We start from the raw sequence: 57,671 nt of genomic DNA, 5'->3' as shown, positions 1-57,671 counted from the left end.
TTAACTTAAAGCCGTTTGGGTTGCATTAAAATTTTTTAAGATAAATCAATCAGTTATAAAAAAATTGTTTTTATTTTTAGTTGGAACGGAAATTGCTGAACTAAAGTTACTGAAATGCTGGATCCCCGCCTTCGCGGGGATGACAGCCTATTTAAAAGTTGACCCACTATATTAAACCTGGGGGGCGACCATGGGTAGGAAATTTTCGGTTATAGTTTTGATTCTTTTGTCATGTAGTTTGTTGAGTTGTAAAGGTTCAGACGGGACAAGCGGTGGTCCAAAAGATCCGCCGCAGCCAGACCCGTTGGTTCAAGAAGACAAAGAAAAATTAACTAAAAACCCTGACCCTGAAAATTTACTTCCTCCAACGGGTAGCCCAGTGTCCACGGCGGTGCCCTCCTTATCTCCGGTTCCTTCAGTTTCGCCGGTATCATCACCAGCCTTGCCTGGAGGAGTCCCACCGCCTGCATCTTCACCGTCTCCTCAATCACCGCCTGCAGTTCAGCCGTTTTCTATTCTGAATTCCAAAATTGCTGGAGGGTCAGACCATACTTGTATGGTAGGTCAAGAAGGTCAGATAAAATGTTGGGGGAATAATTACTATGGGCAATTAGGGCTTGGGCAAACAGGGGGAGATAGCAGTCAAAATAAGCCGTATGCTGCAACTATTCCTGATTTGGAAAAAGTCTCCAAAGTTGTCGCAGGTGGCGATTATACCTGTGCATTACTATCCGATACTAAAGTGAAATGTTGGGGATATAATAGATGGGGCCAACTAGGGAATGGGCAGGCAGGTTTGGGAACCACGTCGCCAAAGCCCGTTGCAGTCAAAGATTTTGTTGATGCTCAAGGGAACGCGGTTACGAAAGATAATGGGTGGTTGGCTATTGATCTAAGGGGAGTTGTGGATATTGCGGCGAGTTTTGAACATACTTGTGCATTGATGGACAATAAGCAAGTTCGGTGTTGGGGGAGAAATGTGGTCGGCCAATTGGGGAATGGCAAAATTGATAGCAGTGATACGGGCGGTAATACGGTGCCTGGTATTGGTGAATATGTGAAGGATCTTTCCAATGCAGAAGCTATTGCTGTCGGCAAATATCATAGTTGTGCGATTATCTCAAATCCCAATGATCAAAAAAGAAAAGTGAAATGTTGGGGCTATAATAATGTTGGGCAATTAGGGAATGGCAAAATTGATCCCAATGTTTCTGCTTCTTCACTGGTAGACGTCATGAATATCGATAATGCGGTGGCCATTGCCGCAGGTGAACTACATGCTTGTGCGCTTTTGTCAGATAAGAAAATAAAGTGTTGGGGCTATAATAATGTTGGGCAGTTAGGGAATAGCAAAATTGATCCCAATGTTCCTGCTTCTTCACTGGTAGACGTTATGAATATCGACAATGCCGTGGCGATTGCGGCAGGTGCTCAGTATACCTGTGCTGTTTTAGAGAACCAAAAGATGAAGTGCTGGGGAGATGGGTCTAGTGGTCAGCTGGGTAATGGGAATTACAATAAACAAGGGGTTTATATTCCCGATTATGTTAAGGCTAACAAAAATGAATTGTTTGGAAATGTGCATGGGATTGATTTGGGTTGGTACCATAGTTGCGCTTGGACTGTGCAAGAAGTGAGTATTAACGAGGGTGGTAGTAAAAGCACCTACAAACCTTGGTGTTGGGGTTACAATGCTAATAAACAACTAGGCCTTTTTGACGATCAAGCGGTGCCTCATTATTATCCGAATGAGGTGTTTTGGGCTGCAGATGAGTGATCTATTTTATATACCGATAAACGGTGCCGGGGTTGAGGCCTAGCTTTTGGGCGGTTTTGTAGGGTTTGTGGCCGGTGGTTTCGTAGGCTTTCTTGAGTAACCAAGTTTTAAAGTTTTCGAGCGGCAGGTCGCTTGGGTAATGGGTCATCGCTTCGATGGGCTCACCTTTTTTTAAACGGTATTTTTTAATCTTTAAATAAACTGTGGCAACCCCCACGTTCAATAAAGATGCGACTTTGGGGATGTCGTAGTTGTGGCGTTCTAACATTTGGGCGTAAATGGCGCGTTCGTATTCGTTCCATTTCCAATGTTCGATCCATGGCAACTCGGTTGGTGTTTGGGGAGAGGTTTCAGCTTTAGGTTGTTCCGATGGAATTGCAATGTCTTTTACCTTTTGTCGTAGAAAGGGCGGTAGGGTTCCCATGTGAATCACGCCACGTTCTTCGAAAGAAATAGCGGTGCGAATAAAATTTTCTAATTCGCGAATATTGCCTGGCCAATCATAGCTTAACAAGGCGGCTAGTAGATCCTTGCCCATTTTGATCGGCTTCGGTTTTTTTTGTTCGTTGCTTGCTTTTTGCAAGAAATGATCAACCAACAAGGCTAAGTCTTCTTTGCGTTCTCGCAAGGGTGGCATTTCTAAAACAATCCCCGATAAGCGATAATATAAATCTTCGCGGAATTTTTTTTCTTTGATCCAAGCGTTCAAATTTTGATGAGTGGCGGCTACAATATGTAAATCAACCGGTGTAGACTTGGTATCGCCCAAGCGTGTAAATTCGCCTTCTTGCAACACCCGCAATAGTTTGACCTGCATGTTAAGTGGGAGTTCAGCGATTTCGTCTAAGAATAAAGTCCCGCCATGGGCTTCTTCCAACAAACCTTTTTTGTCGCGGGTAGCACCGGTGAAGGCCCCTGCCTTGTAACCAAACAGTTCGCTTTCTAAAAGATTTTCGGGGATGGCACCGCAGTTCACGGCCACAAAGGCTTTAGGTTTGCGGGGACTGGCATCGTGGAGTGAATGGGCAATCAATTCTTTGCCTGTGCCGGTTTCACCTTGAATCAGCACGGGCAAGTTGGTTTCGCTGAGGCGATCAACCATCGTCAAGAGGGCTAACATTTTTGGGCTGTTGCCAATAATCTTAGGGTGTTTGTGTAAAATCCCATCGCGTAAATTTTGTTTTAAATCAGCAATTTCAATTTGGGCCTCACCTAGGGCCTGCTCGAGTTGGCCTTTTAGGGTTTTGAGTTCGGTAATTTTTTGTGCGTTGGTGATGGCTAAAGCAACTTGGTCGGCAAAGGCCTCCATGGTGCTTACGATTTCTTGTGAGAATAAGGCCTTTTGATGGCTGTGGGATAAATATAAAATGCCCATGGCTTTGCCTTTGGCTCGGATGGGTACACACAAAATCGAACGCAAGTGAAGGGCCATCACTGATTCGTGCACGTTATATTCTTGATCGGCCGTAGCGTCGTGGGTGGTAATGGCGTGCCCTGTGGTCAAGACTTTATTGGCAATGGTTTGGCTCATCGATTTAATGGCATCGGTCACCGAAAGATTAAGTGCGGTTAAAACTTCGAGTGTTTGATCTTTTTCTAGAGTGGCAATGAGAGCGCTTTCAGCACCCGAGAGTTCGATCGCAAATTCCAAAATACGGTGGGCAAGAATTTCTAAATTTTCTTCTAACAAAAGTTGCCGATTGATCGAAAGAATGGCCTGTAAGGCATTCACCTGTTGGTTTGAAATAAAATTTTCTTGCATAGGGGTTTCCTTTGCTGTCGTAGGATCGATGGGGGAACGTTGCATGAGAAGCTGCGCACGGATGCGCAATTCTTCAGAGGTAGCGGCCTCCATCAAATCAGGATAAATTTGCACAAAACTATTGGGCTCACCACGGTCGAGGGCTAATTTGCCCAATGATTCTAAAATATAAAAGGTGAGCGGCTTGCAAAAAGGGTGTTCATGAGAACCGTTGAGCGATTCCATTAATTTTGCATAGGCCTTGGCAAAATCTTTTTTGAGACGAAACACGTCGCCAATTTCTAAATGGGCCCGTACTCTTAAATAAAGTTCGTGCGGGCCGGGCTCACGAATTTTTTTGAGATAGGTCAAAGAACGCGTGATATCTTCTAAGGCTTCATCGTAGCGGCCGTTCTCAGCTAAAATCACACCACGATTTTGGGCGGTAGTGGCAGCCGAGAGGTAATCTTTTAAATATTCGGCTAGGGTTTCAGCGCGATTGTAAAACTCCAAAGCCTCGGGGGTGTTTTTTAAAAAATTATCAACATTGCCCAAACCATTATAGGCCAGTAATAAATATTCCCAAAAACGATTTTCTCTGGCCCGATTGGCGCATAGTAAATAATTCTGGCGAGCCCGTTCAAGCTGCCCCAACATGAGGTAAGATTCGCCCAAGTTGTAATAAGCTTTGATGGCGAGCGAGGGGTCGGCCAATTGATTATAAAGCTCGATTTCTTCGAGTAGGCACGCAATGGCCAATTCAGGTTGTTTGTTGATTTTATAGGCGTTGCCTAAATCATTATTGGTGATCTGAAATTGTTTGGTGGAAGGTAGTATTTTGGCCAGCCGTTTGGTTTCTTTGAGAATAGCAATGGCGTGTTCAAAGCGGCCCTCTTCCATTTCTACATAAGCCAAAAAATTTTGGGTGCGTAGGCCCAACACCTCGTGAATCAATTGGGCTTCTTCTAATAGTGAAATCGCTCCACTCAAAAATTGCCGTGCCTCTTTTAGGTGCTTGATGCGACAAGCCAACCAACCGCGAACGAATAGGATATGGGCCTTGGCCGACAAGCGCTCGATGCTAGGCGAGGCAAAGGGCATGTTTTCTTCTAACATATCGGTGAGACTTTCGGCCTCGGCATCTTTGCCTTCTTTGATAAGATTTTCAGCGCGCAAGATAGCAAGGTGCCAGGTTTGAAAACGATCTTTGTGCTCTAAATCAGAAAACGATGATGTAATGGGTTGGCAGCTTAACCCCAACTGTTCGATGCTGGGAGGGGCTTCTTCAAAGGTGCTCAAGTTCCATCGGCCCGAAGGCTCACGCAATAAAGGATCTTGCATGAGCGAACGCAGAATATTCATCAGCACCGATACATTGCCGGCACTATGCTGGAAGACCGCATCTAATAATAAAACGGGAATTTTAGAGTGGTGTGTGACTTCTTTTAAATATTCTTCGATTTCGTGTTTGGTTAAATATGAGAGGGTGTGAGATAAAACTTGGCAAGGGGCAAGCTTGAGTTGAGTAGAGGCCTGTGAGTTAAATCCTGCGACATGAATGCCTCTATTAAGCAAGAAACTTATTTCTTCATGGGCATTGTCTAAACTCGTTTCGAACATAATCCACAATTGGCCGGGTTGTTGGCCAGCGGGGGCTTTGGGGGCAAGGGTGATGCCGGAAAGCTCCGCTTGATAAGTGAGTTCTTTTAAGAGTCTTTGTTTCCCTATGCCGCTTGGGCCTAGGATTTCTAGCACTAGGGGTTGGGGTGGCGATTGCTTTATCTCGTCTAAAAATTTTGCAAGAACTTGCAAAGAAGCTGGGCGGCCAATCCAGTGCGCAGGCAGGCCGTATTCTTTTTTCGTAGCCGTGGGCACCAAGCCTTCGCGATCGAGGAGGCGTAAAATTTCAGCAGCACTCATGAAACGGTTGTTGGGGTTTTTTTGTAAGAGACGTTCAATAATTTTACTCCACAGCGGAGCTACGCTGGGGGCTACACTCATGAGAGGAGGGGGGACAAAACTCAAATGAGAGGTGAGCGTTTTGGGAACATTTTCTCGGAGAAAGGGATTTTTTTTGGTCAGTATGGTGTAAAAGATAACCCCCATGGCGTAAAGGTCGGAGCGGCTGTCAACCGGTTCTTTGAGAATTTTTTCTGGCGATAAGGTGGCAGGGGTTCCGCCTTTTTGCACAAACTGGGGGTGGCTAATGCCAAAGTCGATGATTTTAAGAATGGGTTTGCTGTCTTGTTGGATGACCAATAAATTTTGGGGCTTCAAATCGCCATGCAAGATATTTTGGGCATGCAAATAACTGAGCCCGCTCAAGGCTTGCAAAAATAAGGGCTCGAGTTCTTTAAAACCTCGATTTTCTGCGTGCTGAGCCAGATCAACAGCGTTCAACCATTCAACCGTGAAATAAAAGCGCTTCAATTCTTTATCAAAACCAAAATCATAAATTTTGACGATGTTCGGGTGAGTAAGATCTTTGAGGAGGTTAAACTCGAATTTAAAGGTTGAAATAAGATCGGCCTGATTGATGCCCATGGCATGGGTTTTGAGCATCTTTAAGGCCATGAGCTGTTGGTCTTTGCGAACCTTTAATACATCGCCCGAAAATCCCCTGCCCAACACCTCCAAGACTTCATATTGGCCATCAATGGTTTTAGGGGGGAAGGAAGACTGCATATAAAAATAATAATAAAATTTGTGGGTAAAGGGAAGAGAAAAGGGGAGATATTATTAATTTTAATTGTCATTGCGGGGCTTTCTGTCATTGCGAGCGAGCATCGTTTGCGAGCGTGGCAATCTTCTATTTTATAAAATAATTATGAAGATTGCTTCGGCTTTGCCTCGCAATGACATGTTATTATAACACAATGACATGTTATTATGATTCTATAAAATAGTTTAATTATTATTTTTAAATTCTTTTTATAAAATAAAACGCCTAATTTTTTTCGATATTTTCCTCCGTCATACAATAAAAAGACAATTATTGGTTGATAATATTGAAGATTCTTCGCTTTGCTCAGAATGACATGATGAGTTGGCACGAAAGTGGCATTAGATAAGCTTGCACGCTATTTTTAGAAAAGGAGCTAGTCATGAAAATCTTATTAAGACGTAAACGTCTCTTTTCGGTCCTGGCAGGGTTTTTCTTGTTAGGTCAAGTGTCGTCAGGCTGTGGTGGCATAAACCCATTTGGTGAGACTCACCCGGTCGAAGATGATAGTTCAATAAATGCCGATTATGGTGATGCCCCCGATGGTATTGTTGATAGTTTGGGCCTGCTGGGTCAATTCCCCACTCGCCTGGCGTCTGATGGGGCTCGTCACTTTAATATCACGGATAGTGCCTTTGGTTTTTTTACCGGTAGTGGTGGCCTGTCGGTGAGTGCAGAGAACGATGCCAACGATCCAGCCGACCCGGATGGGGTCTCGAACCTCGATGACCCTATCAACCCTTACGATATGGATCACTTTGATGATGGGCTCATTTCCACATCGCTCAATGCGGGTGGGCTTAGCACCATTGATTTTATCGTGAGTGTGGCGGGCGGTGCGCCAAAAAGCACACGCTATGTGAACATGCTGCTCGACTTTAATCACGACGGCAAGTGGTCGGGTAATGACAGCAATGGTGCAGCGGAGTGGATTGTGCAGAATATGGAAGTTGTAGTGGCGCCTGGGTCTTTTCTCATGTTTACCACCCCTGAATTTTTAACCGGCGTGGATCCGGAGGGTAGTTGGTTGCGCATGACATTGAGCGAAGTCCCCATTGATGCCTCTCAATTTCCCAGTGGCTGGGATGGCACGGGTGCATTTAAAAGAGGTGAGACGGAGGATTATTTTATCCAAACCATCGACACCTTGAATATCGTAGACCCGACCCCTACGCCCAATGCAACCCCTAAAGCGACCCCTTTGCCTCCTCCTCCGCCTCCTCCCCCACCTCCTCCTCCCCCTCCTGGCGGTGGCGGCGGTAACAACGGTGGTGGTGGCAACAAGTGCGAATATTACAAGAGCTACAACATGGAAGTCTGCGAAGGCAAAAGCCAGACCCGATTACTCACTATCGATGGGTTTGCCCCGGATAGTATCTCGGCTTCGAGCAGCGATCCCAGTGTAGCCGGTGTTTCGCGAAACGAAGCCAATATCACCATTACGGGTAATGGCGAAGGTAGCACGACCATCAACATCGTTGCCAAACAAGGTGGGTGTACTTACTACATCACCATCTATGTAAAGGTGAAAAAATGTCCTAAACCGGTGAAGGTGAAAAAAGATTGCTGTACCCCAGCGGAAATTCGCATGGATCCTAGCCTCTGCAAGAACTGTCATGTGGTGGGTTGGACCGTGCATACCAACGAAACCCCTGGTGGTGGTGGGTCAACGGCTGACGGTGGAATTACGCTCACTGGGTCTCATGGTGTGACTACGGGTATTTCAAAGTCGACGGTGGTTCGAGTGGGTAACGTGATTAAAATTGTCACGACCTACTATGAGTGTGATCCGTGTCCTGAAGGCGCGATTGGCGATGGTGACGGTACTTCGCATGATGGCGATGGCGATGGCATCTGTGATGCGACCGATCCTAATCCCAATGTCTACGACGACCCTGACCAAGCCAAGAGCTTCGAACAGCAGCAATATCTCTACGACCTGCTGAGTAATAAAATTCAAGCCGGGTTGTTGGGGTTGTTCTACGAGGTGCGCGATGCCTCTTACTTCCCCATTGAAAGAACCGAGCTTGAGCCTGAATCCGAAGCACAAGATGACAGCGATCAATATGATTATCAAAATGACTATGACAATGATTACGGAAAGGAATCTTATCTCATGTAAAGGATAGTCCTCTCAAAGGTCCAATGCTTAGCGGGTGTCCACGGGGGACGCCCGCTGGCTTTTGGGAGAGGGTGAAAGAATTTAACTAATACTAGTGGCAGATCGTCAAAGGGGCATGTTAAAAAGTAAGGATTCGAGTATGCAGATGAACTCATCAAATTATCATGGATCCCGTGTCCCCGGCTCGTGGGCCGGGGCAGGCTTACCCGGGATGACGTGGTTAGCACTGGCAATATTCATTTTTATCCTAGCCGGTTGCGGGGGTGGTGCCAGCCCTCCAGCTGGGATTCCGGCGCCAGTCAGCTCGGCCATTACCGTGACTGCTCCCAATGAAAATGGTTTTGTTACGATCACGGGGGCGGCAGGTGCTGTGCCTGGTAGTGCAACGGTTACTGCGGGTAATGTGAATAATGGTGCGGTGGTACGTTGGTTTGAAAAACCGTTTGTGAGTGTTGCCCATGCCTTGGTGCAAGACTCCGTGGTGGCTAACGCCGATGGTTCGTTTGTGATCACCACAGTCGAAGCACAAGTGGGTCACACGATTCGTTTGCGTTATACCCTCAATAGTTTCATTAGCGAAACCACCGATAAAATTGTGCCTAACAATGTGTTGTTGCTCGATTCAGCCTTGACCCCTCGCTATGCCGACATCCATCGTGCGACCAATATTGGCTATGTAACCAGTGGCGATGGCATCAATGGCCAAATTTTTCAGGTGGATGTAACGGGTCTTGCGTTGTTAACCACCCTTACCATTAATAATGAATCCGACATTCAGGCGATTGCGGTTGACGAAGTCAATAACGTGGCCATGGTCATTAATGATAGTACCGACAATCTTACTCCCATCGATTTGACCGGCCCTACGGTGCAAGCGGCGGTGAATATTGCCAACAATCCACAAAATTTAGCGGTCTCACCGGCAGGCGGTTATGCGGTGGTTGGGTTGCGCGATACCAATTCTTTATCGATTTTCAACACCGCCACCCTTGCGGTAGATTGTACTTATCAAATTACCGATGGGGTGCTGGGAGCAACGCATGTTTCAACGCCCTTTTTGCAAATCGACAACGATGGGGCCAATGACATCGTCGTTTCTTTAAGCCAATTTGATAACAATAGTTATTTAGTAACGCGCAGTCGTGTAGATGGCTGTGCAGCGGTGCCGCCCTTAGTGACCTTGCAGCAGGTGCCGGTGAATATTGGCAATCCGGGTGGCTTTGCGGTTTATAATAATGGCATCGATGTTTTTATTAGCGATCGTGACGGTGACCATGTGGTGCGGGTGAATATGAGCACGGCTGCCACGACCGACATTGATGTAGGCGACGACCCCATTGGCATTGTGGTTAATTCGAACAATAATCAAGCTTATGTGATCAATAGCGGTGGCAATTCGATTTCGCAAATTGATTTGAATAGTAATGCGGCGACGACGTTCCTTGACCCCGTGGGATTAAGTGCTACGCAATTTGGATTTAATGCCTCCAATGATGCGGCGATTCTCGCAAGCCCAACCGATCACACGGCGGTGATTTTGCAACTTAACTAAGATGTCATTCTGAACCCAGCAGGGTTCTCTGTCATTGCGAGCGAGCACCGTTTGCGAGCGTGGCAATCTTCCTTTTTATTCTGCCATTCATTTACAAATTGTCGCACCTAAAAAGGTCGGCACTCCCTTCTCGGGGCACGGCAGCCCTCTTCAGACGCCAGAGGGCTGCCTCGGTTCTCAGCTCACGCTATCATAGGCTTTTAAGGTAAGTGAGCTTCCGAATGGCCCCGATAAGGGAGTTCCGACCTTTTTATATCGTTACAAATATTTTGATGAAGAGGGGCAGGTTTTAGATGTCCCTTAAGGCAAATATTTTTTCAACTCAAGTTGGGCGTTTTTGCCGAGGTTGATTTTGGTGGGAAATAGAAATGTTTTGCCCAAGCGCGGGCGGCTGATAATTTCGCCGCGGGCGTTGTATTCGGCGAAGACGTTTTCGTGTTCGGAGTTGAACAGAGAAGTTTCGGTAAATTTAATCAGCTGGCCCTTGCCATCGTAAGTGAGCGATTCGATCACCTTAGCTTGTCCCGCCTCTGAAATGGCTAGCGATATTTTTGTGATTTCTTTTAAAGAATATTGGGGGAAATTCTTTGGGGCTGCCCCATAAGTGAATTGAAATTGGAGTTGGTGGTAATCTTCGTTCAGCAAGGTTTTGCCTGCAATGCCAAACTGCACCCACTGAATTTCTTTTAATAAAAATTGATGCAAGGTGCGTTGATCAAGGTGAAATTCAATTCGGCCAAAGCGGTCGTAGCCTACGCAGAGGGAGGGTTGAAAGCGAAGATAATCCAAGAGATTTTCTAAAGGGTAATGGCAAGTGATAAAGGGGCCGGTGGTGGGAGGTTCTTTCCCGGTGGGTTTACTAAGATAAACTTGCCCATTTTTAATCTTGAATCGGTAGCGTTGAAAATGAGTGGTGATTCCCTCGGGGTGAAAGGGGGGAGGGCTGTGCCAAAAACGGTAAAAACAAAATAAGGTAAAAAGTAAGAAGGTCACTTCCAAAAAGGCTCGTAACCATTTTTTTGAAAACCAAAGAATTGCCAAAATGAATAAGGGGGCAAGGGTAGGGTAGAACAACCAAATGGGTTTTAGGCCGCGATAGTAATAATTTTTGATGAATAGAATGGCACTAACTAGCGTAATAATGCAAAGTAGCGAGGTGGCGAGGTATTTTAAAACTTTTTTCATGGGTTGCAATCCCCTCTATAATTTTATAACCCCTTCTTGTCATTGCGAGCGTAGCGAAGCAATCTTATTTTAGTTCGAGGTTGTCATGATGAAACGCTTATTTTCAGTTTGTTTGGTGCTGGTTGTTAATCTTAGCTTAGCCCAAGCCCAAGTGCCCGAGCGTAAGGTTTTAGAAAGTGTCATTCAATTTGATCCCACCGTGGGGGTTCAAACCAAGTTTCAAGGGGGCAGTGGTAATACCGTCGATAACGAATCTTATAAAATTCAGTTAACCCTCATGTGGTATGCCAATGTGTTGCATCGTTTGGGCACTTCAGAATCGGCTAATAAACTACGCGACGAAGTTCAAAAAGGCGTGCAAACCATTGCCAGCGAAAAAGGCTTGTTGAGGGCCAATCTTTTGGAAAAAAGTATTTTTATCAAAAATGTCCAAAGTAAGGGGCTTAAAACTTGGACGGGGGTGTTGTGGACCCTAGAAGGCAAGGGGACAGTTCTGGATTTCCCCATTGGGCCTGAAGATATTGAAATGTATGGGCCGGCCAGTGCCATTGCCGTGATTCATGAAAATACCCGTAGTTTAAGTGAAAATGGTTTGAGGTTGTTAGTATTGGCCTTGGGGGGTATGAATAAGTGGTATCGTGAACAGGGTAGTAGTACCGATCAGCAAAGCATTGTTAAGGCCACCGCCTATGGCTTATCGATGGCTTCAGATATCGTACAAAAACTAGCTGGAACCCAGCCCTAAAATCGACTATCATCAGTAATCGGAGGTAAACGTGCAAATCAAATTAATTTTTTTAAGTCTGTTAGTCAGCTTGGTTTTTGCGTCTCAGGTTAATGCGCAAGTTACCGTAATTTCTGGTGAGCAAATCAAGCCCGAAAATGGCAATCAGCAAAAATCCACCCAAAAATCTACCAACTCGCAAACAGTTCGCAAAAAATCCGTTAAAAAAGTTCGAGTTATAAAAGGTGATGTCGACAAAGATTTAACCGTCGTGGCCCTACAGTCGATCAATACGGGGATTTCAAAGGTGGGAGAAGAGGTGTATTTTGAAGCGGCCGAATCCGAAGGTGGGATTAGCAAAGGCACTTTATTAAGAGGCAAGCTAGCATCGTTTGGTGAATCCAAAAAGAATCGGTTGATTGAAATTCAATTACAAGAAGCTTGGGTGGGTGGGCGTTCGTTAGTGCTCGATGGCAAGATTAAAGCTATGCCAACGGCCAAGGGTTCGCAGCTGAGTCTGTTGGTGGGCGAAAAATTTACGGCTAAACTCACCCCCGGCTCAATAAAAAAGGGTGGGGCAGGCCTTGAACCGCGGGCAAAAATCAAAAAAGGCAAATTGTTAAAAGAACCTGTGTTTGCTGAAGTAACCGGTAATGGCCTCGAGGCCAATTTGGCCAAGGGCAAAGCCAAGGGGGATCTGCTGGTATTGATCGAGGCGCCCAAGGGCCAGGATTTAAAGATCTTTAGAAAAGATGCCCCCATTTCCATTATTAAAGTCAATGAACAAGCGCTGCCCCAAGAGATTGTATCTTCCAATAAGATCAAAACCGGGGATCGTAATGGCAATGGGGTGGCCGATATGCGTTTTAGCTTTCCGGCCTGGCAAACTTTAAAGTACTTACCCCGCGGGGCTTCCAAAATTACCATTCAAGGTGATTTGGCCAATGGTGGGGTCTTTTTGACCACCGCCACTATTAAAGCCCACTATTAGTTGCTGTATAAAAATAACGAATTTTTACATATTTTAGCTAATAGGTGTTATTTAAAAAAACAAAGAAACATTATTTGACCCCTAGCGATAACAGGCCGTATCATGGGTCATCAGGGCTTAGCCTGGCGTGAATGGATGCCGGATCTAAGTCCGGGATCCATAATGTTAGGATGGTGGCATATTAATGGTGCGTTCAGTTGAAGTTAAAATAGACAGCATTCCCTTGCCCGCAGCGGCCTGTTTTCAAGATCGTGGGGATTGTGTTTATGAAATTCCCCTCAAATTACCCAATCGCAAGGAAGTTGAAAAATTTGCCTTCAAACGGCAAGGCGATCGTTTTGTGGCGGTCGATGCAGACAAAGCTAAGGCGCTGCTTCCGGAAGACCTTCAGGCTATTGAGTTAACCCTCCAGATTGCCAATAAATTTTTTATAGGTAGAAATAATGTTACTAGAGGGCGTGTGCAATCTATGTTTGAGATTGCAGACTATGTGGTGAATAACTATCCCACCCAAGCCGGGCAAAAAATTCCGGAAGTTGAATTACTTGCTGATTTTATCCATAAATTAACCAACAATCCTGCCAAGGCGGCACTTGACACTATGGTGTTAGGTGGTTTGGAATCAGCACGTACCTTGCCTTTAAGTAAGGAACAATTATGGCGAATTGATTTTGTTAAAGGGGCTTATCATTTTGTGGGACCTGCTGAAAGGGGCATCAATGGCCTTGTAGATCTACAAGATCAAGGTATGGTTTTTGATTATGCCAGGCATTTTCCCGAGGATACTCAAGATAAAAAAAAGGCTATTGCCCAATTCAAAAGCTGGATTGGGGGCCAAGTTGATGACGGAGCGGCTACCTGGTTAACAAAAAGAGCCGAGGTTTTTTATGATATTCGTAGGATGTATGATTATGGGGTCGACCGCTTGGCCCATGCGTATTTGGGTGAGGGTGTTGTTTATGACGAGGCTTTTATTCAGGGTTATCGATCGTTCGTTGTGTTGGAAGAAAAGTCAGGTGATAGTAGCCCCTATTTTGGGGCAGTTCCCGCTGATGCGGAGAAAGATCCTAGGAAGTTAGAAAGGGGTTACTGCAATTTGCTTCGCAATATGTATAAAGAGTTGGCTCTTCCCAAAAGCAAGGAATACCAAGCGGCCTTAGGTAGTGGGTTGGGTGATGAATTAGCCAGTTACCGTTGTGAAAACGCAACCAGCATTCTTAAGTTAGAAGGAGATTGGACACCTCTTGCCCGTTCGATGCATTGGAATTGGCTAACTCCGGAAGTTCGAGCTGCTATTGCTGAACAAGAAACCCGCAATCAAGTTTTGGGAGTGGTTACTAAACCCATCGAAGAACTCTATGGCGATAATGGTGATCCTTCGCCCATGAAGGCCGTAGTAGCGAGTTTTGCGAAGGCCGTTCAGTTAAAAAAAGAAGATGGAGAGAAAAAATTATTTCTGTCGGCCAAGGCAGTGCAAGCCACGGGTGCCTCGATTTTGCAAAATGCCCCCCGAACCACCAAACGTCACTATGAGATCGCATTGCGGGCCTTTTTGGAATATTTGCTGATTGCAAGTGAAGCTGAAAAAAAATACTTTGTGTTAGAAGCTGGGCAGATCGTTACGTACACGTTAGAGCTAGAAGATACTGGGCCCATTGAAGATATTATTGAACAGCAAAAGGGTTTGGCCGCAAGAAGTCAAACCATGACCCATACGGTGGCACCCATCACTGAAGCAGTTATCGCTGTTGCAGGTGTCGTCTTACTCGTCAATGGCTTTGCCAATGAAGATTCTGACATGCAATATGCGGGAGGTGCTTTGGCAGGAGCGGGTGTTGGAGGACTAACCGCATTTGTCTCCGATGAGGGTATCCCCGGTGTAGGAGTTGGTTTTCAATGGTCCGATAATGATTGGGTACCGCACCTTACCGGGCTTTCCTTAGGTGCTGGCCTAGGTTTAGGCACTATTTGTCTCGTGAGAGAGTGTTACAAGCAAGACAATACAGGCAGGCAGGGAGAGAGTCCACCTGACCCCGCCCAACGCAATTGGTCACACGACTTTGGTCCTTAATAAGAATACCCGCCTAAAATATCAACCGTATCCTGAACATTTCGCAAATTATCTCTAATATAATTTTTCAAATTTTGTTGCAGCCCAGTCGCGTTGGGTCGACCCATGTTGAGTTGACCTGACCCCTGGTTGTAAAGATAAGGGTTGTTGTAAGGATTGCTGCCGTAGCCAGAATAGGGTGGGGTGTAACCGGAGTTATAATAATAGTTATAGTAAGGCTGCTCGCCGATATTTAAAATCCCTTGTTCGTCTTGAGCCATGGCGGGTTGGAACGCCAGGCACACGCTCGATAACACAATGACAGAAATAAGTTTTTTAACTAAGGTTTTCATAAGACTCCCTTCGCTTATTATAGTGACCCGGTTTGGGCTTGCAAGGTTAAATCCTAATAGGATATTGGCTTAACGATGTCATATGTGGATCCCGGGTCCCCGGATCAAGTCCGGGGACCCGGGATCCATGCATGACGGTATTGCGTCGTCCCGGGCTTGACCCGGGATCCATATATGACATGAAAATGATATGCCTTCACATCCATCTAAAAACCTAGAAGCCTTTCCCAACCCAAAACCCAGCAGGGATTACGAAATCAACTTCGAATGCCCCGAATTTACGTGTTTGTGCCCCAAAACTGGGCAGCCCGATTTTGCGACGATTTACATTAGCTATATTCCGGATGAACTTTGTGTGGAGTTGAAGTCGCTCAAGCTTTATTTATGGGCTTATCGTAACGAAGGTGCCTTTCATGAGGCGGTGGTGAATCAAATTTTGGATGATTTAGTGGCGGCAGTGAAGCCGCGGGTCATAGAGGTGACCGGTGATTTTCTCGTGCGGGGAGGCATTCACACCGTGGTGAAGGCAAATTACAAAAAAGCAGTCTCATGACGCGGCGCATTATAAGAATTCAAGTTAATTATTAGCAACCTCAAGTGCAGGCAAGCGATAGAAGTTTCATCTTACAAAATAATCACAAGCCTTTTTTCGAGGAACCATGGCACCACCGGCAACGACGGGTGTTCAGGGGGTGGGGAGCGCAGCAGCGACTGTAGAGACTGTAACTTGGCGACGAGCAGGTCGTGCTCGTGCAGGTGCCGGGTCTGCAGCTCGTTCGCCAGCCAGCAAACCTCCTTTTGCATTGCGTGTCTTAGATGGTCACCCCGTGTTTGTGGTGGTGAACCCAACGGCTCAAGCGGGGCGGGTTGCTAGTGAGATCCCGCATATTAGGTCTGCATTCCGGAGTACCGGGGCGGAATTTTCTTTATTTTCCGAAAATATTCCAGATGCAACGAATCGAGCCAGAAGAATTGGGGAAGAATTTTTAGCCTTTAGGGCAAGGCACAATGGTTCAGGCCCCATCACCGTTGTTGTAGTTGGTGGCGATGGCACGCTTGATTTTGTGCAATCAGCGGTCACGAGAACCATCCTTGGAGAAGGCAATGGCATGGGTGGCGATCCTGCTGAAGTGAGTCGACGTCTTAAGGGGGCCGTGCAATTTGTCTACACCAAACATGGCACGGCATCGGATTTAGCGGTTTTGGTGGGTGCATCATCGACGGCCCCTGATATTCCACAGGCCATTGCCGCAGGTGTCCCGATTGGGCGACTCCAGCCGGTTTTGGAAGGTGTGGGCACGGTGAGCCATTCGGTGGCTTTTGGTTACGGGGCCCAATTGTTTAAATGGGTGGAGGAAGAAAAGGCTCGTACGGGTAAAAAGACTCTTGGGACATTTATGAAATATGTCCCAAAGACCATCAGAGTAGCCTTGAGCCAAGGTGGTTTTGATGTGGAGTTGACGGTGGATGGCCAGACCGTGGTTGACCCCAAAACAAAACAAACTCGGTTTACGGTGGGCACGATTTTAGGCACGAGCAGCCCCATTATTGGTGGTGTGGTGGGGGCGCCAGGGCCCTTTGATCATTTCCGTTTGATTTTGGTACAGCCAACGTTACGTGGGGTGGCTAGCGTGGTCGAAGGTTTTGCCCGTGGTTTGGGCAATACCATAGGGGTCAAGATTGAAGATCTTTTGCGTAAAGTATTGGGTAATAAAGTGGGGGATTGGGCAAGAAGCATTGGGGTGCATCGCATCGGCATCGATTTAACGGCACCCAATCATCGGCCGCTTATTGTGCCCAAGCATCTCAATATCGCCATCAAACCTGGGCAAGAGGTGGCCTTGACATTCTTTCATCGGGACAAGCCCAACCGCTTGCAACGGTTCTTAGCTAAACGAGGGCATATTACTTTAACTCCCGGTGCACCGTTGGAGGTCGCTACGATTGCCAATGGTGATGTCGTTTCCGATGTGCGACGGGCCGTGATTAAACTCCCTGCCCATCATGTGCCGGTGCTGGCCACCCCCGATTCCATGGCGGTTCGTTTTGACCGAGCCTCTGCTTTGGTTGAAGGTAGGTTGCCCGTTGAAGGTAGGTTGCCCCAAACTTCCGATGCTGATTTGGTGCAGAGTCGCTTAGGCCCCGATGGCCAGCCCAAAGTCGTGCGCAGTTCTAAGGCTACCACGCCTGTAGGGCGTGTGGATGCAATTCCCGTGGGTGGAAGATCCGAAGGAGACATCCGGCGAGTAAGCTCGCCTTATTTATCAGTGCCTCGGTTGAATCAAGTTGCACAAGGGCTAGGGGTAGATCCAAGGCAAAGTCATTTGCTTTTAGGCCACCACGCAGGGCTGCAACGAGTGGAAGATTTGGCTAAAATTGCCGAGGGATCCCATGGCCAACCTTTAAGCGTTGAGGCATTGCAAAAATTAGATATGCCCTCTCGCTTTCCCCAAAACACTCTGCTCAATCGATTGAATACGCAAAGCGGTTCTTTGGTGTTGGGATTAACTAGCATGGTGGTGGCTCCACACGTGGCGAAATCCATTGGGCTAGATCCCGTTCGAGATCGCGAATTGAGTTATGGTGTTACTGTCACGGGTATTGAGGTTGGCCGCCAAGTAGGGGGCAAAGTTTTGGAGGTTTTAGATAATCGCTTTGCCCATCGGCCTTATGCCTTTGTTACCCAAGAAGTGGCAAAAGTTTACCGTGAATCCTTCGTGCGTTATACCTTTCATGCGCCGAGGAATTTACCCGTCGATGTTTGGCGGGCCAGCACTTACGGCCTTACCGTGGGGGATGGGTTAAAAGGTGTGGCCAGGCTCCCCGTGCGAGCGACGGTGGCCATGGGGCATGGCATCTTTTGGGGGCGCTTAGCAGAGTTAGGTTTAACCAGGGCAGGGCTTGGTGATTCTGAAAAGGCGGTGATGGCCATGGGGGCGGCTTATACCGTGCCCATGTTTGCTCAATTGCTAGATACCGAAAGCAGGCTCTATCGTTTCTTATATTCTAAGCCCATGAATTTTATGGCCAAGGTTTCGGGCTGGGCCATGGTGGGTGATTTGGCTTTTTCAGGGATGCTGCGAATGGCAGCAGGTAGCGAAACTATCGCTCTTTCCCACCGTGCCAGCACCTTGCGTGAAACCGAGGGTGAACGTTCTTGGCTAAGCGATGCGACTCATTTCTTGGCCCCCACCGTAGGGGACTTTTTCGATAGCCATAACCTCGTGGGTGAAGAAAATGAGTACATGCAAAGGGCAAAGGCAGAGGCCAAGGCCCAATTAGAAAAAATACAAAAAGATTATCCCGCGGCTATGCGACAATTTGCCGAAGTTTTAAAAGCGGAGCCTGTAGAATTTTGGTCGCAAAAAATAACTTTAACTTCGCTCGAACAACGCATTCAACTGTGGTTAGAAACCGCCTCTGACACAAGCAACCCCGAAGCCCTGGTGCAGGGCATTATCCAGGCCTTTCCCCATGATGACTTGAGACCCAAAGAAGTGGTGAAGAGTTATGTAAAGATTAGGGCCTATGAATTGCAACATCGTTTGGTTGCGATGACAGCGGGGCCCTTTTATGCAGAAAGTTTTCTCGCGAACATCTTCGACCCACAAGGTCGAGTTAGTTCGCGAGAAAACTTAAAGGCATGGATTTTGTAAGAAGTGTCATTGCAGAGTCAGCAATGACACTTCTGTCATTGCGAGCGTCTGCGAAGCAATCTCAGCCTATTTGTATAAGATTGCTTCGTCGCAAAGCTCCTCGCAATGACATTGTTTAAATATTAAACGTCTCAGCGTAGCCGAATCTCCAGCTATCCCCTTCTTTAAAAACCTTACAAGGAATAACCGCACCGTTGGAGGTGTTGAAGTTAATCAACCCTTCATTGGCTGACGAAGATTGCACGCTAAAAGAAGCGCCCTTCACCATTTCTTCGGTTTTGCTGGTGTCGCGAAAGGCCTTCCAAAAACCATTTTGGATGGGCAAGTCATTTTTGTCGAACATGGCCCGGATTTTTTCTTTATCCATCGATTCTTCTTTAGCGACTTCTTCGATGAATCGATCTTGAGTGTGTTTGGAAAGAGATTTCCAAGCAATATCGAATTTTTGATCTGACACCGCCTTAAAAAACCCTTCTACCGGAGCTTCCGGTTTGTCATAGGTGAGTTTGTTGCCAGCCTTGCCCCCACAAGCATATGTGAAAATCACAAGCACAACGGGTAGAGCATAAACTAAGTATTTTTTCATAATACCCTCTTTTAAAGTTAGAGTTAATAAAGTCTTACATATGAACCTTAAAATCATCTTTGGCAAGTCCCAATTTTTCGTTCAATTGGGCTACTAAGTTGATGTTTTGGTCCATGAGTTCGGTTTCTAAATAAACGAGATAATCTTCTAAAAAAGTTTCGAGCGAATATTTATTTTCTTCACCGGCCAATTGGTCGAACAATTCCCGGTACCGCGGGTTGCCAAACTCCGATTCTAGCCACAAAATCATGGCCTCTACAAAACGGGTGCCAATGATCATGGAGTTGCGCAACACTTTGTTGATATTAAAATCTTTTTCGATGCTGTAAAAAAAGTCGACAAATGAGCTTTGGGTGATGAGGTCATAACCCATGCTGATGTAGTCACGCTTTTTCCCGCCGCTAGTGTGAGTTGATACATAAACGGTTTTGGTAAAAACTTCGGAAGAGGCCGAGAGGTAATTTTCTTCCGAATGATTCAAGGCAATATTTTTACCAAATAAAATAGAATGAATGATGGGTGAAATACCCAATTCGCGATTGCCCGAAATAAAATCGAGGTAGGTGACCCCCACCGTTTTTTCCACCACATTTAAAACTTCGGCAAAAGGGGAGAGGTGTTTTAAATTAACCGCGTCAATTTCGGTTTCTTTGCCGAAAAGATCTTCGGGGAGCACATCGCTAATGGGTCTTTTAAATTGGCTGCCCACGCGGGCGAGCATGTCGAGGATTTCTTGATGGGGGATTACATTGTAAAGGCCGGCAATATTTAAAAATTTGTCGCGGATCAGGCTGCGCTGCATGGGTTGGACGTTCCAAGAAAAGAAGCGGTACAAATCGGCCTCTAAATGGCTCATGAAACGGTCTTTGGCCTCTTGAAACTTAACCCCGGAAACATCTTTGATATTCAACACGAGTTGGGCTAAAAGGCTTTGTTCTTCAGGAGAAAGCAGGCTATGTTTTTTACGGATTTGATCGAGAATTTCAGCTTCTTTTTCCATAGGGCTTTTATATAGCATAAATTGTACCAAGGAGACCACTATGGTGGCAAATAAAGAAATAACGCGGGTTGGGTTGATTCAAATGAGTTGCAGCCCCAAACCCAAAGAAAATTTAGACAAAGCCATGAGCCTATTAACCCAAGCCGTTGAAAAGGGGGCCAAGGTGATAAGTCTACCCGAATTATTTGCTACCCAATATTTTTGTCAAAAAGAAGAACAGCGGAATTTTGAATTTGCCGAAACAATCCCAGGGCCTACAACTCAAGCTTTAAGCGCGTTTGCGGTTCAACATAAGGTGGTAGTGATAGCGCCGCTTTTTGAAAAACGAGGCAAAGGGGTTTATCATAATAGTGCGGTGGTTTTAGGGCCCGATGGTAAAATTTTGTCGCATTATCGCAAAATGCATATCCCCGACGACCCCCTCTTTTATGAAAAATACTATTTTGCCGGGGGCGATTTGGGTTTTTTGGCCGTGGCTACACCGGTTGCCAAATTGGGGGTGCTCATTTGTTGGGACCAATGGTTTCCCGAGGGGGCGAGGCTAACCGCTTTAAAAGGGGCTGATATTCTATTTTATCCCACGGCTATTGGTTGGATTTCGGAAGATGACAAACCCACCCAGATCGCTCAACACGAGGCCTGGGAGACCATGCAGCGTTCTCACGCCATTGCCAATGGGGTGTTTGTGGTGGCCGTTAATCGGGTGGGGAAAGAAGGTGAAATTCAGTTTTGGGGTTCTTCGTTTGTGGCCGATCCCATAGGTCGCGTGATCAAACGGGCCTATGCCGACAAAGAAGAAGTGTTAGTGGTCGATTGCGATTTAAGTTTGATCGAACATACTCGCCAACAATGGCCGTTTCTGCGGGATCGGCGGGTAGATGCTTATGAAGGCTTAACCGCGCGTTATCTGGATAAATAATCAATGCCGAATCAATCTCTAACTTTTCATATGCCCGCCGAGTGGGAACCACATAAAGCCACCTGGCTCGCCTGGCCTTTTAATATCGAAACTTGGCCAGAAAAATATTTAGCCGAGGTGCAAGATATTTGGTGGCAAATGATCCAGCATTTAAGTTTGGGTGAAGAGGTTCATGTTTTGGCAAATGATCGTTCTCTCGTGGACAGCACACTTCTGTCATTGCGAGCGTCCGCGAAGCAATCTCAAATTCATTTTCATCAAATTCTCACCAACGATGCCTGGATCCGCGACTACGGGCCCATTTTTGTGCAAGGTCCCCACGGCAAAACAATTTTAGATTTTGGTTTTAATCGCTGGGGCGGTAAATACCCCGATTGGCAATTAGACAACCAGGTTCCAAGCCAAGTATCATCTTTATTAGGTTTGCCAAGGGTCGATGGCCAAATGATTTTAGAAGGTGGGTCGATTGAAGTGAATGGTAAAGGGTTTTTGCTCACCACCGAACAATGTTTGCTCAACCCCAACCGTAACCCTCAATTAAGCAAAGCAGCAATTGAAACTCGGTTAAAGAATTTTTTTGGAGCAAATACTATTGGTTGGTTGCCTGCGGGCATTGCAGGTGACGATACCGATGGGCACATCGATGACCTGGCACGGTTTGTTAATGCCAGCACTATTATAGCCGTGGCAGAAGAAGACCCTAGCGATGAAAATTATAAAATCTTACAAGAAAATTTGCGGGTATTAAAATCTTTGCGAGATGTAAACGGTAAACCCTTTGAAATTGTAACCTTGCCCATGCCCGCTCCGATCGAAGATCCCTTTGTGAAGGGTAGGTTGCCTGCGAGTTATGCTAATTTTTACATTGGCAATGCAGTGGTGTTGGCACCAATCTTCAATGATAAAAATGATGAAAGGGTTTTAACAACGTTACGCAAGTTTTTTCCCACCCGCGAAGTGATAGGAATCAATTGCTCAAAAGTTGTGGTTGGGTTAGGGGCCTTTCATTGCGTCACTCAACAGGAGCCTATTTAGGCGAACGGGCCCGGCCCCGGGTCTTCCCCCAGCAGTGCTCGTCTGCAAAGCAGACTCCGCGCTGGTGGGGGGCCCCCTACCCGGGTCACCCGTTCGCCTCAAATATTAGAGGAGAAAATTTTATGGCCAATTTAAGACAAACCTTAGAACTCTGGGGGTTTGCGATACGTAAAATCCCGCTGCTTTTTATTTTAAGGCCGCGCATTGTAGAGATCAACGCTAAGCGTTGCGAAGTGGTCATCCCCCATAATTTTTTAACCCGCAATCATTTGGGTTCTATGTACTTCGGCGCGCTTGCGATTGGCGCTGATTGCGCGGGCGGCTTGTTTGCAGTAGCGGCCATTAAGGCCAGCCAAAAAAACGTGGTTTTTATTTTTAAAGATTTCACGGCTGAGTTTTTGAAAAGGCCCGAAAGCGATGTTCACTTTATTTGCGAAGACGGAACCAAAATAAAACAAGCCGTGGCCAAGGCCATCAAAACCAAAGAGCGCGTGAATGTCACCACCAAGATTTTAGCCTTTGCCCCCAAAACCAGTGGCGAGGCCCCGGTCGCCAAATTTGATCTCACCGTATCGCTTAAGTTGAAATAGATTTGTCTGGTTTGCCATCCTTGGTTTGTTGAAAAATGTGCTTTCTGTCATCCCTGCGGAGGCAGGGGCGGGAATGACATTTTTCAACACACCCATCCCACCTTATATTCATTCTAAAATAAGCATGTATAGATATTGTGCCTTAAAAAGCCCCAGTTTTTAACTAGCTGAAATTATTCGATAATTTTATTTTAAATATGGGTATAATTTTTGCACCATCCCTCTTGGTAGAACAGGGGGGATTATGCGGTTTTTACATGCTACATTCTTTTTTATCATTACCTATTTTTTGATTTTGCCGGTGGCCGGGGCTTGGGGTATTTATCATTCAGGTTCTATTACCCTCAGCACTACTTGCACCTCGTTTAACCCCGTCAACACAACGGTGTTTGCGGAAGGCCTTGCTGGGCCAGGTGGCGATGGTAGTTATTTCAACCCCTATGGTAGTTTGGCCGAAGTCATCGATCGTTTGGCGCAAAACCCCATCGTTGATACAGTTTGCCTAAAAGGTACTTTTACCGAGGCCTTGTCATTACCCTATGACATTCAAACCACGAGTTTAGCGGTTTTGGGCTACCAAGGTGGGGCAACGATTGATGCCAATGGTGCAAGTTATGCCCTGTCGAGTTCGGCTTATTCTAATTTACAAAATTTAACCATCCGCGCTTTGACCTTACAGGGTTTTTCTTATGCGGGTGTTTCTATTCACGATTTAGATACGTTGGTTGCGGATACTATTACCATCGATGCAAGCGGTGCCTCTTATGGGATCTACCTTTATGGAGTTGAAGAGGTTACCCTCAAAAAAATCACCCTTGCCCATTCAAGCTATGCCGCTATTTCAGGCCAGGATTTAGGAAAATTTTCAATTGCGACGAGTTCATTGTCTGATGTTGGCCATTATGCGGTTACTTTAAATTATACCGATGAGGCCACGGTGCAAACGAGCCAATTTGCAGGTTATGATTACACAGGCCTTGATCTTGAAGCAGACAGTGTAACCTTAAATCGCAATACCTTATCCGGGTCAGGTCATTATCATGGGCTTAAAATTCATGGTGCCACGTCTACTTTGATCACCAACAATTTTGTATTAGATCACACGGTTTCTGGGGTTGATGTGGGCGAGGCAGAAGGTTCGGTTTATCTATTTAACAACAGTTTTTCTAACAACAAGGTTGCGGCAAAATTAAATGGTGGGGGCCCTCACGCCCTTTATCCCATTGCTTATAACAATATTTTTTATTCCAACGATTCTCAAAGTGCTTATGATGAGAATGCCTTTCATGCCAACACCGAAGCCAGTGAAGAGAGCAATTTTCTTTTATCCACATTGTCTTCCCCCACCGATAATCCTGATTTACTTCTTACCTCCGATTACAATCTCTTTTATGGTGCAGTTACCGTCGATAATGCCAGTCCCATTACTTTTAGTACTTGGCAGACCTGGGGTTATGATGCCCACTCTTTAACCGGCAACCCCTTGTTTGCTTCAACCTCAAATCTTCATATCAAGAATGGTTCCCCCGCCATTGACAAGGGCCTTAATTTGAGCCTTTGGGTGCCTCAAGATATCGATGGCCAAAGCCGCACCACCCTCTTGGATATTGGGGCTGATGAAAAGGGGAAGTCCCCTTCAACCTTTAAGTTTATAGTGGGTGGCTCTGCCTTTGCCAAAACGTTCGATTAATCCCATTTCTAGGAGTTTTTTAAAATCGAGGGCTCGGGTGGCTTTTGCTCGCTTGGTGAGTTTAGAGTATTGCGGGTCGGTGATGAATCCTTGGTTTTTAATAAAATCTAAAATTTTCTGATGATGACGTTGCAAGGTGGTGGCAGGCGATAAGTTCTCTAATTCAAGTTCTTTTTTAACTCTCAACAATTCGTCGATGATTCCATCGGTAAAATATTCTAGCCATTCTGTAAAATCGATAGCTTTTTCGAGTTCATAATAGTTCCCCAATAACCCTACTTTTTGAAAATAGGTGCTTACCTTTTGATTATAATAATTTTCAAAGCTGAAAAGCTTAAAAGTGTTAACTCCCATTTCTGCCAAAATTGTTTTGGTAGCCAGGCGTGCGGTTCTGCCATTGCCATCGACAAAGGGGTGGATGATGACAAACTGCTTGTGAAAAATCCCAGCTAAAATGAGCGGGTCAATTTTCCCTTTTTGGATATGCAAAAATTCTAGTAGTTCGTTCATGAATCGTGACATATCTTGATGATCAGGTGGTAGATAAACAAGCTGCCCACTCTTGGGTTCATTCACAAAAACCGGTTCGTTTCTTAATTTTCCCCACCGCTGATTTTCGATTAACTTTTCGGTGATTTGCTTTTGAATATTGCATATTAAATCAAGGTTGATATTCAATTGCCCAGCATCGATTTTTTTATTCAGTTCTTCCAAGGCATGGTTATAGTTTAAAACCTCGCGCTCCGTATTTCGAATATGGGCAGGCCTGGTTTTAAGAAGCCTTTTTACATCGGTTAGAGGGAGAGGATTGCCCTCGATACTTGTTGAGGCATAAGTCGACAAGGAAGCAGCCTTTTTTTCAAATTTCATTAAAACCGTATGAGGCAATGAACGATGGTTTAGATCAGAGATAATCGAGGTTATCTTTTTGATATTACTTAATAATAAGTTTGTAATCGTGAACTTAGGCTCAAACATATTCGTCTAAATTTAGACTATAATTAGACGATTGTAAAGGTGAAAAGAAAGAGCCCTTAATTAAGCGCAACTTTTTTGTTAGGAAAGCGAGAAACGCGCCATACATCAAATTGGGGGTGAGAAGGAGCTTAAGCCATGGCTAGTGGACCAGGAGGGGTGCGAGGAAAAGGCAGGGGGGGTGAACAAGGGCGAGTGGGTGGTGAGGGTACGCCAAAAGATCCTAAGGTTGGTGAAGAAAGAGAGTCTAGGTCTCGTTCGGGAGAAGCTGGAAGAATTGCGGCTGTGAAAGCTGGAGCGGCGGCTGTGGTGGCCGATGCAGTCAAAACCGTTGGGGCTATAGATTGGTTGCGCTTGCTTGCTGGCCATGGAAAGCCTCAATCCGTCGATATATCAAACCGCTCTGATGTTGGTATGGTGTATGAAGCCGGCCAAGCGTTGGGTGGGCTTTTTGGTCGCATTGGGGTGAGCCCCTTGATTGACCGCCTTGGATTATCCAGGCTAGCTTTTCTTCGTCCAAGGTCTGCTTGGAACATGGATTCGTTTGCTGATTGGAACATGGATTCGTTTGCTGAGTTAAGTGGGTTGGACCTCATAATCAAAATAGAGCCTGACTTCGGAACCTTTAATGCTTTGGAATTCTCGCAATCCGGCGACTCTATTCGGCAAATCTATGCGCCGTTTGCCAAACTGCCCGATGGTCTTTATGAAGCAGATAATTATTACGTAAGAATCATCACGAGACCCTCTTTAAGGGGTGTTGTTCCAAGAGAGATCTCCATTTGGGATAACACAACACATTCTTTGATAGCTCCTCAAAAGATAACCCCAACTTTTTTGAACAATTTGGCCGGTGATATTGGTGCTCACCGTTACCGCGTTTATACCCCCTTAGAGGCTTTGCATGGCTCGCTTTATGAGCTGCTTATGGAAGTGCCTGCTAGAGAGCTCCCGCCGGTAGTGCAAGGGATATGGATGTTTATGGGACTCCCCGTAGTTACTCCTCCAGGGGTTGTTCTTTTAGAATATTCTTTACAGCAAATGTCAGGGGGCAAGATGGATGCGCTGGTTACAATGGCAGAACTTAGGGGGAATGGTTTTGGAGTAGCTGCGATTGAACTTTCTTCCGGTACTGTTCCAAGCGAGACGACGGGTGTGCCGGTTGTTGAGATGGTACGCAGTTCGAAGGTTTCTGCTAATAAATCAACCGACTTTGTTTTAGCCCAGTTAGGTGGAGCAGGGTTCAAGGTGAGGTTGAATTATGAGTTTTTTCTTGAGTTAGATGGTTTTGCCTATAATGTGCTGATTGTCTTGCCTGATGGTCATGAGGCAACCCTTACCCGTTTCACAACTGGAAGATCCCCTACTTCAGCGCCATTTCCATTTACTGGCCCCCTTCAATTGAATGCTCCTCTCATCGTAGGCGACACTTTGCAGGTCAGTGATGGCAGCAAAACCTACGAGCTTTTTGTGGGTAAAGGCGGGCATTATACTGTAAAACTTTTGCCTTGAGTAAAAGCTTGCTAAGCTGAATTTTCCATTCATTTCATATAAGTAGGCTGTTTTACGTATTATAAACAATATATGCGTAAAAATATGGCAATTTATTTAATTTTGATACGATAAGTGCGTAGGGGTTATTTTTTTAAAAAGGGGTTTGATATGCCACCACCAAGAGCAGTTAGGGAAGCAGTTGCACGGGTATTCCCATTCCAGCGGCCGGGAGAAGAAATTAAAAAGGGCGAAGAAAGGCGAACTGGGGTTATTCCGGGCAAAGCAGAACTCTTGCCAGAACTACGTCGGTTGGCAACCTTTGTGGTCGAAGAGAGTCATTTGGCCCACCGCGCCTTTGACAGGCTTGCACTATTTTCTAAGTGGCTCAATACACGTTTTCCTCCTCGCCCCGATAACCCCGATTATGTTTTTTATCCGGCAAGAACGGCGCCCGTTCAAACTGCTGAACCAGCAAACACGGTTCCTTTATTTCCAGGTCAAGCGGATGCTGTTGAGGCAGCGGCAGAGCTTGTGAGGGATGGCGGTGATAAGGGTGATTGGTAAGTTGTTGGTAGAAGGGAAGGGGATATATGGGAAGGCCAGGGGAAGTAACACCAAAAATTGATGCAGGCGCTAATTTCGCCGTAGGTGATGCTGGCATTGCCGAAGTGCCACCGACAAACTTAGCGGCACCCGTGGCAGCGCCGGATATGGCCGGGGATTTTCAAGAATTGCAGCAACTAATCAGCGGCCAACCGCCGGTGGTGTTGGGGGACCCTGCCCAAATTCTCCAAGAAGACCTTGCCCTCGCCCAAAAATTCCAAGATTTAATCTTGCAAGCACCCGCGTGGCCTGAGGCTTTAGATCAGCAACAAAGGGCACTTAATAGTGCATTAAGTGAACTGGCGGGCCTTGGCCAAGAATTGATGTCGGCTGATTTTCAAAACTTACCCCGTGATGCGCAAGAACAGGCCGCTCAAAGCCAATATCGCCAAGACCTAGAGGTCAGGGCCGTGGTTTTGCAAAAAAAAGTCGAGGACCTGCAACAAGAAATCTTACAAGCCTTGAGCAAAAACCCCGATTTTCAAGAACATAATCAAGTCATTGCCGTGTTTTCGCAAGCTTTGATTTACTATACCCATTTTCAATCGTATGATCGGGCTGATTTTTCGCATCAAGGTTTGGCCAAAGTACTGGCCCGTGAATTAGGCAAGCTCATGGTATCGGCAGATACCGCGGGTTTGCAGGGTTGGTTGAAAAAGGCAAGCCTTGCCAAAAACGTTTTGGATCAATTGTCGCAATTGCCTGATCGCTTGAAAAAGCTCATCGATGAGCAAGAGGCTCAAGCTATCCTGGGCTTGATGGAAAATGTTGCCGAAGGTCTTAAAGTTTCTGGGGAAGCCACACTCGACAAGCCTTTAAAAGATAAGATAACCGATGCTGTATTGTATTTTCAGGCCCTCCAAACCTATGGCGAACTTGAGGAATTGCGCGTTTATGTTAGGTTTGCCCCTTGGCTTGAACCGCTTATCAATCAAGGTTTGCATGAACTGAGACAAGCCATGTTAGTTTCGCACGAAGCCAACCTTGGTTGGGCTGATACCATTGTGCGTTGGCAAGAGGTGCCAGGTCATGTAAAGGTTTTCTTAGTGCAACGAGAAGCTTTGTTGCAGGCCCGTGGCACTTTGAAAGCTATGTGGAATGAGTCTATTGCTGCCCAATGGGATGAGGTCGATGATGGCTCCCATGATTTGCCTTTAAGCTTTGAAATTTTTCGTGGGGGTAAAGAGGCCGAAGGTAAGCTCAATAAAATCGAACGGGCCTTGCAAAAAGTCATCACCGATCATGGCCAAAACCCCTTGACCTCTGAAATCCCTAACAAGTTGGCACGGGTTTACCGTTGGGAAGTGTTTGTGGGCTTGTCTTCTAATGTTAGCCCCGTTATTAAGGTATTAGCCAATGTCAATTCAACCTTGCCCGAAATTCCCCTTCAACCCACCCCCGAGTGGTTAGAAAACGTTTTGAAAACGATGGCCAGCGATTTTGCTGAGGGAGGGGCGTATTTTCAAGGCCTCATCCAGGCTCATGCCAATTCAGAAGAAACAACATCGGCGGCACCCAACCCGTTGCGAGAAATCTTGTGGAAGTTGAAAACATTGGAAGAGTCGATTGAACAACTCCATGCAACGCAGATGTCATTGCAAGTGCCCACCTCTGGCGGACACCCACGTCATCCCGGCCTTGAGCCGGGATCCATGATGGCCGAAATATTCTCAGATCCCGAGTTAAACCCAGCCTTGGTTCTTGAAGAGCTTCATCAAAATTTGCGCCACCAGTATGGAGAAGCTTTGGTGGAATATCTTATTCAAACCGCTGACAGCCTCGATGCCCGCTTGCGTGACGAATCAGATATTTCATTCACCCGGCGCCGGGCAGGCCTTTCTAGCCTTTATGGTTTAAGAGAATATTTACGCCACGAGGCGGCCGATCTTTTAGGCCAAGCCCCGGAAACGCTTGATATTAAAGTGCTAGCGATGGAACGCCAAAAGGCCAAAGCCAAAAAACAAGACCCGCTAGGCCATGCTTTAAACCATCTTGATTATTATATCAGCAAGGCGGTGGGTGCAACCGCGCTTAGTTTAGAAGAGTATGATCAAAAAAAGCAAGGCCTACCACCCCCTGGAATTAAAAAATTATCGCTTTTAAAACCCGATGACATGATCAATGCCATCTTAGGCGCAGCCCATGCTGCTGATTGGCGAGAGGATTTGTTAAACCGAATGCCCTTGGCTAAGTTAGGCTTTGTGAACTTTATTCGCCAGCCCGGGTTAATTTTAGATTATCTTGAACAAAAAGAGGATTTAGCCCAAGAGCTTTGGCAGGTGCGCCACTATTTAGACTTGCAAGCTGCGGCTGAACCTGACCCACCGTATCGCTTTGAGCTCGATGATTCCTTGAGTTTAAGTGTCGCTCAAACTCAGGCCATCTACGCACGCATCGAGCAATTTGATTTTTGGAACCGATGGAGCGATGGCTATGTGGGGGTGCAGAGTTTAGAACGATCCTTGGCTGACATGGGTGAATTAGAAGGTAGCGTGCTTGATGGCCAGGCCTTTGTGCCGCGGGCCTATCACTTGCGACGGCGTTTGCAAGAGATTGCCAAACTCATCGGTGAGGGCCGGATGGAAGAGGCGCAAAATTTATGGGTTGCTTTTCAAAAGCGACGCCATAGTTTGGCAAAAGAGCATGATCGCATTCAAGCCAGCAACGAACGGCAAGAATTTGCCGTTACCGTCGTGCTGATTTTAGGTTCCAGCTTTTTTGCGCCAGGGGTCGGTGCGGTGTTGTTGCGCGGAGGTTCGTTTTTAGGCAGGATGGCGCTTGGAGCAGCACGAGTGTTGCCGGGTGCAACCCGGGTGGGTAGCTATGCGGTGCGCGGTTGGCGCGCTGGAGCGGCTACTTCGGTGGGTCGAGCAGCTCGCTGGCTTACGACAACAAGGCATTTTACCACGCCTGCTGAAGCTTTAAGTCATTCGTTAGCCTTTCATCTGTTAGAAAAAGGCGGCACCGTTGCCTTTAATGAGATGGGCCTCACCAACCGCCCCTTGTTCAACTCTCATTTAAGCGTGGGGCAAAATATAACTCACTTTGTTTATGATGTGGTGGCCTTTAACCCCATGTTACGCACCCTGGGGGCAGCCGATCGCTTGGCCCTGCGCATGATGCCAGCCATGCTGCGTAACGCGCGCTTTCCTACCATGGCCGAACATTTTGGTGGTTATGCCGAACGTTATATCGCTAAACCGGGCTTTAGAACCTTTGCCCACTCCACTGGCCAGTTGGCAAAAGGTTTTGCCACCTACTCGCGAGATGCAGGCCTCTGGCTCTTGCCATACGGCACGCGCTTGGGTGCAGAGTACACCGCCTTTAACGGTTGGTGGGGCGTGAACGATGTTGGTTTGCAATCAGGTCTGATGCTGGCCACCGGCGAGTTGGAAAATTTAGATGATGTGGTGGGTCACCTGGCCTATCAATTGAGCGCCGAAAATTTGGGCCATGTGGCCTATGACAACGCGGCATTGGTGTTGGGGTTGAAAGGTGGTGGCACTGGCGCTCGCTATGTGGCTAGCAAAGCCACGTCTCATACCAACTATCGGGCCAGGGTTGCGCAAGCCGATTTGGAATGGCGCTATGAAAAGCTTTACCAAGAATTTAGCAAAGTGCGTGCGACCCTCGATACCCAAGATCCACTCAATCGTAACCCTGAGCTTTTACGTCGCTGGATGACCTTGCGCGACGAATTGCGGCCCCTTGCGTCGTAAGCTCTGTCATTGCGAGGAGTCTGCGACGAAGCAATCTACTCGATTTAACCGGTGAGATTGCTTCGCCCGTTGGGCTCGCAATGACAAAATTAGATTAGTACCCCAGCACCTTCCTTGCCTTTTGTCGTTTCATGCCGGGTTTAATTTTGGGGTCGTAGAGTATTTGGATCACCTTGCGATCAATGGGGGCATAAGTTTGCACCTGGGTCCATTTTTGATAAAAAATACTATCAGGGTAAATAAAACTGTCGTTGAGCAGCCCCAAACTTTGGGTGAGTTCTTCACGAATGAGATGATTGCGTTCAAGTTGGGTGATTTTTTCAGTGCTAATCAACACGGTAGCTTCGTAAATATTATAGGCCCCATCCCATAGAATGTAGGCAAATCCCATGTTGCCGGGCACATATTCTTTTAAATAACTTTTAAATTGTGAAACCGGTACAAAATAAATCGTTACATTGGGCCGGTCACTTGAAAACTGCAATTGAATGGGTTGCACCAAACTATTCAGGTCACCGACGACTTGCCGCAGGGTTTGTAAATCTTCTGCCTTAGGGTTGCCTTTAACAACGATGCGCAGGTTTTGGTTCCATTTTTTAATCATGGGGTTTTTGTTGCCATATTCCGAGCCCAGCGCTGTGGTGAGAAAATAACTCACCGCCTCCTGAGAATATTCGGCGCGCAATTCAACTGGACATGCAAAAATAAAAATAAGAAGAAGATAACGAAAGTATTCCATCATTCAATAACTTCCCAGTGGCCACCCCTGTCTGGGCCCACTCTTTGCAAAAGACCAGCTTCTTTCAGTTTCCTAACCTGCCATTCCACCCCTTTACGTGTAAGGTCAAGGGTGGAAGCCATTTCTTCTGTTGCTATTCCAGGGTTTTCACGAATTAGACGTAGGATTTTCTCCCTAGTTTTCTCCCTAGTTTTCTCCCTAGTTTTCTCTTCATTTTTATCATCAGTGGCCTTCAATGCATATTTTGGGTTTCGGTAAAATAGAGCACGAAAAAACGTATCTGATTCAAAAACTGGTTTTTTAAGATGGGCCTTTTTCATCAGTGTTCGCATTCGGCCTATACCAGAACCAACACGTTCCATCTTGTCCATACGGTGAAACAAATCTGCAATAATCAAATTACGCCTGACGGATTCTTTCCCAAAATTTTCTTTTGAAAGACCGGAGGGAAGCCCGCCGGGGTTTACTATTTCAACTCTGTCATCAAATATATTTACCGAGATATTCGTGCCACGCATGCTGTAATCACGGTGGACAAGTGCGTTCACTAGTGCTTCTCGTAATACATCCAATGGAATTTCATAAATATCATGACGATCCAATTCATGAATTTCGCTGCGTACGTTCAGATGTTTTTTCAAAAAGGCCATTGCTTCATTGAGTTGAGTCAACAAATCATCTCGGATGTCTTTACGATCGTAGATGTAGGTTTTATTCTTGCCTTTGAACGCTGCGAGAATTGATTCGCAATACGGAATAAATTTACTGACGTTATCAGCGAACATCAAAGTCCCAGCATTCTTGATTCTGCCCTCATGATAGGTGCCAACGCTAGCAAGAATTGAGGGCAAGTTTGCTTGACTCACTTTAACCGAAGCCCCCGATTCTTTAAAAAATAACCGGATTTTTTTGAGTGAAAGATCTCCTAATGCAATTTTGAAACAATCCAAATCTTCAAAAATGACATCCGTGCTTTCTCTGAACAGGGTCCGAACTTCTTTTTGGGTCATTTTTTGCGTAACCGCATCGAGCCTACGGAAATAACCCGATGAGCAACTGTAAGGTTTTTCACGTCCTTGAGGAACCTCGATAGCAATAACGTCACCAACCCGGGATATTCCGGCAAGTGTAATATGCGGCTCGCAGTTGCGGGCAAGGTCAATAAGTTCGGCTTTCATGCGATTGGTGAGCTTCTCACCTACGACATTGCCCTCATCGTTTACACCAAGAAGAATGATGCCGCCCCGAGCATTAGCCAGCGCGACAATGTCCCGATCTATTTTTGGTGTGTATTTTTCTTTGAACTCAACGGTCAGGCCTTCGCCTTCAATCAGAAAAAGCTTCAATTGGGCAGAATTAATACTCATAATTTATGGCTTGGGAGAATATCCAATGTTAGGAATCAAAATTCAAGTTTAATAGAGGGGGCTTTGGTGCCATATTTGATTTTTACGCCAGAATCGCAGCAAAAAATTCAATGCTGATGATCCACCCTGAGTTGGTTTTTTCAAAAATACCCGGTTCGGCAATCACCCATAATGCCTCTTTTGCCCCAAGCTTTTCGAGGCGAGGGGTAGATTGAAGGCTTTGTTTTGCTTTTAATTTACATTCAATGCTTGCCAAAATTTCTTTTTTGGTTCGGATTACAAAATCAATTTCGTGTTGTTGGTAATCGCGATAAAAACCTAACTGTAAAGCAGGAAAAACACCGGACGTTTCTGAAAATAACCCCCGGTAGAGCAGGCAGGCCACTTGAGTTTCAAACCTGGCACCTGCTTCAAAATCGGAGGTGTAGTTCACAAAGGAAAAATCGATGGGGTAGAATTTTTTTTCTTTACGAATTTGTTTTGCTTTCGATACAACACAAACGGGCAATTCAAAACCCCACAGCACTTGCCGCAGCGCCAACAGATCATTTTTGATTGTATTGGGTGAAACCTGGAGAGTTTCAGCTAAACTGCGCAGAGAATAGGTGGAACCTAAACCTTCCAATAAAAGTTGATAAACTTGCCAGATACGTTCAACATCCTTTCCTAAATGTAGGTCTTTCAAGTCACGATCGAGCATGGCGGTTTGATAATCTTCTAACCACTGTTTAAAAAACAACATGTCTTGCCTAACCAAATTTTCAGGGAAACTTCCGTACTGGGAATAAAAATCCCAATAATGGCGCAGTTGTTTTTGCTGGGGTAAAAGAGCTTTTATTTTAGGGATAATGGCTGTTTCTCCTTTCCAAGGTTTTTCTAATTTTAGAGAACTTGTTTGTGATGTTACATATTCTCTAAAAGAAAGAGGAAACAAAGGTAGCCACACAGCTCTACCAGCCAAAGAATCGCCCTGATCTTGTTTTCTTAAATGAAAGGCCGAAGAACCCGATGCCACATAGTTGATAGCGTGAGAGGTTTTATCATAAGTGCCCTTTATTAAATTGCGCCAGCCTTTCACTTTGTGAATTTCATCTAAGAAGACAAGGGGCTTGTGTTTGGCAGGGTTTATGATGGGAAAGGCTCCCCAATTTTTTTCGTACCACTGAATAATAAATTCGGGGAATTTTTTAAAGGCCAACCGGTCTTTGGGAATATCCATGTTTAAATCGAGATTGGGTTTTAACTTATGCTGGATGAGAAAAGTTTTTCCTGCCTGGCGAGGCCCAAAAATAAAAAGGAGCTTATCTTTAAAATGAGGAAGGATTTGAGTGAGAGTACGTTCAAAAGTCATTTTATAAAATTATTCACATCTATGAACGTTTTTCAATAAAAATGTTCATGGGTATGAATAATTTTAAATAAGATACGCAACCGAAATAATTCTGTAACCCATGATAATGATTATAATTATATTTATTGATCATAAACATACGTATATTAAGAAACAAAATCATAAAATTAACGAAAAGACTCTTATACCCACCTTTGGGTATGGGAAGGAATTTTTATGGCAGGTAGAACAGTAAAAGCCGGGGGATTAACCGGTGGTCGTGAACCAAGTCGTGAAGGTAGGCCCGCAGGCGAAACGGGTGAAGCTAGGGGAAAGGCCGAAGAAGCAAGGGCTGTGCCTGATGCGAGAGCGGCAGGGGTAGAGACAGGCAAAACTGTCGGTGATGCGGAGTGGGCGGGGCTTGCTCTTAGGGCCTGGCGAGCGTTAGCGGGTTTGCCTCGTGGTGCCGGTAGAGGTTTTGCGGCGCTCTTTGGGAGATCAGGGGATGCTGCAAAGGCTTTGCGATCCGGCGGGCCATCAAACGAGGGGGATGCCGTTGATTTAGCGGCTGCAGATCGTGTTGTTACGATTGGAGATCTTGCAAAACCCATTTCAGATCCAAGAGTTTTCTTTAAAAGGCTGTCCCCTCATCATAGCGGTCTAGTAGCCCTGGGTGATGAGGTTCGCAGAGGCGAAGTGCATTATTTGGGTGAAGGTGAACCTATTCCTCGCGGTGAGCTAGTGGGTTATCGTGAAGTTGAATCCCAACAGGTAGTAGCGGGGATGATTGGGCCCGATCTGGGTTTTGTGGTGGATGCGCGCACTGGGCGAGGATCTTTTATTCAGCATCAATTGATTTGGCTGGAATTCCTTTAGCAATACAATATCGCGGGGGTGGATTCCAACCAGCAGGTAACAATCGCGGTATGTTTTCCGGGGCAGATCTGCAAATTTCAATGGAACAAGGTGGGCAAGGTACTCCAAGGCTTTATGTTGATGGATTTGAGGTGAGCGGGCATAGGGTTAGTTTGAATCCCAATTCTGTGCATCAAATCCAAGTGGGTGGTCGAAGATATTATTTATTGGCGAATCATGATGGGCGCCCCATGGGCAGACCCTTGCTCATGCTCATTCCTCTAGCGCATGAATATGCTCCACCAGCCACCCGGCCAGCTAGCTTGGCCTTGGGTGGTTATCGGATCGATTCCACAGTGTCAAATGCCTTACAGAATGGCTTGGTTTCCTTTGCTGGTTTAAGACCTGGCACCTATACTACCACTGGCTTTCCCGCGGAACTGGTCATTCATTATGAAGCCAGTGGGGTTGGAACAGAAGGGGAATTTCGGATGAGGAAAATATTTACCTTCGAAGAAGGTCAACCCTTTTCAACAGGTGAAGGAGTTGGGGCTAATATCGCAGGCATCCGAAACGAGATTCGTGTCAATGGCGATCAGCCTGATCATGAGGTTCCACCTAGCCGGCGCGTGGATTTGGCAGCTACGATGTTAGGAATGCCAACGGACTTTGTTATTTTGCCAGATATTAGCGGTGTTTCTAGAATCGCTTATGGAGAAAGAACTCAGGTGGATAGAGCTGACCCTAGTAGTGAGGACATCAACCGTGGTTACGGGAGTCACATGGCCTATGATTTTACAGAAGGTGAAACGGTGTTTCTTGAGGTTTCTCATCGTGTGGTGGGCCTAATGGAAACGCATCATGGTTCACATGAATGGCTTCGCGCCACTCTCTATGCAGCGGCTGGTCAAACCGCCATCATCGGGCATCAACGTATAATGATTGGTGGTGAGGCTCCGGGTAAGTATGAATTTGAAATCTCACCCACCGCCGATGAACAATCCTATGCTATTGAAGTCAATGGAGTTGCCTGCCGAATAACTTTTACCCAAGCAGGTGGCCACGCTTATGTTCGGGTGGTTTATGGCGACTAGACTTTAAGTGGCTTGGGTTTTCTGTAAAGGACCAGCAACCATAACAAAGTGGCCAGCGTTATTCCTCCGAAAATATCGACCACATAATGTTGTTTAAAGGTGAGGGTTGAAAGCGAAACGAGCGTGGCATAAATTAAAAGGTGCCAGGTCAATTTTCGGTGAAAGGTGTAGGCCAAATAAAAAAACAGAAAAGCAAAAGTGACATGCAACGAAGGAAAGCAGTTAAGGGCGGCCCCATCCATTTGGTAAAAAAACTGAATCCAAAAGATTAAGCCACTTGTGGTGAGTGGCAAGGCGGGTCGCAAATGGTATTGCACCGGGTAAAATAGCCAGATCATCTTGCTAATCCAGATCGCCAGCATAAAACATAAAAAGGCTGCCGTAAATTCTCGGGGTTTTTTAAGAATAAACACCAGGTAAAACGGCGTGACAAACAAACTTGCATAGACGAGAAACGAGAACGGTAAAAACGGGATCTTTTCTTCCCCGGTGAGAGTTAAAACATGAAAGCCCCCAGTTTGCAGCGAGAGCTGCCACGACAGGTGATACCAAGCCACAAAATAAACCAACACCAACCCCGCCCAAAAGAGCCGCTCTTTTAAGGAAAGATCCACACCCATAGTTTAGCAAATTGTTCAAAATAGAGGGGGATAATATTTTTATCCAAAGTATGAATGATTTTAAATAAGCTAAGTAACCAAAATAACTCGATAACTCATGATAATGGTTATTATTTTATTTATTAATCATAACTATACGTATACCAAGAAACAAAACTATAAAAGTGACGATGTTGTTCTTATGCCAACAACAGGAAAATCAAGGAGTCCCCGTCGTGTTACCGTTCCCGATTCTCGTGCGGCAGAGGGCGAGCGTGTGAAGGGAGGGGGGGGATGGTGAGTCAAGAAGGGTGCCTGAGGTAAGAGTTGGGGGTGGCGAAAGATCTCCATCAACACGCAGAGATGCTCGAAGGGTGGTTGACGGGAGAAACGCAGCGGTAGCCGTGGGGCGATTGGGGGAGATGGGTGATCTGCCTATACCAAGGCCTTCGCCCCCACCCGAGGTGGGGAGTGTCCCTTTTGGTAAGCCCGCCATGCAAGGTGGGCGTTGGTACACCTTTGCCGATCTGCGTAAAAATTTTGCGGATGGGGTATGTACTGACCTAGGATTTCTTCGCGTAACGCCGGATTGGCAGATAGCCTTTGATCTAGCAGTTTCTCAGGCCATACCGCACGGTGAAGAAGGTGTTCGGTTGTTCGTCAACGGTGCTGATTTGTCGGGCGGAGATATTCCATTGGTAGCTGGTGTGAATGTTGTGACGATGAGGCCGTGGGATGCTGTTCTGCCTCTTCAGTCCTGGTATGTAAACTATGACCCTAGGGGGTCAGGCGGTATTTCGGTGTTTAAGGTGCTAGCTTCTGAAGGTGATGGTGCCTATGGCTTACCCGAAAGGTCTACGGCAATAATGGCTCCTTTGAATCAAGATATTGAGTTGAATAATAGCGTTGGGCAAGATGGTGAACGGGATACTATGCCTCGTCGCATTGATCTGGCAGAAGGCGGTCGAGTTCGTTTGCAAGTTACGAGTGTAATGCCCGGTGTGCAAGGTTTGCAGGTAAGGGTGGTGGTTGAAGGGGGGCAATCGGTGCAGGTACAACAATTAAATAGGGAAAGAAAACGAGAAACCATCGAAGTATTGGGCCCTGCTTACCTTGAATTGGGCTTAGACGCTAACGATGGTAACGCCCAAAGAGAGAATCACCGCCTTTTTGGTAGAGATCTAAACGGCCACTTCCTGTGACGATAACCTCAACCTGTCCCCGATTAGCATCAAAGAACCCTTTCAAAAATCTTTTCCAGCGAGGATATTTGTGAATTTCATCTAGCACGAGGCGTTGGGGAAGTGGGGGCTTTTTCCAAAAGTAAGTGGGATCTTTTAAGAGGGTAGCGCGATGAGCTTCAATGTCCCAGTTATAATAACCATGCTCAGAGTGCACTTTTTTGAGGAGAGTTTGAGCAAACGTAGTTTTTCCTACTTGCCTAGGGCCTGCGATGAAAGCCATTTTTTTTTCTTGAGTCAGGGTTCGTTCAATATCTTGGCTTAGATAACGCATCAATAATTATTTGCATATACATGCAAATTTGTCACGACAATTTTGTACGTATATGCAAATTATCACTTTTATGTTCGCATTTCATAAATATAATAACTGGATATGGGTTGAACTTTGCTTTAAGCCCACTTTCTGTACAGAATCAGCAACCACAGCAAGGTGGCTAGAGCTATTCCACCTAAGATGTCGAGCACATAATGTTGTTTAAAGGTGAGGGTTGAAATGGAAACGAGTGTGGCATAAATTAAAAGGTGCCAGGTCAATTTTCGGTGAAAGGTGTAGGCTAAATAAAAAAACAAAAAAGCAAAAGTGACGTGTAACGAAGGAAAGCAGTTAAGGGTGGCCCCATCCATTTGGTAAAAAAACTGAATCCAAAAGATTAAGCCACTTGTGGTGAGTGGCAAGGTGGGCCGCAAAAAGATTCACACCCCTAGTTTAGCAAATTGTTTAAAATAGAGGGAGGAGGGTAATATTTTTGTCCAAATAGTTACCATTTTAGTAATAAATTAGGTATTAATTAAGAATTTTATTGTAAATATCATACTAAAATGGTAATTATTTGGATCAATGATACGTATTGAACATTCTCTTTATCGAAGCCTGGGGCGGGGTGAATTTGATTATTCTTTAGCAGCGAATGCTTTAATTCGTGCCGGCTATGCTGCTCCGGCCAAAAAGATTCACGATCTTATGAAGGCGGGGGTTTTGGTGGGGGTCAAAAAAGGGCTTTATGTTCTTTCAAAAGATTATATCCCTACTCCCATTTGCAAAGAAGCGTTGGCGAATCTCATTTATGGCCCTTCTTGTATTTCTCTTGAATATGCCTTGGCTTATTATGGCTTGATCCCCGAAAGGGTTGAAGTTGTTACCAGTGTTACTCCTAAACGGGACAAGCGTTTCGAAACACCCTTGGGGGTTTTTACCTATCGATATCTTGCCAAAAAAAAATATCCTGAAGGAATCAATCTTATCTGGGTGGACCCCCAACATCCGGTGCTGATGGCTTCGGCCGAAAAAGCCCTTTGTGATTACGTGCTCTGCAATAAGATTTCACATCTTGAAAGTTCAGTAGATGCTCAAAAATTCCTCGTGGAGGATTTGCGAATGAATCCTGAAAACCTAAAGCACTTTGATCTGGTGGCGCTTCATCGACTCAACAGAAATTATAAAAGCAAAGGCATAGATACGATTCTTGCCTTTCTCGAAGGGATAAGAGGATGACCCCCGCTGTGCGTGAAATGCTTTCTCGTTATAACTGTGAAACGGGCCAGGATTATGCGAACGCGCTTAAAGAGATCATCCAAGAAATTGCTCTTTTGGGTCTTTGGCGAGCTAAATTTTTTGAACACGCGGCTTTTTATGGGGGGACTGCCTTGCGTATTCTTTACGAACTAGATCGCTTTTCGGAGGATATTGATTTTTCACTGTTAAAACCTAAAGAGAGTTTTAAGTTTCAGCCCTACATGAGGGCTGTGCAAGATGAACTCGAAGCGTTAGGCTTTGATGTTTCTATTGAAGAGCGAAAAAAGAATGTTGAAACAGCCATTGAATCTGCATTTATCAAGGCAGACACTCGAAAACATCTGATCAAAATTCAAACTCCTGAAAATATTTCAGATCGAATTCCGAAGACGGCCTTGCTTACGGTTAAATTAGAAATCGATACCAATCCCCCAGGAGATTTTCAGACTGAGGTGAAAACGCTGCTTCTTCCTATCCCATTCTCAGTCAACACTTTTCAGTTACCGGATCTTTTTGCCGGAAAGATCCATGCCATTCTCATGCGTAACTGGAAATCAAGGGTGAAGGGTCGTGACTATTATGATTTTGTTTGGTACCTCGCCCGGCAGGTCCCGGTAAGGCTCAAACACCTAGAAGCAAGACTTCGGCAATCGGGTGGATGGGGCCAGAAAAAGGCCTTAAATCAAGAAATGCTTCAAACATTGCTCAAAGAAAAATTTAACTCCCTCGATATTGCAGCAGCTAAAAGGGATGTTGAACCCTTTCTTAAAGACAGGGCGGCTGTGGCCCTGTGGTCAAGGGGGTTTTTTATAGATTTGTTAGAACGGTTGAAGATAGTTTGAGTTTAACCCCATAAACCAACACCAACCCCGCCCAAAACAGCCGCTCTTTTAAGGAAAGATTCATATTAATAGTTTAGCAAATAATTGAAATGAGAGGGGTTATCTTTTTTGTAACTCTTTATTATGATTATTATTTTATTTATTAGTCATAAATATACGTATATTAAGAAACAAAATCATAAAACTAACGAGAACTATTTCATACCCTCTTTTGGGTATGGAAGGAAATTTTATGGCAGGTAGAACAGGGGAAGCCGGTGGACCAAACGGCGGTCATGAAACAAGAAGCGAAGCCAGGCCCGCAGGGGAAACAGGTGAGAGCGGAAAAAGGGCCGAAGAAGCAAGGGCTGTGCCTGGTGCGAGAGCGGCAGGGGTAGAGACAGGCACGACTACCGGTGATGCCCGACGGGTTGGGCTTGCGGCAAGGGCTTTGCGAGCGTTAACGAGTTTGCCTCGTGCCGGCGGTAGAGGCCTAATGGCACTCTTTGGAAGATCAGACGTTGCGGCAAGTGCTTTGCGACCTGGCGTACCACCAGGCGGGGACTCAAGAGATGTTTTAGCAGCAGCGGTTCGTGCCATTGAAGAGCCGGTAGCGAATTCAAGAAGTTTTTTTGATAGTCTCCCTCATCATACGAATCGTATTTCGGGGCCAGGGGAAATGATTAGTAGAGTTCGTGGTGGAGAGGTCTACTATGTTGGAGAGGGCGGCCCTGTTCTAGCTGATCAGATGTATGCCTATGGGGCAGATGTGGGGGCCAGACCTTTAGTAGCTGGGATGATAGAACCCAATTTGGGTTTTGTGGTGAATGCCAGAACCGGGCAAGGATATTTTATCATTCACAACTTTGCAGCCGAAATGGGACCCGGTGGTTTGAAGGCAGGTGGTACAACGCTTTTTGAAGAGATTAATCCTGGGGTTAATTATCCATCTCCTTTACACAAAAATGCCCTGATTGTGGTTCCTACGTCAGAAGGGCTTAAGCTTTATCATCATACCCCAGCAACCGCTGTTCCCTTAGTCAGTGATGGATATTTACCTAACCATGCCAATTTTGTGGGCGATGCTAAGGATCTACCTGGTCTCCATGAAAAATCTATCCATTTGAATGGGGCCTTTTTACGCGTTAATTATCGGGTTCCACCTCCTTTTGATCCAAAAGCGACTATCTTTGGGATACAAAACGAGCTTGCAATTTCCATGACTTCACAAGCGGGCGGGCCTGCGATTGTGATTAATGGTTATGAGTTAGGGAAAGGACAAAGGATTAATTTTGATGTGGTTGACGGTGTTCACCATATTCAAGTGGGCAGGCAGGGTTATTACCTCATAGCTGATCAAAGTTCATCGTTGTCGCGTGAACCAGGCTTACTAATGATACTGCCTGTAGAAGCAACGACGGGTGCTGACACCCGTTCGGCTTCTGATATCCCTGTATCGTCCGCAGGAGCAAATTGGACTGAGAATAGGGGAGTGGGAGTTAATGAATTTAGCGCCCTTTTTGCTAATTTGGCACCTGGTATCTACACGACCACGGGCTATCCCATGAGAGTCAAAGTTACTTATGCGGCCCATGGGGCTTTTGAATCGGGGCCCCTAGTCAGCAAACGAATCGACTTTGATGCTGAAAGCACCTATCCTGCGATCACGCTGAATGATCTAGTTCGAGTACGTGGCGAGATTGCTGCCAATGGCGATCGGCCTGATCGTGAGGTTCCACCTAGCCGGCGCGTGGATTTGGCAGCTACTATGTTCGGAATGCCAACGGACTTTGTTGTTTTGCCGGAAGTTGCAGGTGTTCCTAAAATTCCCTTTGGGGAAGAAATTCAGGTGGATTCACTTCCACGTAATGAGCGGGAAAGAGACCATGGTTATGGACGTAGGTTAGTTTATGATTTTACGGGGGATGGGAATGTTATCCTCGATGTTTTATATCATGCGAATGGTATAAGAAATGTGCTCTTCGGTTCACCCACAACAGTTCGCGCTACTTTCTATGCAGCAGCTGGGCAAACGGTGGTGATTGGCAGCGCTAGGACTGTAATTGGTGGTGCAGCTTCGGGTAAGTTTGAATTTGACATCCCAACAGAAGGCAGTGGAGATTTTCCCATTCAGGTGAATGGAACCCCTTACCACATAACTTTTACTCAAAGAGACGGTCATACTTATGCCCTCGTGACTTCTGGGGAATGAGCGGGAATTTTTATGGCGGTAGGTGGTAGAGTAGGCGGGCCTAGAGGGCCGCAGGGTCCCAAAGGGGAAGATCCAACAAAAACTGATGGAGCTAAGCCAGGGCGAGCTGGAGGAAAAGAGGCTGAGGAAGGCCGCCCGGTGCCTGAGGTGCGTGCTGGAGAAAAACCTGGGGGAGCGACTTCAGGTGATGCGGCCGCGGTGGTGCGGGCGAGTAGGGGTGCCGGGGCTTTCGCTTGGTTGGCGAAATTGGCTGCAGGTTTGGGCATGAGGAGATCCCCTTGGTCACGCGATGGCCTGAGGGTTGATCGACCAGGTGAAGTGCCCGGTGATACGGTTGCTGAGGCAGCGCGTGGCGCTTCAGCCGATGTGCGAAGATTTTTTCAAGAACTGCCTAATGTAGGGCAAGGCGAAGCTTCGTTTTACATCGATCCAGTTCGGCGTGGGCAGGCAGTAGTAATTGGCGAAGGGTTCATGGAGCCAAACCAGCTTGTAACCCTCCCGCCAGATGAAGGATCCCCTGAATTTGCCGCCGGTATGCTAGGGCCAGAGTTAGGGTTTGTGGTGCGTATCAAAACCGGCGAAGGTTATTTTCTTCGCCCGAATCGTAGTGGAGAGTTTAGCAGGCTTGAGTTGGAACACATCACCCCAGGGGTCAATTTCCCTGGCCTGCTCGACCCCGAAGCTCACGCCATCGGGCGGGCCTTGATTGCTGTGCCTACTGAGGAAGGGCTTAAATTATTTTTGCTTGATGATTGGCAGGCTCAAAACTTTGCTGAAACGGGTTATCCGCTTAATCAACCCATATTGCTCAGGCCACCCGATGACTTGGTTGTAGAAAGTGCGGTGCAAAGTTTTCCCGCTTCCCTTGAATTAGCCGCGGGGGTTTCGCTTTATTTTGCTCACAGCTATTCAACGCAATTGAAGCCAGAAGGGGTTTTGCGTCTCCATATCAATCTCCCCAGTGATCAAACCCCACTCGTTAATCTCAATGGTTATCATTTGGACCAGCATGTTGAATTGTATGAGTTGAATGGTTTGCATCGAGTTCAAGTAGGAACCAAAGTATTTTATGTGCTGGCCGACCAAAATGTTGTGGAGGGTGGTTCCCATTTGGTCATGGTGCTGCCGATGGAAGAGACTTATCTTCCTCTGAGAGGTCGGGGGCTTAGTGATGCACCCCTGGCGCCAGGGCAAGATTGGAGCGATTTCCCTCGCCATGAGGCAGCCCTGACAGCGGCGCTGCCTGAGTTTGCAGATCTAGCCAACGGAGTTTATACCGTTAATAACGGATTCTTGATGGTCGACATCGGAATGTTGCGTAGTTATGGCAGGGGAGAGGTACGACGGTTAATTCTTTTTCATCAAGTTGCTAACGATTTTACCAATAGTCCGTTCCCCGATGGTTATCTGCGAAGCGTACGTGCTCAAATTAGGGCTCGTGGGGATCGCGCAGATGATCAAGACCCTATCGTTACTCCTCTTGGTAGATGGGGTCGTCGTGATGAGCCTCTTCCCCATCCTCAATATGCCTTCAGCGGACTTCCTGATTTTGCTGAAATCCCAAGAATAGAATTAGGGCAGCAAATTCGTTTAATTGAAACGGGCGCGCGGCGGGTTTTTGATTTTGCAGGAACAGGGGTCTTTTTAGAAATTATTGCAGGTAATCAGGCTTTAGAGGCCAAGCTTTATGTAAGCCCTGGCGCGCAGGCCTATGTGGGGCGTGAAGAAGGGGGGCATAGGGTTGAAATCGCCAGCCCCAGTTCGGGTCGCGGCATGTATCAACATTATGTGGTTGGGTCGTGGGAAGAGATCTTTTTGGTGGAAGTGGGTGGGGTTAGTTATCGCATAACCTTGGATAATGAATCTGGGGATTATTTTGCCGAAGTTGAATTGGCTGATTAATTCACCCTATAACCCATTAATATGATTATAATTATATTTATTGATCATAAAAATACGTATATTAAGAAACAAAATTATATAAGTAACGAAAATAGCTTTGGTATCGAGGGAGTTTAGGAGACTTAATTATGCCAGGTAGACCAGCAAGGGTCGGTAGACGGCCTATTCGCGATGTAGATCCCAACATTGGAGAAGGGGCGGGTTTAGATGGAAAAGGCGGCAGGGAAGCCAGAGGTGTGCCTGAGGGAGGCATTGTGGGTTCGGGGGCTCGGGGTGCTACGGGTGATGCTAAAGCCGTTGAAAGAGGGCGGAATGCTTGGCATGCACTACGTGAAGTTTTGGGTAGTTTTGTAGAAGGCACACTTTGTCCGCAAGGTGCTCTTAGACTTTTGGAATCAAGATTTGGGAGTGGTGAACCTGTGGCTGAGGCTGCAAAGGCCGTTGATGTTGGCCACACCAATCCCGCGACTTTTTTTCGCAACCTGCCGCCTGAAATTTCAGGCATGCCGGGCGATGTTTTTCGTTTGATTAATAGAACGCAAGGAGGTGAAGCAGCTTATCTGGGGGATCGTGAGCCGCTCCCTGAAGGGCAAGTTATTACCTACCTTAATGCTGCAGCAGCCTATGATTCTGGGATTTCTGGGCGGGATGCAATTCAGGCCAAGCATTTGGTGGCTGGCATGGTGGCACCTGAGGTTGGTTTTATAATAGATGTTAAAACGGGTGAGGGAATTTTTGTCATCCATCGAGCTAAAGCCGGGGTAACACGATTTGAAGAAATCAAGCCTGGCGCCAATTTTTTTGACAAAGGATCTATCCCCCTACGTGTGTCCCTTAGGGAAGGTGGCGGTATTGTTTTATTATTAGGGAAATTAGTTGGTGGTGAACTGGAACCAAGCAGCCCTGTTGTGTTGCCTGACATTAGCGGAGTTTATAAAATCCCTTATGGTGAAAAAACGCAAGTGGCAGGTGGTGATCGTAGGGTGTATGATTTTCACGACGATGGCAATGTGTTTTTAGATGTGCAGTACGCGAGAACTGGTGAAAACAGATTGCAAGCCACCCTTTACGCCGGGGTTGGCCATTCTGTTGTAGCCCCGTTATCAGGGGTAGCCATGAGTGGCGTTGTTGCAGGTAAGTGGGACTTGCCGATAACAGGCGGAACATCAACTTTTTTTGTTGAGGTGGATGGGGCGCCTTACCTTGTGACCTTGGTAGAAGAAGGTTCCCATGGTTATGTAAGGGTAACGTTTACACACTAATTCAATAATGAACTATCAATAGGAGTTATTATGGCAGGAAAAGGTAGAGTGACAGGGGACGGGCAAGCAACCAGGGCATTGGTAAGGATTGAAAGAGATGCAGACTTGGAAAACACAGGCCGTCGTGTTGAATTAAGGCGTGCAACTCGCCAAGCTCGTCGTGAGGCCCCCGCAGTTGATGCATCTGCAGGTTATAAAGGTTATGTTGCTTTTCTGAAATTAGCTACTATGGGGGCAGCTTTTCTGGAAGCCAATCGAGGTGGTGAACCCACACCAACTTTGTCTGAACGTTCATTGCCCGTTCGGCTACTCATTTCAAATTGGATTCCTCAAGCTGCAGCCGATAGGGTTTCGCCAGCGGTTTTACAAAAATTTGAAGATTTGCCCGCTGGAACCTACATGGTTGACGGAATCAAGATAGAAGTTGGAGCAGTGGCTTGGCCTACCGTATCTTCTCGAGGTCTCGAGGTGGGCTTTGGGGGGTTCATGTTCTTTATGAAGGGTTTTACTCTTGATGGCTATTTAACGGCATTACGTACGTTGATCAAAGCTGAATTAAAAGATCAACCTAATGGAAAGCCCACCGTGTCAACAATCCCACCTCCGCTGCATTATGGGCAAACTTTTATCGGTTTAGGGGGATTTCCTTTTAAGCTAACCAGTACTGGAATTGTACCATTAATAAGCGGGCCCGCAGCGGTGGCCCAGAAAATTGTAGATGGGGAGTAATCTTTAGGGAGGTAGTATGGCTGGACCAGGAAAACCGCGAGGCCCGGTTGATAGTAGGGGTTATCGAACAGGTGAAGCAGAAAAACGTTTGAAAGATGAGCAACGAACCGACGAAGCACGGCGTGGAGAGGCTGTGGGAGCAGGTGAACATTCATCAAATACCTTGGGAGATGCACAATCCGTCAAGGCAGGCAGGCAAGGTTGGTTGGCTTTTAGATGGCTAGCGAGATTAGTTGCTGTGCTGCCGGGCGCGCAATCGAGGCGTGGCCTTGCGACGCAATTTCGTGCTCCAGAAAAACTTGCTGATTCTATGGGCGATGCAGATCCCGTTGCTTTAGCTGCAAGAGAGGTTGGGGCAAGGCCTGTTGCTACAATAATTCCAACATTCAGTGCGACCGCAACCCAGTTGCCCCTGGGTAAATGGGGGCGTTTTGAATACCCCGTTCACAGTGCAGCGGAGTATGGTCGTGGCGAGATGGTTTTTTCATTTGGTGAAGACAAAGCTGCGGTAAGGGTGGAGAGCCTCATTTCAGGGTCAACCATGTCTATCGATGAATTCAGCCCTGCTGGTAGGTTACGAGTTACTTTTTGGGTAGAGCCCGGAGCAACCTTACATTATTGGGACCCTTCCACTTCAGATTGGATCTCAGTAGGCGGAGCAGCAGGCGGGAAGCTCGACATTGTTGTTCCCAATCTTGCTGGAGAATTTCCCTGCTATTTTCGAATTGATGGTATGGCACCCCACTACCACTCCACCTACGTTTTAAAAATACGCAGCGATGATTCAGAAGACCATCTTGTCAACCTTGATACTTGGGTTCCGAAAGCGGAATGATTTTTTAGAGAGGTAATATGGCTGGGCTAAGAGGCTCACGAGGGCCGGTAGATCATCGGGATAGTCGAACAACTGACGCAGCTAGGGCTGCGGAAAAGAGGCGAGAGCCTGAAGCGCGCAGCGATGTGACACAGCCCGATGCAAGACGCCCGGCCGATACGGTGGGGCCTGCACGAGCAGTTGATACAGGGTGGCGGGGTTGGTTTGGGCTTGGAAGATGGATGGCTTCGGCAAGGGAACTCTGGCGGGGCAGGCAGGCCAGGCCTGAGGCTGCGCGGATTGTTGAGGGTTTAGTAGATGGCGAAGCAGATGCTGTAGCGTTAGCGGCTGCTGATGTTACGCGAATCTTTGATCGGGTCGATGACTTTTTTGGTGAAGTTTTACGTTTTGAGCGGGAGGGGTGGGCTAAGGACTGGAAGGAAAGTAGCAATCCCTTTTGTTTACGTGATGATTTGCCAATGGATCATGGCCAACTCTACACCTTTCCGCAGGGTGGCTATGGTGGAGGTGGTAAGCAGGGGAATCATTTAGTGGCCGGCATGCTAGGGGAAGGTGTAGGTTTTATAGTGGATGTAAACACGGGTAGAGGCAAATTATATACGCTTGAGGGAGATGATCTAAGAGTTACTGATCTCTACGAAGGGCTTAATTTCATCAATCGAGGCGGGGAGACTATGCTGGAAGAGAATCAGCCAGCCTTCATCTTTGTTCGTACCGAAGCGGGTGGGCAATTTTATTTATTTGATGATTGGCAACAACCCGGCTTGGGTCAAAGCTCATTTAGAGTGGGGCACCCTAGCTTGGTTGGAGAATTGGATGACGTTCAATCAATAGAACACCGCGGGCTTCTGTCGATTGCGGGGCTTCGTTTGGAGATCACTTACACAAGTAGCGTGTCAGATGGTGAGGGTAATTTTGATCGAGGCAACATGCGCTTGAATGTGCAACGTGAAATGAGTGGGTCTACTGTTTCGATCGATGGATATGCCCTAGAAGGTGAGGCCATGATTGAATTGGGTGTCGATAACCACGTGCATCGTTTGCAAGTGGGCGATCAAGTTTTTTACGTGTTGGCCAATGCAAACATCGAATTTTGGGGTCGGCATTTATTCATGGTTCTTCCCGTGAGCGGCCCCGTAGAGTTTTCAGCAGCCCCACCCATTGCCAGCATCCCCATTGATTTGCGTCAACACTGGCAAGATCATTTGAGGAGATATTCCTTAGCTCCAGGTACCGAGTTGGGTGATGCCATTCAAGCCTTTGGTGACCTCCCGCGCGATGGAGATTATATTCTTTGGGATGGGTTATTTACCGTAAGGTTACGAACTTTCAGTATGGGGGTGAATAGAGTTTTCCGAACCCTTGATTTTGTAGAGTCAGACGATGAATTGTCGAAGTATAGCGACCATGCAGCCCTGGTAGCTTTTTTAACTCTAACCCGTGCGGAAATTGCCGGCTCGCTCAATAACCAACCCAATGGGCCTTGACAGATAAGTAATTATTTATAATAAATATTCAAATTTATACAAATAATATGAAACATAAATAAACATATGACGATAAATGCCTTGGGTGTTTAGTTAGTGTAATTTTAAAATAGGAGTATTTTATGGCAGGTATAGGGAAAGCAGAGGGAAAGGGGACAGCTGAAACAGTACGACCGGTTGAAACGGAGGCAGAGCGAATCGAGCGTGAAAAAGCAGGGCGACGTGCGGAGGCCGGGGCTGTGATACCCGAAGGTCGGCCAGAGACACCGGTGAATGCGCGAGAAACCGGGGCCGTGTTTGGTCGGGCAGATGTAGAGAGGATGCTGACCGAGCTCCGAGAGAAGGGTGGTAAAAAACATTATACGGGTGCTTTGGAGTTTGCCAGAATCAAAGAGGGGCCAGAAGTACTGAAAGAGTATACGATCACTCGACCTACTTGGTGGGTTAGGGCCGTTGAATGGTTCAAAGGCATTTTCCCGGGTTTTAGGCACTAAAACCGAAGCTAGGGCCAGGCCATAGCCATAAAATACTGTATAACAGTATAAAAATAAGTCAAAAATACCATATCTTAACGGAAACTATTTAGCAAAAATAGTCGATAATTGCTTAGATCCCTCCTTATTGGGTATGGGGGTTCGTTAAGAAAGGTGGAAGTTTTATGGCTAGTCCCGGTGGAAAAACTGGTGGCGTTGGTCGTGGACCCTCTGGGGATATCGATCCGCGTCGGGTGGAAGATAGAGGGCGTACTGCGGTAGACGCTATAGGTGGAGCTGTCCCTGCAAAGGGTGAGCCGGTAGAAACAGCGGACCAAGCCCCCTCTCGTTTTGGATGGGGCGTGCTAGGTGCGCTAAAAGCACGACTTAGGTTAGAAGGCGAAAGACCACGCGGTGCTGAAACAGTCTTAGGGCCTAATCCCATGTCGACCGAAACACGTGATGTGATGGCATCAGCCGCCGCAGCGGCGGTAGGGCCGGTAGCCGATACACGAGGTTTTTTTCAGACCTTGCGCCTTTCTGCCATGACAGCGGAAGGTGTTTTGGGTAACGCCGTACAACAGGGCCGTGCCAGGTTGTTACCCGCAGGTTCCGACACCATTCCAGCGGATCCTAGCAGACCCATTACTGCCGGCATGTTAGAACCCACCATGGGTTTTGCCTTTAATGGCCAAACGGGTCGTGGGTTTTTATATCGGGACAATTCAGAAGTGATGATCGTAAATCGGCAAGTCGTGCTCCCAGATCATCTAGGTGCCCCACTCCATGAAGGTATTAACTCAATCTATTGGCCCGAAAGCCAACAACAACAATATTTATTATTGGTAGAAACCGAGGCAGGGACCGTGGTTCGTTACGTGACCGATTTGTCGGAGCGGCCCATTCAGCCAGGTCATTTTGGTTTTAATGAGCTCTACACCGTAGCACCCCACCATTTAAGTGTTGGGGGAGAACCAGCTTCTTTTCTTTTGCCCTTGGCTGAAGGTGGTTTGAACCTAGAATTTACCAATGGTGCATTTTTTGCTACTGTGGATCATACCGATGGAACTGTTCAAATAGTCGAGACGAGAGGGAGCGTTTTAACTCTACGCCCCAATAGTTCGCGGGGTGATGTGTGGGTGGATGGCATTTCTTCACAAGGGCATGAGTCTATTCGTTTGGTTGCGGATAGGGGTGAGGTTCATCGGGTGCAAATGGGGGACCAGGTTTACTATGCATCAATGCAAACCGCAGAGGCAAATCAGTTTAATCAAGGGTCCTTCTTTTACCCCACTTTATTGACGGTGCTGGGTCCCTATACGGCAACAGTTGCAGCACCTGAAATTGCTAATCTCCCCGTTCGCCTTAGTTGGGGCGAGGAGCGCGTAGCTAGGCTGTATCCAGCTCTTGATCAAGCAGCCTTTGCCGAAGTCTTGCAATCTTTTGTGGGTCTACCCGATGGGCAATATACCGTGTTTCGAAATTCAGATAGGCCCATCACCGTTGAGCTTTCTACCCGTGGTTTGGGTCGGGATCAGGCCGAGCGGCGTTTAAATGTCGTTACCTCCATCAATATTAGAGACGATGTTCGAAATCCCGTGAAATGGTTTGAGCGCATTCGAGCAGACATCACCGTTGTTAAGAACGATCTTCCGGATGGTAGTCAAGATTCTGCCGCAGAGGCCGCGGCGGCTTTTGAAGCGGGGACAACCGGAGAGTATCGTGCCCTGGGTAACATGCCTTATCTTCCCCCTGTCCCTGACCGATTGCTAGCCATGAACCAGTGGGTGCGTTTTGATCGACGTGAGGGCGCTCGTTCAACCATGCAGGTCGACCAGCGAGGTTTGCTACTGCTGCCCGGTGAAAATGCTGAAAGTTATACGGTGCTACTGGATCTGCGGAGCCAAACTCCAGGCCAAGCTGCCACCATGTACGATGCTAGAGTTACGGCCGGCACGCTACACGCAACCCTTTGGCTAGCGCCCGGGGCGGCCGTTCAAGTTTATGATGAGGCGGCTGGTGTGTGGAACAGAGTGGGCGACGATTTTAACGGGTCACGTCATGTAATGGATGTGAGTGGCATCCCTGGGTCAAATTATCGAGCATTATATTTTGTTACCGAAGCCGATGGTCAGATGTATCACCTCGCACTACACATCGAGGGTGGAAATCATCAGGCCAAAATTAGTAAAGTTGAATCTCAAGAATAAGGGGTCAGTCATGGGAGCAGGAAAAAGTAGATAGTGAGTAGGGGTTAGGTCAAAAAAGTGGAAAGGGGTGATAGGGTATGGCAGGGCCAGCTGCGTTTATCGATTATTTAAAGCCATCGCCACTGCCGTTCGTGCAGGGGGCAGAAGGCAGTTCTCCACCTAAGACGGAGGCCCCTCAAACCCCTCCGCCCGATCAATTTATTCCAGCCCACACTGCTGGCGAGGGCACAACAGCTCCCCTTACCCTGGTTGATCCGGCCGAAATCATGGCTAGCGATGAAGCGCTTGCCCAGCATTTCTCCCAACTCATTCAAAAAGCCAGTGATCTCCCGCCGGCATTGCAACCTCTCTACGCACAAGTAGTCAAAGCACATCAAGAATTAACACAAGTGTCTACCATGATGATGGAGCTGCAAACCCAAGGCGCTGATCCCGAGGCCATCGAGCAAGTGGCAGAGTCTTACGAAAAAATGACTGAAAAGTTGGCAAAACTAGAATTGGAATTTCGCGGTCAACTTTTCCAAGATAAAACCTGCTTAGAAAAGAATGCCGCGTTGGCCCTTTATTTTGAAGGGCTTACTCATTATGCGGCCTTGTTGGCTTATCAAGATGTAAAATTTTCTGGCCAACAGTTGGCAATTTTGGCCAGTCGAGAATTGAGAAAGCGCTTAACCGAAAATGATCCAGCAGCTTTAGAAAAATATTTAAATTTTACCGCCCAACTCCAAGTGGTTTTAGCGACACTGCATCAATTCAATGAATTGCAGGCTCAAGTTACCCGAGCAAAAGTCGACCCAACCGGCAAGATCATGGAGCACATGAGAGAGCTCGAAAAATCGTTAACCTTAAGCCAAGGCGGAGAACTCAATGCCCAAGCCCATCAGCGGGTTGGAAAAGGAGTTTTAGAATTTAAAGCCCTCGAGGCCTTGCTTTTCTTCGCCAAATCGCAATCTCCCGTGAATCGGCCCGCAGAGCAATGGAGTAACGCTCTGATCAATACAGGTTTTGAGCAATTATCCCTTCTGCTTCAGCACGGCGATGCTGACATGGCATTTTATGAAAATTACCTTCCCTATCAGGCGGCTCAAGGCCTTACCCGGGCTGCTTTGCCAGAGTGGCGGGTTGCACAATTACGGCGTTGGTCTCGTGTGCCGGAGCATCTCCAAAAAGTTCAAGAGTTCAAAACTATGAATGCCGTACTTTACGAACGGTTAGAAAAATTTTGGAACAGTGCCTATGCGGAAAATATGAACCGGGTTAACGATGGCAGCCAGAGCTTGGTAGCTTGGAATTATTTTGCCCATGGTAGCCCACGCATTAAACGGGCCCTGGCTGAAACCTTTGAGTTCAAACCGGCGCAGGTGTTAGAGGGTGAGGCTTATCGAAAGATGGGTGTCTATTATGGTTGGTTGCAATTTCTATTTATCGGCAACGAACCGCCTTCGTTTGAGGGTATGAGTTACGTGTCAGGTTCTCCGGAATGGCTAGAACAAGCCCACTTGCAAATGTTGCAAAGTTTTGCCAATTCCTACCTCGATTTTGAAAAGTTTATTAAAATTTATGCCGAGCTTGATGCCAAGGCCGAAACCCCCGATCCACTGGCCCATTATTTAACACGGTTGCAGAGAACCGAAGAATTAAATGATCTTGAAGCCATTTATCAAGATTTGCATACCCGCTCTGATTTAGCCGAGGGGCCTTTGCGGTTTGCCTTGGCTGAATTAAAGCGTGGGCTTGCGAGTTGGGATGGAGGGAGCCTGCCCAAATATTTCCCAGCCGAATCAACCGCAATACTGCAAGCCATCGACGGGTTGTTGGCTGAACCCACGAGTGATGGGGTTGAGGTGGCCACATGGTTGTCAAAAACGGATTCCATCATAGCTCAGGTTCATCGTTTGCTGATGAAAAGCTATGGGCGTGATTTAGCAAAATACGTTGAAGGAAGTTATATTCGTGAACCAAGGTTACGCGATGAAAGTGAGCAGGCTTATTTTCAACGACGGTGGGGCTTAAACAGTCAAGAGGGCTTGGTTCATGCCTTACGGCGTGATGCCGGCCGATTGATGGGTGAAGATCCCCAGGTGTTTGAGTTTGAACTTCGCTGTGAAGAAGAAAAGGCGAAAGATCCACTAGGATTTTATCTCAATAATACCGATTATTATATTGCCAAAGGATTGGGCGAGACCAAGCTTGGTCTAAAAGATTGGTTAATCGCGAGAGGCCGATTGGCTAAGGCCCCAGAGCTTGAGCAGGTTTGGTTGGTTTCCCCTCAGGCGATGGTGACTATGGTATTGGGTGAGCATACTAACGCTTTAGGTCCACTGGATAAATTGGTTGTTTGGTTGACCTTAAGCCGGGAACCGGCTTCGCCTGCCCAATGGTTGCAGTTGATATCCGACCCAGCCAAGTTTGTTCCCTATGTGCAAGGCAAAAAAGACCTTTACCAAAAGTTATTACAGATCAGAGATGAGCATGAAGTCATCCTCTATCATGAAAAGCAAAACGAAGGGTTCTCGACCACCGCAAAAGATGACAACCCGTCTCCAGCGGGCGAGGCTACCCTAGAGGCCATTCAAGGGAGGCTCAATCAATTCCATTATTATTCGCGCTGGGCAGCGCGTTATGCCGAAGCGGTTCAAGAGGAATATCAGTTAGCCACCATGGGAGAAATGAATGGAAGTTGGACCTACGAAGATCATTGGCAATATCTCCTCTTTGGGCGGGGGCCCAAAAGTGAACCCTTTGTGCCTCGAGTGCATCAATTGCGACAACGCTTGGTGAATATGCTCGAACTGATTAAGCAAGAAAAGTGGGACGAGGTAGAAGCGGCCTTTGTGCAATTAGAAAAACGCCAATATCCCTTGCGACAAGAATATTGGGATTTAGTTTCTTACCACGAGAAAAAAGATTTTGCCCTAACGGTGGTGGTTACGCTGTTAGCGAGCTTTGCGGCCCCAGGAGTTGGTGGTGCACTGCTGCGAGGAACGATGGCACTGGGTCGAGCCGGAATTGCAGGTGCCAGGTTCATTCCTCCTCTATTTCGTGCGGGCCAATATGGGGTGCAAATGTTGGGCAAGGCTTATGAGGGCTCGAGGTTTCTGCAAGGTGCAGCAGCAGCTGGGCGTTGGGGCCTTACCACACCGCATATTGCTAACCCAGCCTTTGGCTTTTCCCATTCGTTGGCTTTTCATCTTAATGATAAAGTGCTTGGGTTCATGGCAAATCAAACCGGGCTAACCGCTAACTCGCCGTTTAGTTTGGCTCACACCGATGGACAAATTGCGGCTAATTTCTTTTATGATGTGCTTGCGTTCAACCCCATGTTGCGTACCTTTGCGGTCGGTGAACGTGTGGGTATGAACCTGCTTCCTCAAGCCTGGCGCACGATGGCACGGCCTCGTTTAGGCCATTATGTGGATGATTATGCCAATGCCTATTATGAGAATACTAGTTTGTCGGGTTTGAGTAGTTCGCTTGGTCAATTGGGGAAGGGACTTTTTGCGTACAGTCGGGATATGGCTAAATTTGCAGCTCCAAAACTTGCCGGCTTTGCCGGGGAATACGCCGGTTTTGAAGCCTGGTGGTTGGCCAACGACGTTGGTTTTAAATCTGGCTTGCGGGTGATGGATGGTGAAGTCAAAGATTTTTCAGGATGGGCGCGGCACATAGCTTGGCAACTTTCTCCTGAAAATATGGTCGACGCCGGAACCGGGAATCTTTCTTTCTTGTTGGGTTTAAAAGGCGGTGGTGGCATGGCTCGGTATACGGCTGCCAAAGCCCATAAAATGATGGCTAAGCAACAAGTCCCCCCAACTTTAGCGGAGAGCTTGCAATTGCCCGACGACCTTTCTCCGATGGAAACAGCACTGTTACGCGAAGCTTACCTTAGAACAAATCTATTTGTTTCGATGCAAACCAGGTTACCCCATGCTTATGGGCCTAAGCCGTCAGATTCTAGGGCAACACTAGAAATCAAAGATCGAATAGTTCAACAGGCCATAGCCGCAGATCCTCGGTTTAGCCGAGATTCACCTACCTTTCAGTTAGTGGCATTGCGAGATCAAAGTGACTTAGTGGATCGAGTCAATGAAACGGATGCTGCAGTTCGTGAAATTCAAAATGAAGCCGCCCGTGCTCGATTGAACTACGAGCGTGCTATGGCCACTCTTCGTGCTAGCAAAAGTGGCTAAATAGGTGTTATTAAGGGCCGATGCCATTGCGAATAAAACTATTTTGTCTTTTAATATTTATTTTTTTGCTGTCTCCCTTCAAAAACCTCCACGCCGAAATTGCCTTGGTCGATAGCTTAGAATGGATCACCTTAGATGCTGAGCTTATCGTGCGTGGTAAGGTTAAAAAAAACTCTCCTGCAAAATCCAATTCTATTCAAAGCCGAAATTCAAAATTTTCTCCGGTGCATTTTCAAGTTTTTGAAACGCTAAAAGGCAATGTGGTTTCAGAAATTCAATTCGAAGCGGGTTACCTTAAAGAAGTTTTAGAAAAATGGGGGAGTGAGGGAAGTGACGTCTTGGTTTTTTTAAAACAAATCGACTTTCAAAAATCAGCTTCGGGTAAGGTTTGGGCCGTGCGTAGTGGCGAATTCCCTAATGCCATCAATTTAGATTGGTTGAAAACAAGGCCCGAAATCCATTTTAATATTTTTAATACGGCCATGCAGGCGATCAAAAATCGCGAGCAAGTAATTCAACTAGTTAAAGATACCTTAGTGCAATGGAAAGATATTAAAAGCATCCAACGCGCGAGCGTCGATGTGCCTTATAAAACCGAGCTTTTCAAACGCTACTACTCCGGTAGTTCGGTGTATTTAATTGTGCCCTTAAGCCCACAGCTCCAAAAATCTTGCAAGGAGTGGCGGCAATTAAATGACCTACGCCACTGCGAAAAACTCTAAGTTTTGGGTAGATTAGTCCCCAGCCTCCCTACCCATCTTCCAATAAAATATAACAAATTCATATAATTATGATTTAGGCAGATCGGCACAGAACTTGCTTGTCGTTATTATAGGCACTTTACCCATGGGTAGGGTTAACCTTATTGAAGAGGATTAAAACGGAATATGGGGGAACATGGCGCTTCTGGTATTAACGGTAAGTCACCAGACTATTCAATTCATTTAAATTATTGTCCGACCGAAGAAAATTTTACACGAGGGGCCCAAACTGAGCCTTGCCCAGTGGAGCCAGTGGGGAATCCATTTCCACCTCCTGATGCAACTTATTTAAATAAATCCGCCCAATGGTTTGCAGCGTGTCATCCTCATTATCAACTGGAATTAAAATCAAATTATGATGGTGCCAGGTCAGATGCCGAGCGTGCCGAGGTTGCTTCTAAAAATGCTCAAGTGGCTCTAGCCATGAATGATCAGGCTAGCTTTGAATGTTGGAAGGGCCTTGCATTAGCCGATGCGGCCAAACTACCCCATGGTGAGCTGTTGGCCGTGCCTTTGCTGCAGGCCGATCTTTTAACTTTTGAGGGCAAATATCTTGAGGCAAGC

At 46.6% G+C, this 57,671-nt stretch carries 43 protein-coding genes; 31 read left to right on the top strand and 12 right to left on the bottom strand.

What is annotated here, in order from left to right; genetic code table 11:
- Positions 1 to 190 precede the first annotated feature (190 nt).
- The gene (locus tag HYU97_00215; GenBank protein MBI2335176.1) at positions 191 to 1,777 is read left to right on the top strand and encodes a hypothetical protein; all 1,587 of its coding nucleotides are present in this window, start codon (positions 191 to 193) and stop codon (positions 1,775 to 1,777) included.
- A gap of 1 nt (position 1,778) precedes the next feature.
- Here the strand turns inward: HYU97_00215 and HYU97_00210 are convergent, their stop codons facing one another.
- Entirely contained in the window at positions 1,779 to 6,203 is a 4,425-nt protein-coding gene (locus tag HYU97_00210) for a sigma 54-interacting transcriptional regulator (GenBank protein ID MBI2335175.1), read from the bottom strand.
- Between the two features lie 419 nt (positions 6,204 to 6,622).
- On the opposite strand from HYU97_00210, the gene HYU97_00205 reads away from it, so the two are divergent.
- Together HYU97_00205 and HYU97_00200 are read left to right on the top strand one after the other, a co-directional pair.
- Positions 6,623 to 8,362 carry an Ig-like domain-containing protein gene (locus HYU97_00205; protein MBI2335174.1) on the top strand — a complete coding sequence of 580 codons (1,740 nt, stop codon included), beginning with the start codon at positions 6,623 to 6,625 and terminating at the stop codon, positions 8,360 to 8,362.
- Positions 8,363 to 8,573: 211 nt separating this feature from the next.
- A complete protein-coding gene (locus HYU97_00200; GenBank protein MBI2335173.1) occupies positions 8,574 to 9,914 on the top strand; it encodes a hypothetical protein in 1,341 nt (446 codons plus the stop codon).
- 300 nt (positions 9,915 to 10,214) lie between these two features.
- Here the strand turns inward: HYU97_00200 and HYU97_00195 are convergent, their stop codons facing one another.
- Positions 10,215 to 11,099, bottom strand: a complete 885-nt coding sequence (locus HYU97_00195) for a hypothetical protein (protein ID MBI2335172.1) — start codon at positions 11,097 to 11,099, stop codon at positions 10,215 to 10,217.
- An 85-nt stretch (positions 11,100 to 11,184) separates the two neighbouring features.
- On the opposite strand from HYU97_00195, the gene HYU97_00190 reads away from it, so the two are divergent.
- The 3 genes from HYU97_00190 (at position 11,185) to HYU97_00180 (ending at position 14,885) form a co-directional block, all read left to right on the top strand.
- The gene (locus HYU97_00190) at positions 11,185 to 11,844 is read left to right on the top strand and encodes a hypothetical protein (GenBank protein MBI2335171.1); all 660 of its coding nucleotides are present in this window, start codon (positions 11,185 to 11,187) and stop codon (positions 11,842 to 11,844) included.
- Between the two features lie 31 nt (positions 11,845 to 11,875).
- On the top strand, positions 11,876 to 12,814 hold the full coding sequence (locus tag HYU97_00185) for a hypothetical protein (GenBank protein MBI2335170.1): 939 nt from the start codon (positions 11,876 to 11,878) through the stop codon (positions 12,812 to 12,814).
- A 184-nt stretch (positions 12,815 to 12,998) separates the two neighbouring features.
- On the top strand, positions 12,999 to 14,885 hold the full coding sequence (locus HYU97_00180) for a hypothetical protein (GenBank protein ID MBI2335169.1): 1,887 nt from the start codon (positions 12,999 to 13,001) through the stop codon (positions 14,883 to 14,885).
- Here HYU97_00180 and HYU97_00175 read toward each other — a convergent pair.
- Positions 14,882 to 15,217 carry a hypothetical protein gene (locus HYU97_00175; protein ID MBI2335168.1) on the bottom strand — a complete coding sequence of 112 codons (336 nt, stop codon included), beginning with the start codon at positions 15,215 to 15,217 and terminating at the stop codon, positions 14,882 to 14,884. The two genes, HYU97_00180 and HYU97_00175, sit on opposite strands and share 4 nt — an antisense overlap.
- Positions 15,218 to 15,407: 190 nt before the next feature.
- On the opposite strand from HYU97_00175, the gene queF reads away from it, so the two are divergent.
- Both queF and HYU97_00165 read left to right on the top strand, forming a co-directional pair.
- The gene (gene queF / locus HYU97_00170) at positions 15,408 to 15,770 is read left to right on the top strand and encodes an NADPH-dependent 7-cyano-7-deazaguanine reductase QueF (protein ID MBI2335167.1); all 363 of its coding nucleotides are present in this window, start codon (positions 15,408 to 15,410) and stop codon (positions 15,768 to 15,770) included.
- 106 nt (positions 15,771 to 15,876) lie between these two features.
- Positions 15,877 to 18,873 carry a hypothetical protein gene (locus HYU97_00165; GenBank protein MBI2335166.1) on the top strand — a complete coding sequence of 999 codons (2,997 nt, stop codon included), beginning with the start codon at positions 15,877 to 15,879 and terminating at the stop codon, positions 18,871 to 18,873.
- Positions 18,874 to 18,988: 115 nt separating this feature from the next.
- Here the strand turns inward: HYU97_00165 and HYU97_00160 are convergent, their stop codons facing one another.
- Complete coding sequence (locus tag HYU97_00160; GenBank protein MBI2335165.1) at positions 18,989 to 19,459, bottom strand: hypothetical protein; 471 nt, start codon at positions 19,457 to 19,459, stop codon at positions 18,989 to 18,991.
- A gap of 34 nt (positions 19,460 to 19,493) precedes the next feature.
- Positions 19,494 to 20,459: a hypothetical protein gene (locus tag HYU97_00155; protein ID MBI2335164.1), complete on the bottom strand. Its 966-nt coding sequence runs from the start codon at positions 20,457 to 20,459 to the stop codon at positions 19,494 to 19,496.
- A gap of 40 nt (positions 20,460 to 20,499) precedes the next feature.
- On the opposite strand from HYU97_00155, the gene HYU97_00150 reads away from it, so the two are divergent.
- From HYU97_00150 to HYU97_00135, 4 genes are all read left to right on the top strand, one after another.
- Positions 20,500 to 21,378: a carbon-nitrogen hydrolase gene (locus HYU97_00150; protein ID MBI2335163.1), complete on the top strand. Its 879-nt coding sequence runs from the start codon at positions 20,500 to 20,502 to the stop codon at positions 21,376 to 21,378.
- A gap of 3 nt (positions 21,379 to 21,381) precedes the next feature.
- Positions 21,382 to 22,413 (top strand): agmatine deiminase family protein, encoded by a 1,032-nt coding sequence (locus tag HYU97_00145; GenBank protein ID MBI2335162.1) that lies wholly within the window; start codon positions 21,382 to 21,384, stop codon positions 22,411 to 22,413.
- 122 nt (positions 22,414 to 22,535) lie between these two features.
- Positions 22,536 to 23,003 (top strand): DUF4442 domain-containing protein, encoded by a 468-nt coding sequence (locus tag HYU97_00140; protein ID MBI2335161.1) that lies wholly within the window; start codon positions 22,536 to 22,538, stop codon positions 23,001 to 23,003.
- Between the two features lie 244 nt (positions 23,004 to 23,247).
- Positions 23,248 to 24,693 carry a right-handed parallel beta-helix repeat-containing protein gene (locus HYU97_00135; protein ID MBI2335160.1) on the top strand — a complete coding sequence of 482 codons (1,446 nt, stop codon included), beginning with the start codon at positions 23,248 to 23,250 and terminating at the stop codon, positions 24,691 to 24,693.
- Here HYU97_00135 and HYU97_00130 read toward each other — a convergent pair.
- Complete coding sequence (locus tag HYU97_00130) at positions 24,640 to 25,671, bottom strand: Fic family protein (GenBank protein ID MBI2335159.1); 1,032 nt, start codon at positions 25,669 to 25,671, stop codon at positions 24,640 to 24,642. The genes HYU97_00135 and HYU97_00130 overlap by 54 nt on opposite strands.
- A 135-nt stretch (positions 25,672 to 25,806) precedes the next feature.
- On the opposite strand from HYU97_00130, the gene HYU97_00125 reads away from it, so the two are divergent.
- The 3 genes from HYU97_00125 (at position 25,807) to HYU97_00115 (ending at position 31,484) form a co-directional block, all read left to right on the top strand.
- Positions 25,807 to 27,180, top strand: coding sequence for a hypothetical protein (locus tag HYU97_00125; GenBank protein MBI2335158.1), 1,374 nt, complete (start codon positions 25,807 to 25,809; stop codon positions 27,178 to 27,180).
- 150 nt (positions 27,181 to 27,330) lie between these two features.
- Entirely contained in the window at positions 27,331 to 27,726 is a 396-nt protein-coding gene (locus tag HYU97_00120) for a hypothetical protein (protein MBI2335157.1), read from the top strand.
- A gap of 26 nt (positions 27,727 to 27,752) precedes the next feature.
- Complete coding sequence (locus HYU97_00115; protein ID MBI2335156.1) at positions 27,753 to 31,484, top strand: peptidylprolyl isomerase; 3,732 nt, start codon at positions 27,753 to 27,755, stop codon at positions 31,482 to 31,484.
- A 94-nt stretch (positions 31,485 to 31,578) separates the two neighbouring features.
- On the opposite strand, the gene HYU97_00110 is transcribed toward HYU97_00115, so the two are convergent.
- The 3 genes from HYU97_00110 to HYU97_00100 all read right to left on the bottom strand — a co-directional run bounded on the left by HYU97_00110 (position 31,579) and on the right by HYU97_00100 (position 34,941).
- Complete coding sequence (locus HYU97_00110) at positions 31,579 to 32,226, bottom strand: DUF2927 domain-containing protein (GenBank protein ID MBI2335155.1); 648 nt, start codon at positions 32,224 to 32,226, stop codon at positions 31,579 to 31,581.
- Complete coding sequence (locus HYU97_00105) at positions 32,223 to 33,590, bottom strand: putative DNA binding domain-containing protein (protein ID MBI2335154.1); 1,368 nt, start codon at positions 33,588 to 33,590, stop codon at positions 32,223 to 32,225. Before HYU97_00105 ends, HYU97_00110 begins: the two co-directional genes overlap by 4 nt.
- Before the next feature lie 82 nt (positions 33,591 to 33,672).
- Positions 33,673 to 34,941 (bottom strand): ATP-binding protein, encoded by a 1,269-nt coding sequence (locus HYU97_00100; GenBank protein MBI2335153.1) that lies wholly within the window; start codon positions 34,939 to 34,941, stop codon positions 33,673 to 33,675.
- 216 nt (positions 34,942 to 35,157) lie between these two features.
- On the opposite strand from HYU97_00100, the gene HYU97_00095 reads away from it, so the two are divergent.
- Both HYU97_00095 and HYU97_00090 read left to right on the top strand, forming a co-directional pair.
- The gene (locus HYU97_00095; protein MBI2335152.1) at positions 35,158 to 35,796 is read left to right on the top strand and encodes a hypothetical protein; all 639 of its coding nucleotides are present in this window, start codon (positions 35,158 to 35,160) and stop codon (positions 35,794 to 35,796) included.
- Positions 35,797 to 35,846: 50 nt separating this feature from the next.
- The gene (locus HYU97_00090) at positions 35,847 to 36,869 is read left to right on the top strand and encodes a hypothetical protein (GenBank protein MBI2335151.1); all 1,023 of its coding nucleotides are present in this window, start codon (positions 35,847 to 35,849) and stop codon (positions 36,867 to 36,869) included.
- On the opposite strand, the gene HYU97_00085 is transcribed toward HYU97_00090, so the two are convergent.
- The gene (locus tag HYU97_00085) at positions 36,866 to 37,489 is read right to left on the bottom strand and encodes a phosphatase PAP2 family protein (protein MBI2335150.1); all 624 of its coding nucleotides are present in this window, start codon (positions 37,487 to 37,489) and stop codon (positions 36,866 to 36,868) included. The two genes, HYU97_00090 and HYU97_00085, sit on opposite strands and share 4 nt — an antisense overlap.
- 353 nt (positions 37,490 to 37,842) lie before the next feature.
- Between HYU97_00085 and HYU97_00080 the strand changes: the two genes are divergently transcribed.
- On the top strand, positions 37,843 to 38,670 hold the full coding sequence (locus HYU97_00080; GenBank protein ID MBI2335149.1) for a hypothetical protein: 828 nt from the start codon (positions 37,843 to 37,845) through the stop codon (positions 38,668 to 38,670).
- Here HYU97_00080 and HYU97_00075 read toward each other — a convergent pair.
- Together HYU97_00075 and HYU97_00070 are read right to left on the bottom strand one after the other, a co-directional pair.
- A complete protein-coding gene (locus HYU97_00075) occupies positions 38,600 to 38,983 on the bottom strand; it encodes an AAA family ATPase (GenBank protein ID MBI2335148.1) in 384 nt (127 codons plus the stop codon). The two genes, HYU97_00080 and HYU97_00075, sit on opposite strands and share 71 nt — an antisense overlap.
- A gap of 119 nt (positions 38,984 to 39,102) precedes the next feature.
- Positions 39,103 to 39,387 (bottom strand): phosphatase PAP2 family protein, encoded by a 285-nt coding sequence (locus tag HYU97_00070; protein MBI2335147.1) that lies wholly within the window; start codon positions 39,385 to 39,387, stop codon positions 39,103 to 39,105.
- A 163-nt stretch (positions 39,388 to 39,550) separates the two neighbouring features.
- On the opposite strand from HYU97_00070, the gene HYU97_00065 reads away from it, so the two are divergent.
- The 13 genes from HYU97_00065 to HYU97_00005 all read left to right on the top strand — a co-directional run.
- Positions 39,551 to 40,204 (top strand): hypothetical protein, encoded by a 654-nt coding sequence (locus tag HYU97_00065; protein MBI2335146.1) that lies wholly within the window; start codon positions 39,551 to 39,553, stop codon positions 40,202 to 40,204.
- Positions 40,201 to 41,067, top strand: a complete 867-nt coding sequence (locus tag HYU97_00060) for a nucleotidyl transferase AbiEii/AbiGii toxin family protein (protein MBI2335145.1) — start codon at positions 40,201 to 40,203, stop codon at positions 41,065 to 41,067. Before HYU97_00065 ends, HYU97_00060 begins: the two co-directional genes overlap by 4 nt.
- A 232-nt stretch (positions 41,068 to 41,299) precedes the next feature.
- The gene (locus HYU97_00055; GenBank protein ID MBI2335144.1) at positions 41,300 to 43,258 is read left to right on the top strand and encodes a hypothetical protein; all 1,959 of its coding nucleotides are present in this window, start codon (positions 41,300 to 41,302) and stop codon (positions 43,256 to 43,258) included.
- A gap of 12 nt (positions 43,259 to 43,270) precedes the next feature.
- A complete protein-coding gene (locus HYU97_00050) occupies positions 43,271 to 45,160 on the top strand; it encodes a hypothetical protein (protein ID MBI2335143.1) in 1,890 nt (629 codons plus the stop codon).
- Positions 45,161 to 45,288: 128 nt separating this feature from the next.
- Positions 45,289 to 46,422 (top strand): hypothetical protein, encoded by a 1,134-nt coding sequence (locus HYU97_00045; protein MBI2335142.1) that lies wholly within the window; start codon positions 45,289 to 45,291, stop codon positions 46,420 to 46,422.
- Positions 46,423 to 46,452: 30 nt separating this feature from the next.
- Entirely contained in the window at positions 46,453 to 47,151 is a 699-nt protein-coding gene (locus HYU97_00040; protein MBI2335141.1) for a hypothetical protein, read from the top strand.
- A gap of 16 nt (positions 47,152 to 47,167) precedes the next feature.
- The gene (locus HYU97_00035; GenBank protein ID MBI2335140.1) at positions 47,168 to 47,986 is read left to right on the top strand and encodes a hypothetical protein; all 819 of its coding nucleotides are present in this window, start codon (positions 47,168 to 47,170) and stop codon (positions 47,984 to 47,986) included.
- Between the two features lie 17 nt (positions 47,987 to 48,003).
- Positions 48,004 to 49,473: a hypothetical protein gene (locus tag HYU97_00030; protein ID MBI2335139.1), complete on the top strand. Its 1,470-nt coding sequence runs from the start codon at positions 48,004 to 48,006 to the stop codon at positions 49,471 to 49,473.
- Between the two features lie 122 nt (positions 49,474 to 49,595).
- The gene (locus tag HYU97_00025; GenBank protein MBI2335138.1) at positions 49,596 to 49,967 is read left to right on the top strand and encodes a hypothetical protein; all 372 of its coding nucleotides are present in this window, start codon (positions 49,596 to 49,598) and stop codon (positions 49,965 to 49,967) included.
- 164 nt (positions 49,968 to 50,131) lie between these two features.
- Entirely contained in the window at positions 50,132 to 52,156 is a 2,025-nt protein-coding gene (locus HYU97_00020) for a hypothetical protein (protein ID MBI2335137.1), read from the top strand.
- Between the two features lie 77 nt (positions 52,157 to 52,233).
- A complete protein-coding gene (locus HYU97_00015) occupies positions 52,234 to 56,346 on the top strand; it encodes a hypothetical protein (GenBank protein ID MBI2335136.1) in 4,113 nt (1,370 codons plus the stop codon).
- Positions 56,347 to 56,411: 65 nt separating this feature from the next.
- Entirely contained in the window at positions 56,412 to 57,068 is a 657-nt protein-coding gene (locus tag HYU97_00010; GenBank protein ID MBI2335135.1) for a hypothetical protein, read from the top strand.
- A gap of 165 nt (positions 57,069 to 57,233) precedes the next feature.
- A partial coding sequence (locus tag HYU97_00005; protein MBI2335134.1) for a hypothetical protein occupies positions 57,234 to 57,671 on the top strand: 438 nt, incomplete at its 3' end.

The organism is Deltaproteobacteria bacterium (assembly GCA_016183235.1).
Classification (GTDB): Bacteria; UBA10199; UBA10199; order DSSB01; family JACPFA01; genus JACPFA01.
Note: the sequence above shows the minus strand (reverse complement) of the source record. Positions and strands in the feature narration are given on the sequence as shown.

Coding starts and splice junctions, on each gene's coding strand:
- HYU97_00110 (MBI2335155.1), bottom strand. CDS start 32,226: ATGATGGAATACTTTCGTTATCTTCTTCTTATTTTTATTTTTGCATGT.
- HYU97_00025 (MBI2335138.1), top strand. CDS start 49,596: ATGGCAGGTATAGGGAAAGCAGAGGGAAAGGGGACAGCTGAAACAGTA.
- HYU97_00130 (MBI2335159.1), bottom strand. CDS start 25,671: ATGTTTGAGCCTAAGTTCACGATTACAAACTTATTATTAAGTAATATC.
- HYU97_00065 (MBI2335146.1), top strand. CDS start 39,551: ATGATACGTATTGAACATTCTCTTTATCGAAGCCTGGGGCGGGGTGAA.
- HYU97_00190 (MBI2335171.1), top strand. CDS start 11,185: ATGATGAAACGCTTATTTTCAGTTTGTTTGGTGCTGGTTGTTAATCTT.
- HYU97_00090 (MBI2335151.1), top strand. CDS start 35,847: ATGTTTTCCGGGGCAGATCTGCAAATTTCAATGGAACAAGGTGGGCAA.
- HYU97_00030 (MBI2335139.1), top strand. CDS start 48,004: ATGGCTGGGCTAAGAGGCTCACGAGGGCCGGTAGATCATCGGGATAGT.
- HYU97_00160 (MBI2335165.1), bottom strand. CDS start 19,459: ATGAAAAAATACTTAGTTTATGCTCTACCCGTTGTGCTTGTGATTTTC.
- HYU97_00015 (MBI2335136.1), top strand. CDS start 52,234: ATGGCAGGGCCAGCTGCGTTTATCGATTATTTAAAGCCATCGCCACTG.
- queF (MBI2335167.1), top strand. CDS start 15,408: ATGCCTTCACATCCATCTAAAAACCTAGAAGCCTTTCCCAACCCAAAA.
- HYU97_00045 (MBI2335142.1), top strand. CDS start 45,289: ATGCCAGGTAGACCAGCAAGGGTCGGTAGACGGCCTATTCGCGATGTA.
- HYU97_00150 (MBI2335163.1), top strand. CDS start 20,500: ATGGTGGCAAATAAAGAAATAACGCGGGTTGGGTTGATTCAAATGAGT.
- HYU97_00165 (MBI2335166.1), top strand. CDS start 15,877: ATGGCACCACCGGCAACGACGGGTGTTCAGGGGGTGGGGAGCGCAGCA.
- HYU97_00020 (MBI2335137.1), top strand. CDS start 50,132: ATGGCTAGTCCCGGTGGAAAAACTGGTGGCGTTGGTCGTGGACCCTCT.
- HYU97_00040 (MBI2335141.1), top strand. CDS start 46,453: ATGGCAGGAAAAGGTAGAGTGACAGGGGACGGGCAAGCAACCAGGGCA.
- HYU97_00100 (MBI2335153.1), bottom strand. CDS start 34,941: ATGACTTTTGAACGTACTCTCACTCAAATCCTTCCTCATTTTAAAGAT.
- HYU97_00200 (MBI2335173.1), top strand. CDS start 8,574: ATGACGTGGTTAGCACTGGCAATATTCATTTTTATCCTAGCCGGTTGC.
- HYU97_00155 (MBI2335164.1), bottom strand. CDS start 20,459: ATGGAAAAAGAAGCTGAAATTCTCGATCAAATCCGTAAAAAACATAGC.
- HYU97_00195 (MBI2335172.1), bottom strand. CDS start 11,099: ATGAAAAAAGTTTTAAAATACCTCGCCACCTCGCTACTTTGCATTATT.
- HYU97_00175 (MBI2335168.1), bottom strand. CDS start 15,217: ATGAAAACCTTAGTTAAAAAACTTATTTCTGTCATTGTGTTATCGAGC.
- HYU97_00060 (MBI2335145.1), top strand. CDS start 40,201: ATGACCCCCGCTGTGCGTGAAATGCTTTCTCGTTATAACTGTGAAACG.
- HYU97_00210 (MBI2335175.1), bottom strand. CDS start 6,203: ATGCAGTCTTCCTTCCCCCCTAAAACCATTGATGGCCAATATGAAGTC.
- HYU97_00105 (MBI2335154.1), bottom strand. CDS start 33,590: ATGAGTATTAATTCTGCCCAATTGAAGCTTTTTCTGATTGAAGGCGAA.
- HYU97_00055 (MBI2335144.1), top strand. CDS start 41,300: ATGGCAGGTAGAACAGGGGAAGCCGGTGGACCAAACGGCGGTCATGAA.
- HYU97_00085 (MBI2335150.1), bottom strand. CDS start 37,489: ATGGGTGTGGATCTTTCCTTAAAAGAGCGGCTCTTTTGGGCGGGGTTG.
- HYU97_00125 (MBI2335158.1), top strand. CDS start 25,807: ATGGCTAGTGGACCAGGAGGGGTGCGAGGAAAAGGCAGGGGGGGTGAA.
- HYU97_00145 (MBI2335162.1), top strand. CDS start 21,382: ATGCCGAATCAATCTCTAACTTTTCATATGCCCGCCGAGTGGGAACCA.
- HYU97_00205 (MBI2335174.1), top strand. CDS start 6,623: ATGAAAATCTTATTAAGACGTAAACGTCTCTTTTCGGTCCTGGCAGGG.
- HYU97_00215 (MBI2335176.1), top strand. CDS start 191: ATGGGTAGGAAATTTTCGGTTATAGTTTTGATTCTTTTGTCATGTAGT.
- HYU97_00120 (MBI2335157.1), top strand. CDS start 27,331: ATGCCACCACCAAGAGCAGTTAGGGAAGCAGTTGCACGGGTATTCCCA.
- HYU97_00140 (MBI2335161.1), top strand. CDS start 22,536: ATGGCCAATTTAAGACAAACCTTAGAACTCTGGGGGTTTGCGATACGT.
- HYU97_00075 (MBI2335148.1), bottom strand. CDS start 38,983: ATGCGTTATCTAAGCCAAGATATTGAACGAACCCTGACTCAAGAAAAA.
- HYU97_00115 (MBI2335156.1), top strand. CDS start 27,753: ATGGGAAGGCCAGGGGAAGTAACACCAAAAATTGATGCAGGCGCTAAT.
- HYU97_00050 (MBI2335143.1), top strand. CDS start 43,271: ATGGCGGTAGGTGGTAGAGTAGGCGGGCCTAGAGGGCCGCAGGGTCCC.
- HYU97_00180 (MBI2335169.1), top strand. CDS start 12,999: ATGGTGCGTTCAGTTGAAGTTAAAATAGACAGCATTCCCTTGCCCGCA.
- HYU97_00035 (MBI2335140.1), top strand. CDS start 47,168: ATGGCTGGACCAGGAAAACCGCGAGGCCCGGTTGATAGTAGGGGTTAT.
- HYU97_00135 (MBI2335160.1), top strand. CDS start 23,248: ATGCGGTTTTTACATGCTACATTCTTTTTTATCATTACCTATTTTTTG.
- HYU97_00095 (MBI2335152.1), top strand. CDS start 35,158: ATGGCAGGTAGAACAGTAAAAGCCGGGGGATTAACCGGTGGTCGTGAA.